General features: G+C 66.9%; 50 protein-coding genes (2 of these 50 cut by a window edge). 27 read left to right on the top strand and 23 right to left on the bottom strand.

The genetic code is table 11. The features are described from left to right. Window positions 1-200, top strand: partial view of a hypothetical protein gene (locus PQU96_RS03835; RefSeq protein WP_272770929.1) — the 3' portion only. 58 nt of this gene lie to the left of the window's left edge; 200 of the gene's 258 nt are visible here — the last part of the coding sequence; its start codon lies off the left edge, out of view; its stop codon occupies window positions 198-200. A 43-nt stretch (window positions 201-243) separates the two neighbouring features. Here the strand turns inward: PQU96_RS03835 and PQU96_RS03830 are convergent, their stop codons facing one another. The 6 genes from PQU96_RS03830 to zwf all read right to left on the bottom strand — a co-directional run bounded on the left by PQU96_RS03830 (window position 244) and on the right by zwf (window position 8,046). Beyond that, window positions 244-1,854: a methyl-accepting chemotaxis protein gene (locus tag PQU96_RS03830; protein ID WP_272770928.1), complete on the bottom strand. Its 1,611-nt coding sequence runs from the start codon at window positions 1,852-1,854 to the stop codon at window positions 244-246. A gap of 374 nt (window positions 1,855-2,228) precedes the next feature. Beyond that, window positions 2,229-3,875, bottom strand: coding sequence for a glucose-6-phosphate isomerase (gene pgi, locus PQU96_RS03825; RefSeq protein WP_272770927.1), 1,647 nt, complete (start codon window positions 3,873-3,875; stop codon window positions 2,229-2,231). A gap of 91 nt (window positions 3,876-3,966) precedes the next feature. Further along, entirely contained in the window at window positions 3,967-4,818 is an 852-nt protein-coding gene (hexR, locus tag PQU96_RS03820) for a transcriptional regulator HexR (RefSeq protein ID WP_272770926.1), read from the bottom strand. After that, on the bottom strand, window positions 4,811-5,797 hold the full coding sequence (locus PQU96_RS03815; RefSeq protein ID WP_272770925.1) for a glucokinase: 987 nt from the start codon (window positions 5,795-5,797) through the stop codon (window positions 4,811-4,813). The genes hexR and PQU96_RS03815 overlap by 8 nt, the downstream gene beginning before the upstream one ends. Next, entirely contained in the window at window positions 5,778-6,455 is a 678-nt protein-coding gene (gene pgl, locus PQU96_RS03810; RefSeq protein WP_272770924.1) for a 6-phosphogluconolactonase, read from the bottom strand. The genes PQU96_RS03815 and pgl overlap by 20 nt, the downstream gene beginning before the upstream one ends. A gap of 118 nt (window positions 6,456-6,573) precedes the next feature. Continuing rightward, window positions 6,574-8,046 (bottom strand): glucose-6-phosphate dehydrogenase, encoded by a 1,473-nt coding sequence (gene zwf / locus PQU96_RS03805; protein ID WP_272770923.1) that lies wholly within the window; start codon window positions 8,044-8,046, stop codon window positions 6,574-6,576. 258 nt (window positions 8,047-8,304) lie between these two features. Here zwf and edd point away from each other — a divergent pair, with 258 nt between their 5' ends. Then, the gene (gene edd / locus PQU96_RS03800; RefSeq protein WP_272770922.1) at window positions 8,305-10,146 is read left to right on the top strand and encodes a phosphogluconate dehydratase; all 1,842 of its coding nucleotides are present in this window, start codon (window positions 8,305-8,307) and stop codon (window positions 10,144-10,146) included. A gap of 50 nt (window positions 10,147-10,196) precedes the next feature. Further along, window positions 10,197-10,823: a bifunctional 4-hydroxy-2-oxoglutarate aldolase/2-dehydro-3-deoxy-phosphogluconate aldolase gene (locus PQU96_RS03795; RefSeq protein ID WP_272770921.1), complete on the top strand. Its 627-nt coding sequence runs from the start codon at window positions 10,197-10,199 to the stop codon at window positions 10,821-10,823. A gap of 136 nt (window positions 10,824-10,959) precedes the next feature. Here the strand turns inward: PQU96_RS03795 and PQU96_RS03790 are convergent, their stop codons facing one another. Continuing rightward, on the bottom strand, window positions 10,960-12,057 hold the full coding sequence (locus PQU96_RS03790; protein ID WP_272770920.1) for a 4-oxalomesaconate tautomerase: 1,098 nt from the start codon (window positions 12,055-12,057) through the stop codon (window positions 10,960-10,962). A 111-nt stretch (window positions 12,058-12,168) separates the two neighbouring features. Next, a complete protein-coding gene (locus PQU96_RS03785) occupies window positions 12,169-13,062 on the bottom strand; it encodes a LysR family transcriptional regulator (RefSeq protein ID WP_189373250.1) in 894 nt (297 codons plus the stop codon). A gap of 363 nt (window positions 13,063-13,425) precedes the next feature. Here PQU96_RS03785 and PQU96_RS03780 point away from each other — a divergent pair, with 363 nt between their 5' ends. The 10 genes from PQU96_RS03780 to PQU96_RS03735 all read left to right on the top strand — a co-directional run bounded on the left by PQU96_RS03780 (window position 13,426) and on the right by PQU96_RS03735 (window position 24,044). Beyond that, on the top strand, window positions 13,426-14,418 hold the full coding sequence (locus PQU96_RS03780) for a DctP family TRAP transporter solute-binding subunit (RefSeq protein WP_272770919.1): 993 nt from the start codon (window positions 13,426-13,428) through the stop codon (window positions 14,416-14,418). Between the two features lie 70 nt (window positions 14,419-14,488). Continuing rightward, window positions 14,489-15,100, top strand: a complete 612-nt coding sequence (locus PQU96_RS03775) for a TRAP transporter small permease (protein WP_272770918.1) — start codon at window positions 14,489-14,491, stop codon at window positions 15,098-15,100. Next, window positions 15,097-16,380: a TRAP transporter large permease gene (locus PQU96_RS03770; protein WP_272770917.1), complete on the top strand. Its 1,284-nt coding sequence runs from the start codon at window positions 15,097-15,099 to the stop codon at window positions 16,378-16,380. Before PQU96_RS03775 ends, PQU96_RS03770 begins: the two co-directional genes overlap by 4 nt. Before the next feature lie 134 nt (window positions 16,381-16,514). Then, window positions 16,515-17,195, top strand: coding sequence for a response regulator transcription factor (locus tag PQU96_RS03765; protein ID WP_272770916.1), 681 nt, complete (start codon window positions 16,515-16,517; stop codon window positions 17,193-17,195). Between the two features lie 11 nt (window positions 17,196-17,206). Continuing rightward, window positions 17,207-18,625: a sensor histidine kinase gene (locus PQU96_RS03760; protein WP_272770915.1), complete on the top strand. Its 1,419-nt coding sequence runs from the start codon at window positions 17,207-17,209 to the stop codon at window positions 18,623-18,625. Between the two features lie 302 nt (window positions 18,626-18,927). Continuing rightward, window positions 18,928-20,172: an ABC transporter substrate-binding protein gene (locus PQU96_RS03755; protein ID WP_272770914.1), complete on the top strand. Its 1,245-nt coding sequence runs from the start codon at window positions 18,928-18,930 to the stop codon at window positions 20,170-20,172. Window positions 20,173-20,282: 110 nt separating this feature from the next. Further along, on the top strand, window positions 20,283-21,185 hold the full coding sequence (locus tag PQU96_RS03750; RefSeq protein ID WP_272770913.1) for a carbohydrate ABC transporter permease: 903 nt from the start codon (window positions 20,283-20,285) through the stop codon (window positions 21,183-21,185). Next, window positions 21,178-22,035, top strand: coding sequence for a carbohydrate ABC transporter permease (locus PQU96_RS03745; protein ID WP_272770912.1), 858 nt, complete (start codon window positions 21,178-21,180; stop codon window positions 22,033-22,035). The genes PQU96_RS03750 and PQU96_RS03745 overlap by 8 nt, the downstream gene beginning before the upstream one ends. A 3-nt stretch (window positions 22,036-22,038) precedes the next feature. Then, window positions 22,039-23,148, top strand: coding sequence for an ABC transporter ATP-binding protein (locus tag PQU96_RS03740; protein ID WP_272770911.1), 1,110 nt, complete (start codon window positions 22,039-22,041; stop codon window positions 23,146-23,148). Beyond that, window positions 23,148-24,044, top strand: a complete 897-nt coding sequence (locus PQU96_RS03735) for an aldo/keto reductase (RefSeq protein ID WP_272770910.1) — start codon at window positions 23,148-23,150, stop codon at window positions 24,042-24,044. Before PQU96_RS03740 ends, PQU96_RS03735 begins: the two co-directional genes overlap by 1 nt. A 121-nt stretch (window positions 24,045-24,165) precedes the next feature. Here PQU96_RS03735 and PQU96_RS03730 read toward each other — a convergent pair whose 3' ends face one another. Both PQU96_RS03730 and PQU96_RS03725 read right to left on the bottom strand, forming a co-directional pair. Beyond that, window positions 24,166-24,648: a hypothetical protein gene (locus PQU96_RS03730; RefSeq protein WP_272770909.1), complete on the bottom strand. Its 483-nt coding sequence runs from the start codon at window positions 24,646-24,648 to the stop codon at window positions 24,166-24,168. Window positions 24,649-24,868: 220 nt separating this feature from the next. Continuing rightward, window positions 24,869-25,291 (bottom strand): Lrp/AsnC family transcriptional regulator, encoded by a 423-nt coding sequence (locus PQU96_RS03725; protein WP_272770908.1) that lies wholly within the window; start codon window positions 25,289-25,291, stop codon window positions 24,869-24,871. A 129-nt stretch (window positions 25,292-25,420) separates the two neighbouring features. Between PQU96_RS03725 and ctlX the strand changes: the two genes are divergently transcribed. Further along, window positions 25,421-26,341 carry a citrulline utilization hydrolase CtlX gene (gene ctlX / locus PQU96_RS03720; protein WP_272770907.1) on the top strand — a complete coding sequence of 307 codons (921 nt, stop codon included), beginning with the start codon at window positions 25,421-25,423 and terminating at the stop codon, window positions 26,339-26,341. Between the two features lie 160 nt (window positions 26,342-26,501). After that, entirely contained in the window at window positions 26,502-27,710 is a 1,209-nt protein-coding gene (gene alaC, locus PQU96_RS03715; protein ID WP_272770906.1) for an alanine transaminase, read from the top strand. 129 nt (window positions 27,711-27,839) lie between these two features. On the opposite strand, the gene PQU96_RS03710 is transcribed toward alaC, so the two are convergent. The 4 genes from PQU96_RS03710 to PQU96_RS03695 form a co-directional block, all read right to left on the bottom strand. Next, entirely contained in the window at window positions 27,840-28,382 is a 543-nt protein-coding gene (locus PQU96_RS03710; protein WP_272770905.1) for a methylated-DNA--[protein]-cysteine S-methyltransferase, read from the bottom strand. 79 nt (window positions 28,383-28,461) lie between these two features. Next, window positions 28,462-29,688 (bottom strand): alanine racemase, encoded by a 1,227-nt coding sequence (gene alr, locus PQU96_RS03705; protein ID WP_272770904.1) that lies wholly within the window; start codon window positions 29,686-29,688, stop codon window positions 28,462-28,464. Between the two features lie 232 nt (window positions 29,689-29,920). Next, window positions 29,921-31,810: a ribonuclease catalytic domain-containing protein gene (locus PQU96_RS03700; RefSeq protein WP_272770903.1), complete on the bottom strand. Its 1,890-nt coding sequence runs from the start codon at window positions 31,808-31,810 to the stop codon at window positions 29,921-29,923. A 105-nt stretch (window positions 31,811-31,915) separates the two neighbouring features. Beyond that, window positions 31,916-32,407, bottom strand: a complete 492-nt coding sequence (locus PQU96_RS03695) for an Lrp/AsnC family transcriptional regulator (protein WP_272770902.1) — start codon at window positions 32,405-32,407, stop codon at window positions 31,916-31,918. Window positions 32,408-32,565: 158 nt separating this feature from the next. On the opposite strand from PQU96_RS03695, the gene kynU reads away from it, so the two are divergent. Continuing rightward, entirely contained in the window at window positions 32,566-33,816 is a 1,251-nt protein-coding gene (gene kynU, locus PQU96_RS03690) for a kynureninase (protein ID WP_272770901.1), read from the top strand. Window positions 33,817-33,891: 75 nt separating this feature from the next. Here the strand turns inward: kynU and PQU96_RS03685 are convergent, their stop codons facing one another. The 3 genes from PQU96_RS03685 to PQU96_RS03675 all read right to left on the bottom strand — a co-directional run bounded on the left by PQU96_RS03685 (window position 33,892) and on the right by PQU96_RS03675 (window position 35,845). Then, on the bottom strand, window positions 33,892-34,662 hold the full coding sequence (locus tag PQU96_RS03685; RefSeq protein ID WP_272770900.1) for a DeoR/GlpR family DNA-binding transcription regulator: 771 nt from the start codon (window positions 34,660-34,662) through the stop codon (window positions 33,892-33,894). A 209-nt stretch (window positions 34,663-34,871) separates the two neighbouring features. Next, a complete protein-coding gene (locus PQU96_RS03680) occupies window positions 34,872-35,195 on the bottom strand; it encodes an MGMT family protein (protein ID WP_272770899.1) in 324 nt (107 codons plus the stop codon). After that, window positions 35,195-35,845 carry an MBL fold metallo-hydrolase gene (locus tag PQU96_RS03675; protein ID WP_272770898.1) on the bottom strand — a complete coding sequence of 217 codons (651 nt, stop codon included), beginning with the start codon at window positions 35,843-35,845 and terminating at the stop codon, window positions 35,195-35,197. Before PQU96_RS03675 ends, PQU96_RS03680 begins: the two co-directional genes overlap by 1 nt. Window positions 35,846-36,058: 213 nt before the next feature. Here PQU96_RS03675 and gap point away from each other — a divergent pair, with 213 nt between their 5' ends. The 4 genes from gap to PQU96_RS03655 all read left to right on the top strand — a co-directional run bounded on the left by gap (window position 36,059) and on the right by PQU96_RS03655 (window position 38,287). Beyond that, a complete protein-coding gene (gap, locus tag PQU96_RS03670) occupies window positions 36,059-37,069 on the top strand; it encodes a type I glyceraldehyde-3-phosphate dehydrogenase (protein ID WP_272770897.1) in 1,011 nt (336 codons plus the stop codon). Window positions 37,070-37,332: 263 nt separating this feature from the next. Next, the gene (locus PQU96_RS03665; RefSeq protein ID WP_272770896.1) at window positions 37,333-37,647 is read left to right on the top strand and encodes an ElaB/YgaM/YqjD family protein; all 315 of its coding nucleotides are present in this window, start codon (window positions 37,333-37,335) and stop codon (window positions 37,645-37,647) included. Further along, window positions 37,647-38,033, top strand: a complete 387-nt coding sequence (locus PQU96_RS03660; protein ID WP_272770895.1) for a phage holin family protein — start codon at window positions 37,647-37,649, stop codon at window positions 38,031-38,033. The genes PQU96_RS03665 and PQU96_RS03660 overlap by 1 nt, the downstream gene beginning before the upstream one ends. Continuing rightward, window positions 38,030-38,287, top strand: coding sequence for a hypothetical protein (locus PQU96_RS03655; RefSeq protein WP_272770894.1), 258 nt, complete (start codon window positions 38,030-38,032; stop codon window positions 38,285-38,287). Before PQU96_RS03660 ends, PQU96_RS03655 begins: the two co-directional genes overlap by 4 nt. A 195-nt stretch (window positions 38,288-38,482) precedes the next feature. On the opposite strand, the gene PQU96_RS03650 is transcribed toward PQU96_RS03655, so the two are convergent. Then, window positions 38,483-38,926: an Lrp/AsnC family transcriptional regulator gene (locus tag PQU96_RS03650; RefSeq protein WP_272770893.1), complete on the bottom strand. Its 444-nt coding sequence runs from the start codon at window positions 38,924-38,926 to the stop codon at window positions 38,483-38,485. 363 nt (window positions 38,927-39,289) lie between these two features. Beyond that, window positions 39,290-41,302, bottom strand: coding sequence for a BCCT family transporter (locus PQU96_RS03645; protein ID WP_272770892.1), 2,013 nt, complete (start codon window positions 41,300-41,302; stop codon window positions 39,290-39,292). 365 nt (window positions 41,303-41,667) lie between these two features. On the opposite strand from PQU96_RS03645, the gene phoB reads away from it, so the two are divergent. The 7 genes from phoB (at window position 41,668) to PQU96_RS03610 (ending at window position 50,094) form a co-directional block, all read left to right on the top strand. Then, window positions 41,668-42,357 carry a phosphate regulon transcriptional regulator PhoB gene (gene phoB / locus PQU96_RS03640; RefSeq protein WP_272770891.1) on the top strand — a complete coding sequence of 230 codons (690 nt, stop codon included), beginning with the start codon at window positions 41,668-41,670 and terminating at the stop codon, window positions 42,355-42,357. Between the two features lie 4 nt (window positions 42,358-42,361). Next, complete coding sequence (phoR, locus tag PQU96_RS03635) at window positions 42,362-43,666, top strand: phosphate regulon sensor histidine kinase PhoR (RefSeq protein WP_272770890.1); 1,305 nt, start codon at window positions 42,362-42,364, stop codon at window positions 43,664-43,666. 138 nt (window positions 43,667-43,804) lie between these two features. After that, complete coding sequence (gene tal, locus PQU96_RS03630) at window positions 43,805-44,866, top strand: transaldolase (protein ID WP_272770889.1); 1,062 nt, start codon at window positions 43,805-43,807, stop codon at window positions 44,864-44,866. A gap of 205 nt (window positions 44,867-45,071) precedes the next feature. After that, window positions 45,072-46,496 carry a sensor domain-containing diguanylate cyclase gene (locus PQU96_RS03625; RefSeq protein WP_272770888.1) on the top strand — a complete coding sequence of 475 codons (1,425 nt, stop codon included), beginning with the start codon at window positions 45,072-45,074 and terminating at the stop codon, window positions 46,494-46,496. 118 nt (window positions 46,497-46,614) lie between these two features. Then, on the top strand, window positions 46,615-47,556 hold the full coding sequence (gene trhO / locus PQU96_RS03620) for an oxygen-dependent tRNA uridine(34) hydroxylase TrhO (protein ID WP_272770887.1): 942 nt from the start codon (window positions 46,615-46,617) through the stop codon (window positions 47,554-47,556). A gap of 158 nt (window positions 47,557-47,714) precedes the next feature. After that, complete coding sequence (locus PQU96_RS03615; protein ID WP_272770886.1) at window positions 47,715-48,923, top strand: winged helix-turn-helix domain-containing protein; 1,209 nt, start codon at window positions 47,715-47,717, stop codon at window positions 48,921-48,923. A gap of 67 nt (window positions 48,924-48,990) precedes the next feature. Then, window positions 48,991-50,094 (top strand): methyl-accepting chemotaxis protein, encoded by a 1,104-nt coding sequence (locus PQU96_RS03610; RefSeq protein ID WP_272770885.1) that lies wholly within the window; start codon window positions 48,991-48,993, stop codon window positions 50,092-50,094. A gap of 98 nt (window positions 50,095-50,192) precedes the next feature. Here PQU96_RS03610 and PQU96_RS03605 read toward each other — a convergent pair whose 3' ends face one another. From PQU96_RS03605 to ppc, 4 genes are all read right to left on the bottom strand, one after another. After that, window positions 50,193-53,207 (bottom strand): DNA translocase FtsK, encoded by a 3,015-nt coding sequence (locus tag PQU96_RS03605; protein WP_272770884.1) that lies wholly within the window; start codon window positions 53,205-53,207, stop codon window positions 50,193-50,195. Between the two features lie 74 nt (window positions 53,208-53,281). Further along, the gene (rarD, locus tag PQU96_RS03600) at window positions 53,282-54,196 is read right to left on the bottom strand and encodes an EamA family transporter RarD (RefSeq protein ID WP_272770883.1); all 915 of its coding nucleotides are present in this window, start codon (window positions 54,194-54,196) and stop codon (window positions 53,282-53,284) included. Window positions 54,197-54,313: 117 nt separating this feature from the next. Next, entirely contained in the window at window positions 54,314-54,886 is a 573-nt protein-coding gene (locus PQU96_RS03595) for a DUF1003 domain-containing protein (RefSeq protein WP_272770882.1), read from the bottom strand. A gap of 155 nt (window positions 54,887-55,041) precedes the next feature. After that, on the bottom strand, window positions 55,042-56,796 hold the 3' portion of the coding sequence (gene ppc, locus PQU96_RS03590; RefSeq protein ID WP_272770881.1) for a phosphoenolpyruvate carboxylase. Its footprint extends 954 nt past the window's final position; only the last 1,755 of its 2,709 coding nucleotides appear in the window; the start codon falls outside the window, past its right edge; it ends in the stop codon at window positions 55,042-55,044.

Raw genomic sequence — 56,796 nt, 5'->3', positions numbered from 1 at the left:
CCAATCCGGCCTGCGAAAAAATGGCCACCGAGAAGAAGCTCGCCGGCGCCGCCAAGAACAGCTTCATGAAGAAGTGCGAACGCGAACAGCCGGGCAATGCGCAAGCCATGTGCGACGGCAAGGCCGCCGAGAAGAAACTGTCCGGCGCCGCCAAGAACAGCTTCGTGAAGAAGTGCCTGCGCGACAGCAGCGCCTCCTGAGTACGACGGCCCGCGACCGCTGGCGGTCACGGGCCGCTCACGCCTACACGCGGAAGCGCGACACCGCCTGCTGCAAATCTGCGGCCAACGTTTGCAGCCGCGCCGAGGCACCGGTGGTGAAGCGCACCGAAGACTGCGTTTCCTCCACCACCTGCACCACCTGCTCCACGCTGCCGGCGATGCTGACCCCGGCCTGACTCTGCTCGCTCATCGCCAGCGCCACGTTGCGGAAGCGCTCCAGCGTGTGGCCGACCTTGTCGTCGATCTGGCCCAGCGCACCGGCCAGCTGCGTCACCTGCTGCACACCGTCCTCCACCAGCGGCGCGATCTGCTCCATGGCGCCGGATACCCCGGCGGTCTCCTGCACCACGGTGTGGATGATGCTGGAAATCTCGCTGGTGGCCTGCGCGGTGCGCTCCGCCAGCTTGCGCACCTCGTCCGCCACCACCGCGAAACCGCGCCCCAGCTCGCCGGCCCGCGCCGCCTCGATCGCCGCGTTCAGCGCCAGCAGATTGGTCTGGTCGGCGATGTCGCGGATGGTGTCGGCGATGCCGCTGATGCTGCGCGTGCGCTCGCTCAGCGACAGCACGCGGCCGGAAGCGTCACTGACCTCGCCGGCAATGCCGCGGATGCTGGACACCACGCCTTGCGCCACCCCCAGCCCCTGCTGCGCCAGCTGCGCCACGCCGCGCGAATCGACCTCGGTCTGGCGCGCGCTGTCGGACACGTGATCGATGCTCACCGACAGCTCTTCGATCGCCGCCGCCGCCGCGGTGGTGGAGTCGTTGGCGGTGGCGGACACCGTGTCCAGCCGCTGCATCTGCCCGCCCAGCGCGGCGGCAGTGTCACCCAGCTGCGCGGCGGAGTCGCTGATCTGCACGATCATCTCGCGCAGCTTCTGCTGCATCGTCGCCATCACGAACAGCAGGCTGTGCGGCTTGCCGTTGTGGCGGATGTCCTGGTTGAGGTCGCCGGCGGCGATCGCCTCCACCACCGCCACCGCGTAGGCCGGCTCGCCGCCGAGCGAACCGATGATGCGGCGCGACATGGTCAGCGCCAGCGCCGCCAGCACCACCACGACCACGGCCGCCAGCGCCAGCAGCAGCGAGGCATTGCGCCAGAAGGTGGACGCGATGTCGTCGACGAAAATGCCGGTACCCACCATCCAGCCCCAGGGCTCGAAACGCACCACGCCGTTGAGCTTGGGCACCTGCACATCGGACCCCTTGCGCGTGGTGTAGATCTCGGTGATGCCGTACTTGGCCGTGCGCAGCGCCGCGTTGTAGGCGTCGACCGTGGTGCGCCCGTCCGGCAATTTGGAGCCGAGGTCGACCTTGCCGATGCGGTCGGCCTTCACGTGCACCTGCATCACGTTGTCCTTGTCGCGGGCGAAGAAGTACACGTCGTCCACCGTCAGCATCGCCAGCGCCTGGCGCGCCTGCTGCTGCGCGTCGGCCTGACTCAGCCGCCCCTGCTGCTGCTCGGCGGCGTAGTGGCCGAGCACGCCTTCCGCCATGCGCAGCTGGTTGACGATGAAGGCCTGTTTTTCCTCGTACAGCGACTGGCGGATGCTGTGCAGCGACAGCCCGGCCAGCAGCAGCAATCCGATGAAGCTGGCCAGGATGATGACGGCCAGCCGGGTAGAAACGCGCATGATGAATTCCTTGCAAACAGAAACGGGGAAGACAGGCCGGCAGACGGCCTGCGCAGACAACTCGCGGTCAACACTAGCAGTGCGCCCTTACAAACCGCTGACAGCGGCTTGGTAATATTGCAGCCTGCCCGCCGTTGCGCCCGCCCCGCCTGAACCAACGTCATGAAAATGCGTGGAAATTGCTCGCATTTGTCATCAAGTTGGCGCAACAGGGCGGCCACACCGGAAAAGACATGCTAGTGCCGCCGCCACTGTCCCCACCATTGGGGAGTACCGCATTGCGGCTTTCCCTGATTCGCCTGTGCCGCGACCATAAAAAAACCGGAGCGCGAGGCTCCGGTTGGTTTTGCTGCGGCCGGGTGACGGCGGGCGCGTTACTGCGCGTTGGCGCGGCGGTAGCGCTCGATCAGCGCCTTGGTCGAGCTGTCGTGCGGTGCCGATTCCAGCTTGCCGGCCAGCTCGGCGTGGATGGTCTTGGCCAGCTGCTTGCCCAGCTCCACCCCCCACTGGTCGAAGCTGTTGATGTGCCAGATCACGCCCTGCACGAAGATCTTGTGCTCGTAGGCGGCGATCAGGCTACCCAGGTTGCGCGGGTCGAGGCGGTCCATCAGCAGGGTGTTGGTCGGGCGGTTGCCGGCGAACACCTTGTGCGGCACCAGCGCCTCCAGCGCGTCGCCCGTCAGCCCCTGCGCCTCCAGTTCGCTGCGCGCCTCGTCCGCGGTCTTGCCGCGCATGAAGGCCTCGGCCTGCGCGAACACGTTGGCGAGCAGGATCTCGTGGTGACCGGGCAGGCTGGAACTGTTCTGCAGCGAGCAGATCAGGTCGATCGGCGAGATGTGGGTGCCCTGGTGCAAGAGCTGGAAGAACGCGTGCTGGCCGTTGATGCCGGTTTCGCCCCAGATGATCGGCGCGGTCTCGAAATCCACCGGCGCACCGTCGAGCATGGTCTGCTTGCCGTTGGACTCCATGTCCAGCTGCTGGATGAAGGCCGGCAGACGATGCAGGTACTGGTCGTACGGCGCGATCACGTGCGAGCCGCCGCCGTAGTAGTTGATGTACCAGATGCCGATCATCGCCAGCAGCACCGGCATGTTCTGCTCGAACGGCGCGTTGGCGAAGTGCTGGTCCATGATGTGGGCGCCGTTGAGCAGCTCGGTGAAGTTCTCCTCGCCCAGGTACAGCATGATCGGCAGGCCGATGGCCGACCACAGGCTGTAGCGCCCACCCACCCAGTCCCAGAACTCGAACATGTTTGCCGGATCGATGCCGAAATCGGCGACGGCTTTCTTGTTGGTGGACACCGCGACGAAGTGCTTGGCGACGGCCTTCTCGTCGCGCGCGCGCGACACGAACCAGTCGCGTGCAGTCAGTGCGTTGGTCAGCGTTTCCTGGGTGGTGAAGGTCTTCGATTCCACCACGAACAGCGTGGTCTCCGGGTGCACCTTCTTCAGCGTTTCCTTCAGCTGCGCGCCGTCGACGTTGGACACGAAGTGCATGTTCATGCGCGGGTGGCCGAAGGGCTTGAGCGCGCTACAGACCATCAGCGAGCCCAGATCCGAGCCGCCGATGCCGATGTTGACGATGTCGGTGATCGGCTGGTGGGTGTAGCCCAGCCACTCGCCGCTGCGCACCGCGTGCGCGAACTTGCCCATGCGCGACAGCACCGAGTTCACCTTGGGCATCACGTCCTCGCCGTCGACCATGATCGGCGAGTTGGTGCGGTTGCGCAGCGCCACGTGCAGTGCGGCACGGTGCTCGGTGCTGTTGATCTTCTCGCCCTTGAACATGGCCTTGATGCGGGCCGGCAGGCCGGCCTCGCGCGCCAGTTGCATCAGCCCCTGCAGCGTGGCGTCGGTGAGGCGGTTCTTGGAGTAGTCCAAGAACAGGCCGCCGACCTCCAGCGAGTAGCGTTCGGCACGTTGCGGATCGCTGTCGAACAGCTCGCGCATGTGCAGGTTCTTGGCGTCGTTGAAGTGGTCCCACAGGGCGTGCCAGGCGGGAAGCTGGGTCAGTTTGCTCATGATGGCTCCGGGTCTCTTTGTCGTCTTGTTGCGGCCAACCTCTGGCGGGCTGGCTGGTTTGCGCCGGCCGCGCGGGCGCTTGGCGGCAGAACTAGTCATGGTCTTCGTCGCCGCGCAGGCGCTTCTGTTTCAGGCTGCGCTTGGCTTTTTCCAACTGCGTCACGAGGCCGGGGCCGCGCTTGAGCGCCACGCCGACCGTCAAAATGTCAATGATCACCAGGTGCAGGATGCGCGACAGCATCGGGCTGTAGGTCTCGCTGTCTTCCGGCGCATCCACCGCCAGCGTCACCGTGGCGCGCTCCGCCAGCGGCGTGTCCGGCACGGTGATGGCGATCACCTTGGCTCCGCCCTCCAGCGCCACGTCCACCGCGTCCATCAGCTCGCGCGAACGGCCGGAGCTGGAGATGGCGACCAGCACGTCGTCCGGCGTCAGCACCGAGGCGGCCATGATCTGGATGTGGCTGTCGGCGTAGGCGACGGTGGGAATGCCGAAGCGGAAGAACTTGTGCTGTGCGTCGGCGGCGATGATGCCGGAGTTGCCGAGGCCGTAGAACTCGATACGTTTGGCATTGGCCAGCAGCTCCACCGCCGCATCCACCGCCTGCGGGTTCACCTCGTTGCGGCACTTCAAGAGCGCGGTGACGGTGTTATCGAACACCTTGGCGGTGATCTCCGATACCGGGTCTTCCGGGCGCACGCTGGAGTGGACAAAGGGCACACCGCCGACCAGGGTGCCGGCCAGCTTGAGCTTGAAGTCGGACAGGCCGGAGAAGCCCATGCTGCGGCAGAAGCGGATCACCGTCGGCTGACTGACGCCGGCGCTGGCGGCGATGTCGGACACCGCCGACTGCATCACTGTATACGGCTGCGCCAGCACCTGCTCGGCGACACGGCGTTCGGCACTGGACAGGGAGTCCAGCTCGGCACGGATTTTCTCAAGCATCGCGTTCTCCCAGATGGTCGCGCAGCGCGGCCTGCACCCCGGTCAGCGCCGGATAGGCGCTGTGGATCACGTACACCGGCAGCGCGCGGGTGTAGTCGCGGAAACGGCCCTTGGCCTCGAAGCGCTCGCGGAACGGCGAGCGTGCGAACAGCTCGCCGAAGCGCGGCACGATGCCGCCGCCGATGTAGACGCCGCCGACCGCACCCAGCGTCACCGCCAGGTTGGCCGCGGCGTTGCCGAGCATGGCACAGAACAGCTCCAGCACCTTCACGCAGCGCGCGTCGCGGCCGGACAGGCCGCGCTCGCTGATCTGCGCCGCCGACAGCTGGCCGGCGGCCTCGCCGTCGGCCTCGGCCAGCGCGTCATGGATCAGCTCCAGACCGGGGCCGGACAGGAAGCGCTCGGCGGACACGTGCTCGCCGAAACGGCGCTGCGCGTAGCGCCACAGCGCCACTTCTTCCTCGTTGCCGGGGGCGAAGGCGACGTGGCCGCCCTCGCCGGCGATCGCCACCCAGCCACCGGCGTGCGGCAGCAGGCCGGAGACGCCGAGGCCGGTGCCGGCGCCGATCAGCGCCTTGGCGCCGTGGCGCGCCTCGCCGCCGCCGACCTGCACCAGCTCGTCGGCCGGCAGGAAGGGCAGCGACATCGCCAGCGCGGTAAAGTCATTGAGTACCAGCAGCGTGGCGAAGCCCAGCGCCTGGCGGGTGGCCTCGATCGAGAACGCCCAGTGGTGATTGGTCATCTGCACCCAGTCGCCGGTCACCGGGTTGGCGATGCCGATGGCGGCGTGGTGCACGGCGCGGGTGTCGGCGCGCTGCAGATAGCTGCGGATGGCGTCGACCAGCGTCGGGTAGTCCCGGCACGGCAGCACGTCGATGTCTTCCAGCACCCCGGGCGCGGTTTCCAGCGCGAAGCGGGCGTTGGTGCCGCCGATGTCGGCCAGCAGGCGCGGGAAAGGATTAGGCTGCCCAGTAGACATGAAGCGGGTTCTCCGTTTGTTGCAGTAGGTGGCTGACCGGCTGTGCCGCGCTCAGCGTGCGGCTGGCATGTTCCAGCACCCGCCGCTTGTTGTCACCGGCAATCGCCAGGTACAGCTTGCCGCTGCGCAGGATCTCGGCCAGCGTCATGCTGATGCGGGTGTGTGGAGCCTCGGGCGGCACCACCGCCAGCAGCGCGGCCGGATTGGCCGGGTCCAGGCCCTCGGCGAGGTTGGCTGCGTCGGGAAACAGCGACGCGGTGTGACCGTCCTCGCCCATGCCCAGCACCACCACGTCCGGGGTCTGCCACTGTGCGGCGGCCTGCGCCAGTTCGGCGTCGACGTTGGCCGCAACGCTCACCAGCGGCCGGAACGTCGCGTCGGCGGCCGCGCCCTGCAGCAGGTAGTCGCGCACCAGCGCGGCATTGCTGTCGGCGTGGTCGGGCGCGACCATGCGCTCGTCGACCAGGGTGACGCAGACGCGCGACCAGTCCAGCACCTCGGCGGACAGCGCCTGCAGGAAGGGCACCGGCGAGCGACCGCCGGACACCGCCAGCACGGCGCGGCCACGGCGACCGATGGCGGCGGCGAGGTCGGCGGCGACATGGCGGGCGAGGGTCTCGGCCGCCGCCGCTTGCGATTCGAAAGCGTGGAACATCATCTCTGTGTCTCCGTTGCCTGCGCGCGGCTGTATTGCCGCGCGTCTTGTTGTCTCAACGCACCGGCAGCATGTCGCCGCCGGTCATGCGGCCAACCTTGCGGCCGGCCGCGAGCCGGCTTCAGCACTCCTCGTGCCAGCTGATACCGTCGCGGCTCAGCAGCGCGCTGGAAGCGGCCGGGCCCCAGGTGCCGGCGGTGTACTGCTTGGGCGGCGTGGTGCTGCGCGCCCAGTTGTCCATGATCGGCTCCACCCAGCGCCAGGCTTCCACCAGCTCGTCGCGGCGCATGAACAGCGCCAACTTGCCGCGGATCACGTCCAGCAGCAGGCGTTCGTAGGCGTCGGCGCGGCGCACCTTGAACGATTCGTGGAAGTCCAGGTTCAGGTGCACCGGCTGCAGGCGCTGGGTGTCGCCCGGCTCCTTGGACAGGAAGTACAGGCGGATGCTTTCTTCCGGCTGCAGGCGGATCACCAGGCGGTTGGCGGTGTTCAGGCCCATCGGGCTCGGGAACAGCTGGTGCGGCACGTCGCGGAAATTGATCACGATCTCGGCCACGCGCTCCTGCATGCGTTTGCCGGTGCGCAGGTAGAACGGCACGCCGGACCAGCGCCAGTTGTCGATCTCGGCCTTGATGGCGACGAAGGTCTCGGTCTGGCTGGCGGCGGGAATGCCCTGCTCCTGCAGGTAGCCGACCACCGGCTGGCCGCCCACGGCGCCGGCCTTGTACTGCCCGCGCACGGTCTTGTTGGCCACGTCCTGCTCGCCGAACGGGCGCAGCGCCTTCAGCACCTTCAGCTTCTCGTCGCGCACCGCGTCGGCGCCGAGGTTGGCCGGCGGCTCCATCGCCACGATGCACAACAGCTGCAGCAGGTGGTTCTGCACCATGTCGCGCAGCGCGCCGGTGTTGTCGTAGAAATCGCCGCGGGTGCCGACGCCCAGGTCTTCGGAAATGGTGATCTGCACGTTGTGGATCCACTCGCGGCGCCACAGCGGCTCGAACAGCGCGTTGGCGAAGCGGATGGCCAGCAGGTTCTGCACCGACTCCTTGCCCAGGTAGTGGTCGATACGGTACAGCTGCTCTTCCTTGAAGTGGCGGGCGACGGCTTCGTTGATCTCGTTGGACGAGTCCAGGTCGTGGCCCAGCGGCTTCTCCAGCACCACGCGCACCTTGTCGTGGTTCAGGCCGACGGCGGCGAGGTTGTCGCAGATGCCCTCGAACAGGTCCGGCGCGGTGGCCAGATAACAGACCGCCACGCGGCCGGGGTGCTGGTTCAGCGCCTCGGCCAGTAGCGGGTAATGTTCCGGCGTGGCGGCGTCGACCTTCAGGTATTCCACCCGGGCGAGAAAGCCCTGCCAGGCGGCATCGGAGAAATGCTCCTTGATGTGGATGCGCGCGCTCTTTTCCACCATCGCCAGGTAGTCGTCGCGGCTCATGTCGCGGCGGCCCAGCGCCAGCAGACGACCCTCGTCGTGCAACAGGCCGGCGGCGTGCGCCTGGTACAGCGACGGCAGCAGCTTGCGCATCACCAGATCGCCGGTGCCCCCGAACAGCACCATGTCGAAGGCCGGGGTGTGCAGGTTTGTGTTCTCCATCCTGTTGTTCTCTCTCTCTCTACGCCCAAGGTTCAGATGTAGTTATATTACCAAACGACGGCGACTTGTCTACGTGAAAACGCAAGGAAAAGATCCGGACAACACCACTGTTGCCGATCACCAACACCCCGTCAAACGGCTGATTTACATGGATTTGCAGGCATGGCGACCTGTCGGCTGTGCATTTTTATCGCGTAACACCTTGCCAACATACTGTAGTAAAACTACCATTCAGACACACCAATCGGGGCCTACACAATGAGTCTGCATCCTGTTCTTGCTGCCGTTACCCAGCGCATCATCGAGCGTAGCCGTGCCACCCGTGCCACTTATCTGGCCCAAGCCCGCGCCGCCGTGCGCCAGGGCAAGGTCGAGCGCGCCCATCTGTCCTGTACCAACCAGGCGCACGCCTTCGCCGCGATGCCGGACGGGATCAAGATTCACCTGAAAGAGTCGGTGCGCCCCAACCTGGCCATCGTCACCTCCTATAACGACATGCTGTCCGCGCACCAGCCGCTGGAAACCTTCCCGGCGCTGCTGAAGAACGAGGCGCTGAAGGCCGGCGCCACCGCGCAGGTGGCCGGCGGCGTGCCGGCGATGTGCGACGGCGTGACACAGGGCTTCGAGGGCATGGAGCTGTCGCTGTTCTCGCGCGACGTGATCGCGATGAGCACCGCCATCGCCCTCTCCCACCAGATGTTCGACGCCGCGCTGTACCTCGGCGTCTGCGACAAGATCGTGCCCGGGCTGCTGATCGGCGCGCTGTCCTTCGGCCACCTGCCGGCGCTGTTCGTACCGGCCGGCCCGATGACCACCGGCATCTCCAACGACGACAAGGCCAAGGTGCGCCAGCTGTTCGCCGAGGGCAAGGTTGGCCGCGACGCGCTGCTGGAATCGGAATCCGCGTCCTACCACGGTCCGGGTACCTGCACCTTCTACGGCACCGCCAACAGCAACCAGATGCTGATGGAAGTGATGGGCCTGCACCTGCCAGGCGCCGCCTTCGTCAACCCGAATACCCCGCTGCGCGAGGCGCTGACCCGCCACGCCGCCCGTGTCGCCACCGAGATCAGCGCGCAGGGCCCGCGTTTCACCCCGATCTGCGAGGTAATCGACGAGAAAGCCATCGTCAACGGCATCGTCGGCCTGCTCGCCACCGGCGGCTCCACCAACCACACCCTGCACATCAATGCCATCGCCCGCGCGGCCGGCATCGACGTCAACTGGGACGATTTCGACGAACTGTCCGCCGTGGTACCGCTGATCGTGCGCGCCTACCCTAACGGCAAGGCCGACGTGAACCATTTCCACGCCGCCGGCGGCATGGGCTTCGTCATCCGCGAACTGCTGGATGCCGGCCTGCTGCACGACGACGTCACCACCGTGATGGGCAAGGGTCTGCGCGCGCACACCAGCGAAGCGTGGCTCGACGACGGCAAGCTGGCCTGGCGCGCGGCGCCGGCGAGCAGCGGCGACGACGGCGTGCTGCGCACGGCCACCGCCCCGTTCTCCGCCGATGGCGGCCTGAAGGTGCTGACCGGCAATATCGGCCGCGCCGTGATCAAGGTGTCGGCGGTGAAAGCGGAACACCGCGTGGTGGAAGCGCCGGCCGTGGTGTTCCACGACCAGAATGAACTGCTGGTCGCGTTCAAGCGCGGCGAGCTGGAAAAGGACTTCGTGGCGGTGATCCGCTTCCAGGGTCCGCGCGCCAACGGCATGCCGGAGCTGCACAAGCTGACCCCGCCACTGGGCGTGCTGCAGGAGCGCGGCTTCAAGGTGGCACTGGTCACCGACGGCCGCATGTCCGGCGCCTCCGGCAAGGTACCGGCCGCCATCCACGTGTCGCCGGAAGCGCTGCTGGGCGGCGACATCGGCAAGGTACAGAACGGCGACCTGGTACGACTCGACGCCAACACTGGCGAGCTGAGCATCCTGGTGGATGCCGCCGAATGGGCGGCGCGCGAACGCGTGCAGGCCGACCTGTCGGCCAACCAGCACGGCGTCGGCCGCGACCTGTTCGCAGGCTTCCGCCAGCAGGCCACCACCGCCGAGGAAGGCGCGATGACCTTCGCCCACCCGCTGTGGACACGCGGCCAGTAACAACACCCCAAGGTTGGCCGCAGCCAGCCGCTGACAACACAAGGACAGACATGGACGCACTGACTCTGCTTCGCCAAAGCCCGGTAATGCCGGTAATCGTGGTCAACGACGCCGCAGTGGCGGTCGACCTCGCCCGCGCGCTGGTCGCCGGCGGCATCCGCACCCTGGAAATCACGCTGCGCACCAAGGCGGCACTGGCCGCGATGCGCCGCATCCGCGACGAAGTGCCGGATGCGCTGGTCGGCGCCGGCACCGTGCGCACCCGCGCCCATCTGGAAGCCGCACTCGACGCCGGCGCCCAGTTCGGCCTCAGCCCGGGCCTGACCCCGGAACTGGCCGCCGCCGCGCGCGCCTCCGGCGTGCCGTTCATCCCCGGCGTGGCCACTGCGTCCGAGGCGATGCACGCGCAGGACGAAGGCTTCAACATCCTCAAGCTGTTCCCGGCCGAAGCGGTCGGCGGCATCAAGCTGCTGAAAGCGCTGGCCGGTCCGCTGCCGGAACTGCGCTTCTGCCCGACCGGCGGCATCGACGCCAGCAACGCGCCGGCCTACCTGGCCCAGCCCAACGTGCTGGCGGTGGGCGGATCGTGGCTGACCCCGGCCGACGCCCTCGCCGCGCAGGATTGGGCACGCATCACCCAGCTGGCCCGAGAGGCCAGTGCGCTGGCGGTGCGCTAAACCGCAGATTTGCTCCCGTTTTTGACAAGGGCTTGCCGCCTCTCCCCGGCAAGCCCTTTTTTTATGCGCGGCCGCCACGAAAAAAGCCCCGCGGATTGGCGGGGCAAGAGGAGAGTGGACGGTACGACTGCTGGCGCTAGACGGTGGCCTCCCAGGCGCTGCCCGGCACGTACACCACACCGGACACGATGGGCTTGGCGGTACGCACCACGCCCGCGCTGCGGATCAGCGGCAGGCCGTCGTCGTCGCGGCCGTCGATCTGCACCCGGGTATCCAGCCGGCCGGACGGGTGTTCGATACCGATCAGCCCCGGCTGCGCGGCATCGGGCTGCACCAGTTCCGCGGCAATGGTGCCAGGAATGCTGCAGGCGGCGGCAACGCACAGCGCGCCGGTCACCGCGTGCGCGGCGTGGCAGTTCCACGGCACGAAGTAGCGCGAGCTGATCTGGCCGCCCTGCGCCGGCCTGGCCAGCAACACCAGCTTGGGCAGCACCTTGCCGCGCACATCGCCCATGCCCATCCGCTGCGCCGCCTCCAGCCGGATCGCCTCCAGCCGCGCCAGCAGCGCGCTGTCGCCGTCCAGCTGTGCCTTGCTCTCGTAGCCGCTCTTACCGAGCGAGGCGGCGGCGATGAACACGATGGGCGAGGAAAAATCGACGCAGGACACCGGCACGCCATCGATCACGTCCTGCACCCGGCCGGTGGGCAGCAGGCGCCCGGTCTTGGCGCCGGCGGCGTCGAGGAAGTTGAGCAGGATGGGCGCACCGCTGCCGGGTACGCCGTCGATGTGGACGTCGCCCTCGTAGTTGACCTTGCCGCCGGGGGTCTGCACCACCGCCTCCACCACCTTGCCGGTGTTGCGGTTGAAGACGCGCACCCGCGTCGTCGGCATCCCGGCAGCGACCAGGCCGTGCTCGATGGCGAACGGCGCCACTCCGGCCAGCATATTGCCGCAGTTGGGCGAGGTATCCACCGTTTCGCTGTCGATCGACACCTGGGCGAACAGGTACTCGACGTCGATACCGGGACGGGCGGACTTGCTGACCATCACCACCTTGCTGGTCAGGCTGTCGCCGCCGCCGAGGCCGTCAATCTGGCGCCGGTCGGGCGAGCCCATCGCGGCCAGCAACACCCGGTTGCGCGTGGCTTCGTCGTGCGGCAGGTCGTCGAGCAGGAAGAACGGCCCCTTGGAGGTACCGCCGCGCATCACGACGCAGGGAATGGGAATCAGCATGGAACGCCTCGGACAGAAAATTGATCTCGCTTTCCATTCTGTGCATCCGCTGCCCTCAAGAGAAATGAATTTATATCCTGAATTATTGCGCTTTGATCATCAATGACCGACTCAGTCGCGGTGCTGATGGCTGCGCACCATCTGGTACAGCGCCTCCGCCGCCGGCGAGAATTCCGCCGTCTTGCGCGAGATCAGCACCAGCCCGCGCGCGATCACCGGCCCAGTCAGGCGCAGCACGCGGATGCGCGGGTAGGCGTCGCCTTGCAGCGCCAGCCGCGGCAGCACCGCCGCGCCGACGCCTTCCGCCACCAGGCCCAGCGCGGTGGATACCCGCTGCACCTCGTACAGCGACTGGATCACAACGTCCTGCTCTTCCAGCGCGCGGTCCAGCAACGGGCGGTTGCCGCTGAGCTGGCCGATGGAGATCAGCGGGTAGGGCTCCAGGTCTTTCCAGCGCAGGGCCTCGTGCCGGCTCAGCGGGTGATCGTCGCGGCACACCAGCGCGAATTCGTCCTGCAGCAGCGGCACGCTGTTCAGCTCGGCGTGGTGCGAATCGGCGATGGTGATGCCGAACTCGGCCTCGCGCTGCAGCACCGCGCTGGAGACGCCCGCCGAGGTGTGGTCGAGGATCTTGATGTGGTTGTCCGGGTACAGCGCGGAGTAGGCCTGGATGATGCGCGGCAGGAAGCGCACCCCGACCGTCGGCACGCAGGCGATGGTGACGCTGCCGCGCTTGAGGCGGCCGGTGTCGCGGATTTCGCTCAGCGAGCCGGCCAGCTCGCCAAGCAGGCGCTTGGCGTGCGGCAGGAATTCCTCGCCGACCTTGGTCAGCGCCACCGAACGGGTGGTGCGCTCGATCAGCTTCACCCCCAGGTAGTCCTCCAGGTTCTGCAGCCGGCGGGTGATGCCGGCCTGCGACAGGAACAGGCTTTCCGCCGCGGTCTGGAAGCTGCCGCTTTCGGCGATGGCGATGAAGGCCTGCACGCCGATGGTGTCGATTTTCATGACAAATTCTCATAGATCAGCAAGATAAATTTACTTTACTGCAAAACGGCCAGCAAACAAACTGCGCCGTCGCTGCCGCCGCCTGCACCAGCCAGCCGGCGGCGGCAGCCGATTCCCAGTTTTGGACGCCACCCGGTCGGTGGCGTATTTTTTTGCCATCCCCGCCTTCGACGGCGGGCGCCGCGAGCCCCGGCCGTCACGATCCCCCACTGCACTAATGCAACAAAGTAATCAATTGCAGACAATAATGCATTTAACAAAATAGCGATTCGTCACCACAATAAAGTCAGATCGTCAGCCAGGCTGCCATGCCACAAACGGCGCCCGCCACCTGACCATCCCGACACAACAGGAGACAACACCATGAAGCATCTGCTTACCCCCATCGCCGCTGCCGTAATGCTGGGCACCGCCACTGCCGCCATCGCCGCCGATCCGATCCAGATCAAGTTCAGCCACGTCGTCGCCACCGACACCCCGAAAGGCCAGGCGGCGGAGTACTTCAAGAAACTGGCGGAAGAGCGCACCAAGGGCCGCGTCAAGGTGGTGATCTTCCCGAACAGCCAGCTGTACAAGGACAAGGAAGAGCTGGAAGCGCTGCAGATGGGTTCGGTACAGATGCTGGCACCGACCACCAGCAAGTTCGGCCCGATGGGGCTGAAGGAATTCGAGGTCTTCGACGTGCCCTACCTGTTCATGAACGAGGACCAGGTACACAAGGTCACGCGCGGCCAGGTCGGCCAGAGCCTGCTGCAAAAGCTGGAGGCGCGCAACATGAAAGGCCTGGCCTTCTGGGACAACGGCTTCCGCGTGTTCAGCGCCAACAAGCCGCTGCGCACCCCGGCCGACATGAAGGGCCTGAAGATCCGCATCAACTCGTCCAAGGTCAACCAGGCCATCGTGCAGTCGGTCGGCGCCATGCCGCAGACCATGTCGCTGGGCGAGGTCTACCAGGCGATGCAGACCGGCGTGGTGGACGGCGGCGACAGCAACGTCTCCAACCTCTACACCCAGAAGCAGTACGAAGTGCAGAAATACGCCGTCAACACCAAGCACTCGTACAGCGGCTACGCCGTCGTGGTGAACAAGCCGTTCTGGGACAAGCTGCCGCCCGACATCCGCACCATTCTGGAGGGCGCGATGAAAGACGCCACCCTGTACAACGACCAGGTCGCCGAGAAAGATACGGCGCTGGCTTATTCCAGGATGAAGGCCTCCGGCAAGATCCAGTTCTACGACCCGACACCGGCGGAAAAAGCCCAGTGGGTCAGCGCCATGCAGTCGGTACAGAACGAGATTGCCCCCCGCATCGGCATGGCCATGATCAATTCGGTCAAGGCGGCCGTCGCCAAGTAAGCGGCACCACCGCCTGCGTGCAAGAGGGGCGCAGCCCCTCTTTTCATTCCCGACCTTTGCGGAGACTCAAGTGAAATTTCTGGATCATCTTGAAGAGTGGCTGATCGCCACCCTGATGGCCGCCGCCACGCTGATCACCTTTGTGGCCGTCGTCCATCGCTACGGCAGCGGGGTCAGCCTGCTGCAACCGCTGCTGGGCGGCATCCACATGTCGTGGGCGCAGGAGCTGACCATCTACCTGTTCGTGTGGATGGCCAAATTCGGCGCCGCCTACGGCGTGCGCACCGGCATCCACGTCGGCGTCGACGTGCTGGTCAACAAACTGTCCGACCAGAACCGCGCCAAGTTCATCGTGATCGGCCTCCTGGCCGGTGCGCTGTTCACCGGCATCGTCGGCACCCTGGGCGCGGCCTTTGTCTGGGAAATCGCCCATACCGACCAGACCTCGGTGGATCTGGAAATCCCGATGTGGCTGGTCTACCTCGCGGTGCCTTGCGGCTCCTACCTGATGTGCTTCCGTTTCCTGCAGGTCACCTGGAACTTCATCAGGAGCGGCGAGCTGCCCAAGCACGACCACACCCACGTTGAAGGCATGGACGACGTGGCCGAGGACAGCAACTGGTACGCCCTGGACGACAACCTGCATCCGCACGACATCAGCCACAAAGGAGGCAAGCAATGAGCGCCCTCATCATTTTCACCCTGCTGCTGGTGCTGATGCTGACCGGCATGCCGATCTCCATCTCGCTCGGCCTGACCGTGCTGACTTTTTTGTTCACCATGACCGAGGTGCCGATCGAGGCGGTGGCGCTGAAGCTGTTCACCGGCATCGAGAAGTTCGAGATCATGGCCATTCCGTTCTTCATCCTCGCCGGCAACTTCCTCACCCACGGCGGGGTGGCGCGGCGCATGATCAACTTCGCCTCGTCCATGGTCGGCCACTGGCACGGCGGCCTCGGCCTTGCCGGCGTGATCGCCTGCGCGCTGTTTGCCGCCGTGTCCGGTTCCAGCCCGGCCTGCGTGGTGGCCATCGGCTCCATCCTGCTGCCGGCGATGGTGAAGCAGGGCTTCCCGCGTGACTTCGGCGCCGGCGTGATCACCACCTCCGGCGCGCTGGGCATCCTGATCCCGCCGTCGATTGCGATGGTGATGTACTCGGTGGCGACCAACACCTCGGTGGGCCAGCTGTTCATGGCCGGTGTCATCCCGGGCCTGATGCTGGCAAGCCTGCTGGGCCTCACCACCTGGTATCGCGCGCGCAAGTTCGGCTATCCGCGCCTGCCCAAGGCCTCGCTCCGTCAGCGCCTGCACGCGTTCCGCGAATCGATGTGGGGCCTGTTCCTGATCGTGGTGGTGATCGGCGGCATCTATACCGGCATCTTCACCCCGACCGAGGCCGCCGCCATGTCCGCGGTATACGCCTTCATCGTCGCCGTGTTCGTGTACAAGGACCTGACGCTGAAGCAGGTGCCCAAGGTGCTGCTCGATTCGGCCAGCATGTCGGCGATGCTGCTGTACATCATCACCAACGCGGTGCTGTTCTCCTTCCTGATGACCAGCGAAGGCATCCCGCAGGCGATGGCCGGCTGGCTGATCGACGCCGGCCTCGGCCCGATCGCCTTCCTGCTGGTGGTGAACATCATCCTGCTGCTGGCCGGTAACGTGATGGAACCGGCGTCCATCGTGCTGATCTTCGCGCCCATCCTGTTCCCGGTGGCGGTGGCGCTGGGCATCGACCCGGTGCACTTCGGCATCCTGATCGTGGTCAACATGGAAGTCGGCATGTGCCATCCGCCGGTGGGCCTGAACCTGTACGTCGCCTCCGGCATCACCAAGATGGGCATCACCGAGCTGACGGTGGCGGTGTGGCCGTGGCTACTGACCATGCTCGCCTTCCTGGTGCTGGTCACCTACGTGCCGATGGTCTCGCTGTGGCTGCCCAAGACCCTAGGCATGATGTAAGTCCCCCGCCTTCCGCCCTCCCTTCCGGGCGGACATGACAAAGGTTGGCCGCAGTGCGGCCAACCTTTCCCCTCGCCAAAGCCGGCGCGAGCTTCTAACATCACGGCTTGTCCCTGTCCGCCGCCGGATGCCCCATGAAACTGTTCCTAGCCGAAGACGACGCCGTCCTTGCCGATGCCCTGCTCACCCGCCTCGGCCAGCTCGGCTTCAGCGTCAGCCACGCCGCCGACGGCCTCGCCGCACAGCGGCACTTGCTGGCCGAACCGTTCGACGCGGTGATCCTCGATATCGGCCTGCCCGGCCAGAGCGGCCTGCAGGTGCTGCGCAACGTGCGCGTGCACAAGCCGGCACTGCCCATCCTGCTGCTGACCGCGCTGGACAGCATGGAAGACCGCGTCGCCGGGCTGGACGCCGGCGCCGACGACTACCTGGTCAAGCCCTTCGAATTCCCGGAACTGGAGGCGCGCATCCGCGCACTGCTGCGCCGCCACCGCGTCGCCGACAACGTGCGCGACGAGCTGCACTTCGGCCGCCTGCGCCTGGATCGCGGCGGCCAACGCGCATGGTGCGGGCAGCAGGCGCTGGAATTGTCGGCACGCGAACTGCAGCTGCTCGACATCCTGATGGCCCATGCCGACCGCGTGGTGACCAAGGAGCAGATCGCCGGAGAGCTGTCCGGTGATGGCGAGGAGGTCGGCGCCAACGCGGTGGAGGTGTACGTGCACCGCCTGCGCAAGAAGCTGGATGGCAGCGGCGTCGGCATCCGCGCGGTGCGCGGGCTGGGCTACCTGCTGGCCATCAGCGACGCCGCCTGAAGGTTGGCCGCATGAGTACGCCACCCGCCGCCCGCCAGCTGTCGCTGCGCCGCCAGCTGCTGCTGTGGCTGCTGCTGCCGCAGCTGGTGCTGTGGCTGGGCGCCGCCTTCCTCGCGCACAGCATGGCGATGAGCTACGCCAGCGAGGTCATCGACCGTTCGCTGGCCAAGTCCTCGCGCGCGCTGGCGCGGCAGGTGAAACCGTTCGGCAACGGCTTCTACATCGACTTCCCGCAGGCGGCGCGCGAGATCCTGGAGCAGGATCCGGACGACCGCATCTACTACATGGTCAGCTCGCCACCGGAGGCGTTCCTGCTCGGCGAGCCGGCGATGCCGCGACCGCCGGCCAGCCTGCAGCGCAAGCCGGGGGAAACCTTCTTCTACGATGGCCGCATCAAGCGGCTGGAGGTGCGTGTCGCCGCGCTGTACCTGCCGGCCGGCACCCCGGAGCGGCCGGAGCTGATGCTGGTGCAGGTGGCGAAAAGCCGGGCGCTGAACGCCGAGCTGGCGCGCAAGATCCTGCGCGACATGGGCCTGCCGCTGCTGGCGGTGATGCTGCTGACCAGCGTGCTGGTCTGGGCCGGCATCAGTCGCGGCCTGTCGCCGCTGCGCCACCTGCGCCGCAGCGTGGAAAACCGCTCGCCGCGCGACCTGGCGCCGATCGAGATCGACAACGCGCCGTCCGAGGTGCGCGCACTGGCGCGCGCCATCAACGAGCTGCTGCACGAGGTCGACGGCCAGGTGGCGCAGCAGCGCCGCTTCATCGCCGACGCAGCCCACCAGCTGCGCACGCCGCTGGCGGGGCTGAAATCGCAGAGCGAGCTGGTGCGCGCCGAGCTGGCCGCCACGCCGCCGGATGTCGCCAGCGCCAGCCGCCAGCTGCTGCAGGTGGAAACCAGCGTCGCGCGCTCCATCCGCCTGATCAACCAGCTGCTGGCGCTGGCGCGTGCCGAGCCGGAGGCCGGGCTGCAGCTGGCGGCGCTGGACCTGCGCCAGCTGGCGCGCGAGGTCACCAGCGAGGCGGTGCCGCTGGCGCTGGCGCGCGATATCGACCTCGGCCTGGAGGCCGCCGACGATGCGCTGCCGGTCGCCGGCCACGGCGGCCTGCTGCGCGAGCTGCTGGCCAACCTGATCGACAACGCCATCCAGTACACGCCGCCCGGCGGCGAGGTCACCGTCAAGCTGCTGCGCGGTGCCGGCACGGTGACGCTGCAGGTGTGCGACAACGGCCCCGGCATTGCCGAGAGCGAGCGCGAGCAGGTGTTCGCCCGCTTCTACCGCGGCCGCGCCGAAGGCCAGGGCAAGGGCTGCGGCCTTGGCCTCGCCATCGTGCAGGAGATCGCGCGCCGCCATCACACCCGCATCGAGCTGTCCGACAACCCGCCGCACGGCCTGGTCGCCAGCGTCGATTTCACGTTGTTGCCGCACTAAAACGGCGCCGCCAATTGGCCGCGTGTGTAGTTGACACACTACAGCGCCGTTTTTTGGTGCATCGCAACAAACCATTCTGCCTGCAAACACGAGCCTTTCGCCGATGTCATGACGCGGTGCACGATCCGCGTTCACTTCCTTACGCCATTCCCACCAAATCCTTACACAAAACTTACTAAGTCCCCGCTATAGTGCAGTCAATCCTGTGCGCCGCCCCGTTTTGGGAGTGCTGCCGCCGGGACACGATCATCCGCATCACAAAAAAATCCCTGCGGACATCACAACTACAGAAGGAGAGAGTTATGAAACTGAAACGTCTGAGCGCGGCCGTGCTGGCAGCCAGCCTGTTCCCTGTTGCCGCCCAGGCCGCCGACGTGGAAGTCCTGCACTGGTGGACCTCCGGTGGCGAAGCCAAATCCGTCGCCGAACTGAAGAAGATGATGAGCGCCCAGGGCGTGACGTGGAAGGATTTTGCCGTCGCCGGTGGCGGCGGTGACAACGCGATGACCGCGCTGAAGACGCGCGTGGTATCCGGCAACCCGCCGACCGCCGCCCAGATCAAGGGCCCGGCAATCCAGGAGTGGGGCGCCGAAGGCGTGTTGGCCGACATCGACGCAGTGGCCCGCGCTGGCAACTGGGACAAGCAGCTGCCGCCGGTGGTCAGCCGCGTGATGAAGTACAAGGGCAAGTACGTGGCCGCGCCGGTCAACGTGCACCGCGTGAACTGGCTGTGGGCCAACCCGGAAGCGTTCAAGAAGGCCGGCGCCACCGTACCGAAGACCTGGCCGGAATTCTTTGTCGCCGCCGACAAGCTGAAGAAGGCCGGCATCCAGCCTATCGCCCACGGCGGCCAGCCGTGGCAGGACGCCACCCTGTTCGAATCGGTGGCGCTGGGCGTGGGCGGTGCCGACTACTACAACAAGGCGTTCGTGAAGCTGGACAAGGCCACCCTCGCCGGCCCGACCACCGTCAAGGTGTTCGAGACCCTGGGCAAGGTGAAGACCTACATCGACAAGGGCGCCGCCGGCCGCGACTGGAACCTGGCCACCGCCATGGTGATCAACGGCAAGGCCGGCATGCAGTTCATGGGCGACTGGGCGAAGGGTGAATTCACCGCCGCCGGCAAGGTACCGGGCAAGGACTTCATCTGCACAGATGCACCGGGCACCCAGAACGCGTTCACCTTCAACATCGACAGCCTGGCGATGTTCCAGCAGAAAAACCCGGCCGCGGTGCAGGCCCAGGCCAAGCTGGCCGCCACCGTGATGAGCCCGGCATTCCAGGAAGTGTTCAACCTCAACAAGGGCTCGATCCCTGCCCGTCTCGACACGCCGATGGCCAAGTTCGACGACTGCGCGAAGAAGTCCAGCTTCGACATGAGCGCCGCCTCCAAGGGTGGCAAGCTGGTGCCGAGCTTCGCCCACAAGATGGCGATGCCGTCCGCCACCGAAGGCGCGATGGTGGACGTGATCTCGCAGTTCATGAACTCGAACATGACCGCGCAACAGGCCACCGAACGTCTGGCCCGTGCCGGCGCCGTGCGCTAAGCAGCGTGTGATCCGCGGTACCGGCGGCAAGCTGCCGCCGGTCTGACCGGTCCGCCCCGGGCGGGCGGAGCGGCCACCGTGTTTTTGTACCGAGACAGCAAGGAATCATCATGTCCGGATCTTCATCCCAAGGCCGCCTCGGCGCGCTGGCCGACCGCTGGCTACCCAAGCTGGTGCTGTCGCCAACGCTGGCGGCCAGCCTGATCTTCGTCTACGGCTTCATCGCCTGGACTGGCTGGCTCTCGTTTACCGAGTCCCGCCTGATGCCGCGCTACGAGTGGGCCGGTGTCGTGCAATACCAGGCGCTGTTCGAAAACGAGCGCTGGTGGACCGCTGCGGCCAACCTTGGCATCTTCGGCGGCCTGTTCATCCTGTTCTGCCTGCTGGTCGGCCTGCTGATGGCGGTGCTGCTGGACCAGAAAATCCGCGCCGAAGGCGCGCTGCGTACCGTCTACCTGTACCCGATGGCGCTGTCCTTCGTGGTCACCGGCACCGCCTGGAAGTGGATGCTCAACCCCGACATGGGCCTGCAAAAGGTGGTGGTCGACCTCGGCTTCACCGACTTCACCTTCGACTGGCTGGTCAATCCCGACATGGCGATCTACACCGTGGTCATCGCCGGCGTGTGGCAGAGCTCCGGCTTCGTGATGGCGCTGTTCCTCGCCGGCCTGCGTGGCATCGACGACTCCATCATCAAGGCGGCGCAGGTGGATGGCGCCTCGCTGCCGACCATCTACCGCCGCATCCTGATCCCCAGTCTGCGTCCGGTGTTCTTCAGCGTGCTGCTGATCCTGTCGCACATCGCCATCAAGAGCTTCGACCTGGTGATGGCGCTGACCGGCGGCGGCCCGGGCAATTCGTCCGACGTGCCGGCGATCTTCATGTACCAGTTCGCCTTTACCCGTGGCCAGCTGGGGGTGGGTGCCGCCTCCGCGATGATGATGCTGTTCACCATCGTCGCCGTGCTGGTACCGCTGATGTATATGGAAACAAGGAGTGCCAAACGTGTTTAAGAATCTTACCGTTGGCCGCGCGCTGGTCTACGCCGCGCTGCTCCTGATGGCCATCTACTACCTGTTGCCGCTGTACGTGATGCTGACCACCTCGTTCAAGTCGCTGGACGACATCCGCGAGGGCAACATGCTGGCGCTGCCGCAAGCGTGGCAGGGCGGCGCCTGGGGCAAGGCCTGGGCCACGGCCTGCACCGGCGTGGAATGCAACGGCATGCAGGGCTTCTTCTGGAACTCGATCAAGATGACGCTGCCGGCAGTGGCGATCTCGACCCTGCTCGGCGCCGTCAACGGCTACGTGGTGTCGATGTGGCGCTTCCGCGGTTCCGACGCACTGTTCACCATGCTGCTGGTCGGCTGCTTCATCCCGTTCCAGGTGGTGCTGCTGCCGATGGCGCAGCTGCTGGGCTACCTCGGCCTCGCCAACACCACCGCCGGGCTGGTGCTGGTGCACGTGGTGTACGGCACCGCGTTCACCACCCTGTTCTTCCGCAACTTCTACATCACGGTGCCAGACGAGCTGGTGAAGGCGGCGCGCATCGACGGCGCCGGCTTCTGGACCATCTTCTTCCGCATCCTGCTGCCGATCTCCGGCCCGATCTTCGTGGTCTGCATCATCTGGCAGTTCACCCAGATCTGGAACGACTTCCTGTTCGGCGTGGTGTTCGCCTCCGGCGAATCGCAACCGATCACGGTGGCGCTGAACAATCTGGTCAACACCTCCACCGGGGTGAAGGAATACAACGTGGACATGGCCGCGGCGATCATCGCCGCGCTGCCTACCCTGTTCGTTTACATGGTTGCCGGCCGCTACTTCGTGCGCGGCCTGACAGCCGGTGCCGTGAAAGGTTAAGAAATGGCAGCGCTTTCCATCAATAACGTGTGCAAGACCTACGCCAACGGCACCGACGTGCTCAAGGGCATCAATATCGCCATCGAGGACGGCGAGTTCCTGATCCTGGTCGGCCCCTCCGGCTGCGGCAAATCGACGCTCTTGAACATGATCGCCGGGCTGGACGACATCTCCAGCGGCGACATCGCCATCGGCAACAAGCGCGTGAACGAGCTGTCGCCCAAGGACCGCGACATCGCGATGGTGTTCCAGAGCTACGCGCTGTACCCGTCGATGACGGTGCGCGAGAACATCAGCTTCGGCCTGGAAATCCGCAAGACGCCCAAGGCCGACATCGACGCCACCGTCAAGCGCGTGGCCGAGATGCTGCAGATCACCCACCTGCTGGAACGCAAGCCGGGGCAGATGTCCGGCGGACAGCGCCAGCGGGTGGCGATGGGGCGCGCGCTGGCGCGCAACCCGGCCATTTTCCTGTTCGACGAGCCGCTGTCCAACCTCGACGCCAAGCTGCGCGTGGAGATGCGCACCGAGATCAAGCTGATGCACCAGCGCCTGAAATCGACCATCGTCTACGTGACGCATGACCAGATCGAGGCGATGACGCTGGGCGACAAGATCGCGGTGATGAAGGACGGCATCGTGCAGCAGTTCGGCAGCCCGCAGGACATCTACGACAACCCGGCCAACCTGTTCGTCGCCGGCTTCATCGGCTCGCCGTCGATGAACTTCATCCCGGCCACCGTGGTGCAGTCCGGCAGCGACATCGGCGTCAAGATCTGCGACGACAACGGCTGCGTGGTGCTGCCGCTGCCGCACGACAAGGCCAGGCTCGCGCAGTGGGTGGGCAAGGAAGTGATCTTCGGCATCCGCCCGGAACAGATCACCGACGCGCGCACCGCCTACCGCGACGGCCTGCCGGTGATGGCCTGCCACATCGACGTGATCGAGCCGACCGGCCCGGACACGCTGGTCTTCGTGTCGCTGAACAACACCAAGGTGTGCTGCCGCACCCACCCGACCGAGGCCAAGTATCCGGGCGAGAGCATGGAACTGGTGTTCGACGTGTCCAAGGCGGTGCTGTTCGACCCGAAAACCGAGGCGAGGATCGTGTAATGAGCCGGCTGACCTTGCAAGGGTTGGCCGCGGACGGGCCGCTGCTGTCACCGGTGGCGGCCGGCGTGTGGCGCCTGCACGAATGGGGCTTCGACGATGCGGCGCTGGCGGCGTGGGTGGAGCACGCCATCGCGCTGGGCATCACCACCTTCGACCATGCCGACCTGTACGGCGGCTTTCGCTGCGAGGCGCTGTTCGGGCGCTGGCTGAAGGCCAACCCGTCGCGGCGCGACGCCATCCAGCTGGTCAGCAAGTGCGGCATCAAGCCGCCGGATGCGGCGCGCGGCTGGCGGGTGAAACATTACGACACCAGCGCCGCGCACATCACCGCCAGCGTGCACGCCTCGCTGCAGCATCTGGGCAGCGACCACCTGGACCTGCTGCTGATCCACCGCCCGGACCCGCTGCTGGATGCCGACGAGGTGGCGGAGACCTTCGCGCGCCTGCGCCAGGCCGGCAAGGTACTGCACTTCGGCGTGTCCAACTTCACGCCGGCGCAGTACGCGCTGCTGGCGTCGCGCACCAGGCTGGTCACCAACCAGGTCGAGGCCTCGCTGCTGCATACGGCGCCGCTCATCGACGGCACCTTCGACCAGTGCCAGCAAGCCGGCGTGCGGCCGATGCTGTGGTCGCCGCTGGCCGGTGGCCGCCTGTTCGACGCTGCGGCCAAGCCGGCGCTGGCGGCCGAACTGGCACGGCTGGCCACGCGCTACGCGGTCACACCCGCCACCCTCGCGCTGGCCTGGCTCATGCGCCACCCGTGCCGGCCGCTGCCGATTATTGGCTCGCGCAAGCTGGCCGCACTGGACGAGGCGGCCGCCGCCTGCCGGCTGACGCTGGCGCGCGAGGACTGGTTCGCGCTGCTGCAGGCGGCGCACGGCCACGAAGTCGCCTGAGCCGGCACCGCTACACCCCGCAAAAAACGGCCGTCACGGCCGTTTTTTCATGCGCCCGCAGCCATCAAAAGTACCGCCCGGCGCCGTGCGGCCAACCTTGGCCGCAACGCGTGACGGCGTCTCAGGCGGCCGGCGCCTCGCGCGCCTGCAGCACCTTTTTGGCGACTTCGTAGCAGTCGTCCACGTGCGCGTTGCCGATCAGCTTCATCGCGCCAAAGCTGACCGACGCCGCCAGCGCCTGCCCCAACAGCGGCACGAACTTCGCCGCCGACTTGGTCGCCAGCCGCAGCCCGACCCGCTGCAGCAGCTTCAGCAGCAGCGGCCGCGTCACCAGCTTGCCGATCAGCTCGCTGCCGATGCTGGTGATGGCCACCAGCATGATCTTCTTCAGCTGCGGATCGAGCGCCTCGATCTGCTCCGGGCTGAGGCCGAACTTGCGGTTGATGGCCGGGATCATTTCCAGCAGCAGGCTGACATCGGCACCGATGTCCAGCCCCGGCACCGGCAGCACCGCGGCACCGGCGGAAAGGCCGGCGCGGCGGGTCACCATCGCCTTGCATTCGGCGCGCAGGGCGTCCAGTTCGGCCAGCGTGCGTGGCGGCATGATTGTTCCTTTCTGTTTCTTCTGTTCTGGTCTGGCGGCCTGCGGCCAACGTTGGCCGCAGGCCGCGTTAGAACCTGTTCAAGATCTCGTGAGCTAGAGCGAGACAAGGCAAAAACGACTGAGGAAGCGGAATTTACAAGCAGTAAATGAGCATTCCGAAGGCGTTTTTAACGCCGTATCGCCCCATTGAGATCAGTCGCAGCAGACATTGAACAGGTTCTTACACCTTGTGTGTCGACAACAAGATGCTGGTCTCGGTGGCGGCGATACCGGGGATCAGCCGGATGCGACCCAGCACGCGGTCGAACTGCTCCAGCGTGTCGGCGCGCAGCTCGGTGACGATGTCCCAGCGCCCGTTGGTGGAGTGCAGCGCGTACACGTGCGGCTCGCCGCGCAGCGCCTGCAACACCGCCTGCGCCTTGTTGCCTTCCACCGCGATGCCCATCCACGCGCGGATACGGTGCGCCTCTGCCTCCGGCTTCAGCCGCACGGTGTAGCCGATGATCACCCCGCTTTGCTCCAGCTTGTCGATGCGGTTCTGCACCGTGGCGCGCGACACCCGCAGCCGCTGCGCCAGCTCGGTCACCGACATGCGCGCATTGTCGCGCAAGAGCGCGATCAGCTGGCGATCTGTATCACTCATTGACATAACGCTACCCCAAAACATCAATCTGCCAGTTTTTCGCCGGAAAAGTGACAGATTGTCAACTTCAGTCTGGCGGCACGCGACCGGAGAATAAGCGACACCCGAACCAGACCGCTTCCCGCCGCCATGACCCATACCACCCGCAACATCGTGATGATCCGCCCCGCCCATTTCTTTTCCAATCCGGAAACCCGCGCCTCGAACCGCTTCCAGCAGCCGGACGCGGATAACGCGACGGCGCAGGCACGCGCCGTTGCCGAGTTTGACGGCTACGTGGCGGCATTGCGCGCCGCCGGCGTCGGCGTGCTGGCGATCGACGACGAGCCAGAGCGCAACACCCCGGATTCGATCTTCCCCAACAACTGGATCAGCATGCACCCCGACGGCCGCGTGTTCCTGTACCCGATGGAGGCGCCCAACCGCCGCCGCGAACGCCGCGACAGCGTGATCGCCCGCATCCGCGCAGAGTTTGCCGTCGGCGAAGTGTGCGACCTCAGCGCCTTCGAGGCGGAGGGCAAGTTCCTGGAGGGCACCGGTTCGATGGTGTTCGACCACGACGATCGTCTCGCCTACGTCTGCCGGTCCTCGCGCAGCCACCCCGAGGTGCTGGCCGCGCTGCTGCCGCGGCTGGGGTATCAGGCGCTGCTGTTCGACGCCGTCGATCGCGGCGGCGCCGCCATCTACCACACCAACGTGATGATGGCGGTCGGTAGCAGGCTGGCGGTGGTGTGCCTGGAGGCCATCCGGCCGGCGGCCGCCCGCGAGCGGGTGCGCGCGCAGCTGCAGCGCGACGGCAAACAGCTCATCGACATCGACTACACGCAGATGGAAAACTTCTGCGGCAACGTGATCGAGCTGGCCGACGCCGCCGGCAACGCGGTGTTCGCGATGTCGTCGCGCGCCTGGCACGCGTTCAGCCCGGCGCAGCAGGCGATATTCACCGCCCACGGCACGGTGGCGCAGGCGCCGCTGGACACCATCGAGCAGCTAGGCGGTGGCGGCGCGCGCTGCATGGTGGCCGAGAACTTCCTGCCCCGGCGCCCTTGAGCCGTCACGGAGCCGCCGCGCCCGCCCTGCGGCCAACGTTGGCCGCAAGGCCGGGCGCGACACTGGACAAGCGCCATGCCGGCCGCTTACGATGGCCCTTCCCCTGTGTCGGGGGAGCGTCGCTCGGACGGTTCCGGGCGCTTACGTTGAAGGATTCCCCATGTCGTCTACCGGCAAGCGCCGCTTTGCGCGCATCGATCGTCTTCCCCCCTACGTTTTCAACATCACCGCCGAACGCAAGATGGCCGCCCGCCGTCGTGGCGACGATATCGTCGACATGAGCATGGGCAACCCGGACGGCGCCACGCCGCCGCACATCGTGGCCAAGCTCACCGAAGCCGCACAGCGCCCGGACACCCACGGCTACTCGGCGTCGAAGGGCATCCCGCGCCTGCGCCGCGCGATCAGCCGCTGGTACCAGGAGCGCTACCAGGTGGACATCGACCCGGACAGCGAGGCCATCGTCACCATCGGCTCCAAGGAAGGCTTGGCGCACCTGATGCTGGCCACGCTGGACCGCGGCGACACCGTGCTGGTGCCGGACCCGAGCTACCCGATCCACATCTACGGCGCGGTGATCGCCGGCGCGCAGATCCGCAGCGTGCCGCTGGCGCCGGGCATCGACTTCTTTGCCGAGCTGGAAAACGCGATCCGCGGCAGCTACCCGAAGCCGAAGATGATCGTGATCGGCTTCCCGTCCAACCCCACCGCGCAGTGTGTGGAGCTGGATTTCTTCGAGCGCGTGATCGCGCTGGCGAAGAAGCACGACATCTTCGTGGTGCACGACCTCGCCTACGCCGACATCGTGTTCGACGGCTGGAAGGCGCCGTCCATCATGCAGGTGCCGGGCGCCAAGGACATCGCGGTGGAGTTCTTCACGCTGTCCAAGAGCTACAACATGGCCGGCTGGCGCATCGGCTTCATGGTCGGCAACCCGGACCTGGTCGCCGCGCTGGCGCGCATCAAGAGTTACCACGACTACGGCACCTTCACCCCGCTGCAGATCGCGGCCATCGCCGCGCTGGAAGGCGACCAGCAGTGCGTGAAGGACATCGCCGCCACCTACCAGAAGCGCCGCGACGTGCTGTACAAGGGGCTGATGGAAGCAGGCTGGCAGGTGGACCTACCCAAGGCGTCGATGTACATCTGGGCGCGCATTCCCGAGCACTACCGCAGCCTGGGCTCGCTGGCGTTTGCCAACCTGCTGTTGGACAAGGCCAAGGTGTCGGTGTCGCCGGGGGTCGGCTTTGGCGACTACGGCGACGAGTACGTGCGCTTTGCGCTGATCGAGAACGAGAGCCGCATCCGCCAGGCGATCCGCGGCATCAAGACCATGTTCCGCGCCGACGGCATCCTGCCGCCGGGCTGAGCCTGATTTCTGACGCTCACCGGATGCGGCTTCGCCTTATCCGGGTAACCAGACCGGCCAAACCATGCAAAACGCCGCCCACACAGGGCGGCGTTTTTTGTTGCGGCCAACGTTGGCCGCAGACCGGGATCAGAACAGCTGCGGCTGCGCGTCGCCGAAGCGCACGCGCTGCTCGTGCTGCAGCAGCCAGGCCTTGCGCTGCAGGCCGCCGCCGTAGCCGGTGAGGCTGCCGTCCTTACCAATCACGCGGTGGCAGGGCATGATGATGGACACCCGGTTGGCGCCGTTGGCGCCGGCCACCGCGCGGATGGCGGCGGGGTTGCCCAGGCGGTCGGCCTGCTGCTGGTAGCTGACGGTATCGCCGTAGGGGATGGTCTGCAGCGCCTGCCACACCTGCTGCTGGAAAGCCGTGCCTGGCAGGTGCAGCGCCACGTCGAAGCGCTGGCGGCTGCCGGCAAAATACTCGCCGATTTCGCGCTCGGCCTGACGCGTGTGGTCGTTTTCGCCGGCCACGATGCGGCAGCCCAGCAGCCGTTGCAGGTCGGCAAATTCGCGCTCGTTACGCTGGCTGACGGCAAACTCCAGCAGGCATACGCCCTGTTCGCTGGTGCAGACAAACATCGGCCCCAGCGGGCTGTGAAAACGGTGCAGGAGCAGGGCAGGTGGGGTCATGGCGATGGGCAGGCAGTCGGGGCAGGCCGCCAGTGTAACGTAGTGGCCGCCTGCCGTAGCCTGCCGTTTGGGCCGGCGTTTACTTCAGCCGGCGCGGGTTGCTGTTGCCCCATACCGTGTACAGGTCGGCCAGCAGCGCGCCGTTGATGTCTTCCATCTCGGTCTGGGTGATTTCAGCATTGCCCTGTTTGCCGAACAGCACCACTTCGTCACCCGGTTTCACGCCGGGGATGTCGGTGACGTCCACCATGGTGGTGTTCATCGACACCTTGCCCACGACCGGCGCGCGCTGGCCGTTGACCAGTACATAGCCCTTGTTGGTGAACACGCGGCGGTAGCCGTCGGAATAGCCCAGCGGCAGGTTGGCCAGCAGGCTGTCGCGTTTGAGGGTGTAGGTGCGGTCGTAACCGACGGTATTGCCGGCCGGGTAGGCGTTGACGGCGGCGACCCGGGTCTTGAACGCCATCACGCGGCGGTATTCGGTGTAGCTGGGAATGGTGTCGCCGTACAGCAGGCCGCCGGGGCGAACCATGTCGAGGTGGCTTTCCGGTACTTCCAGCGTGGCGAACGAGTTGGCCGCGTGCAGCGTCAGCTTGCTGCGGTCGAGGCCGGCGTTGTCGATCAGCCACTGGCTTTGCTGTTTGAATGCGGCCAACCCTTTGCGTACGTCGTCGGCGTCCTCTACGGCAAAGTGGGTCATGATGCCCACCAGTTGCAGGCCGGGTTGTTTCACCAGCGCCAGCGCGTCCTGGCGGCCTTGCTCGGTGGCCATTTCCAGCCCGTTGCGGCTCATGCCCGAAGAGTTCAGGCCCAGGTGGATGCGCAGGGTCTTGCCCTGTTTCTGCGCCAGCGCGCCGGCGGCACGGGCGTGCGCCAGGTTGCCGACCAGCTCTTCCATGTTGTAGCGCAGCGCGCCGCGGATCTCGTCCAGCGTGGCGGTACGCACGCGCATCAGGCGGCCCTTGAAACCTTTTTCGCGCACGATGCGCGCTTCTTCGTTGCTGGCCACGCCGATGCACGGCACGCCGGTGGCGATGACGGACGGCACCAGCAGCGCGATGCCGTGGCCGTAGGCGTCGGCCTTCATCACGGCGCAGATCTGCGACTTGCCGGCGAGGCGGGTTTGCAGCTGGCGGATATTGTTTTCGAAGGCGGCCTTGTCGATTTCTACCCAGGCATTGTCGGCGGGAGCGGCGGCGGCGGTACGCGCCGGGGCGACGGCGTCCAGCACGGGGGCGGACAGGGCGGGCTGTGTGCCCAACAGGGTGGCCAGGCTCAGGGCCAGCAGGGTACGACGGAACGGCATGAATTCTCCTTTGCGTGCATCGCCAGGCTTGTGTTGGACCGGCAGCCAGACGGCAGGCCGGAGCGATGCCGACATGCTATGCCATTGAATATTTTATATGGTTATAAAAATGCGACATGAAATTGTCACAAACCGTGGGCCCCGTCCGGAACGGCGACACCGGCAGACATGACAAGGCCCCGCCGTGGCGGGGCCTTGTCATGTCGCGTGCGGCCAACCCTGGCCGCAACACTCAGGCCGGTTGCTCGATTGCCGCTGCGGCTGGCTGCTGCTTGCGCTCGACGACCTCGATGAAGCGGAACTCGATCTCCTGCATCAGCTCGTCGATGCGGATGATCTGCAGCTTGATGCGGTCGCCGGCGGCCAGCTCCGGCAGGCCGGGGATGCGCTGGCGCATCGGCACGCCGTCGATGCGCACCAGGTCTTCCTTGATGTAGCTGGCGGTCGGCTCGCTGATGCCTTCCTGGCTGAACCAGCGCAGGCACCAGAAGTGCTCCATCTTGTCCTGGAAGCCGAGGTAGGCGCTGTAGGCGGCGTCGAAGTCGCGCAGCAGCGCGAACAGCATCGCGTCGCCCTGCGGGTATTGCGGCGTCTCGCCGCGGATCATCGCCACCAGCTGGCGCTGGTTGACGAAGTCCGACGCGCGGCGCAGCGGCGAGGTGCTCCACGCGTACTGCGCGACGCCCAGGCCGATGTGCGGCTCGGGACGGGTGGTCATGCGCACCTTGCCCATGCTCTGCGCGCGGTACATCGCCGGGATGTCGGCCTCGGCCAGCATGCGCCCCCACTCGCTGTTGGCGAGGATCATCAGCTCGGACACCAGCTTGTCCATCGGCGAGCCGCGCTTGCGCACACTGATGATCACCTTGCCGTCGACCACGTTGAAGTTGTAGTCGACCTGCGGCGGGCGGTTCGGGTCCGGCGTCTTGCCGCGGAAGGCCTCGCGCGCATTGGCGAACTGCCACAGCCACACCAGTTCCTTCTTGAACGCGTAGTCCGGGCCGAAGCCGTCTGCGGCCAACGTTTCCTCGTTGAACACCTGTTCCAGCTGGTCGTGGCGCAGGTTGGCCGCGATGTTGACGCGCTCGATGCGGTTGTCGAACGCCACCAGCGAGAAGTCCGGCGCCACCTCCACGTACAGGCTTAGTGCCGGGCAGGCCTGGCCTTCCTGCAGCGTGAACTGCTGCACCACGTCGTCCGGCAGCATGGTGATCTTGTCGCCGGGGAAGTAGACGGTGGACAGGCGGTTGTGCACCAGTTTCTCGATGTCGGAGCCGACCGCCACGCCCAGCGTCGGCGCCGCGATGTGGATGCCGACGCGGATGTTGCCGTTGTCCAGCCACACCACCGACAGCGCGTCGTCGATCTCGGTGGTGGCGGCGTCGTCGATGGAGAAGGCGGCCACGTCGGACAGCGGCAGGTCGGCCGGCACGGTGGCCGGCGCGTAGTTGCCGAAGCCCAGCCCTTTCGGGAAGTGCTCCAGCTGGAAGCCGGCCATCAGGTAGTCCGGCACCGACGGGATGCCGCCGACGTGGTGCGCCAGGCGCAGCGGCGGCAGGCCGCTGGCACGGCTGGCCTGGTCGAAGGCCTTGAACTCGAGGGTGTTCTTGTCCGGGCGGTACAGCAGCGGCATCAGGTGGCTGCGGATCGCGTCCGGCAGCGTGCCGGCCACCAGTTCGGCGGCCCAGGCATCGACCTGTTCCTGCTCGCGCTTCTTGCGCTCGATGCCAGCCAGCGCCGCCTTCAGCGTCTCTTCCGGTGCCGACTTGAAGCGGCCCTTGGCCTTCTTGTAGAAGTACATCGGCGCCGCGTACAGCTTGATCAGGATGGCGGCCGATTCGAACGCGTTCGGCGCGTGGCCGAAGTAGTCGGCGGCCAGGGTGTCGAAGCCGAATTCCTCGTCGCCGCAGCATTCCCACAGAAAGTCGACGTCGATGTCGGCCGCAATCGCCTCGGCCGCGGGCAGGAAGTCCTGCAGCGCGCTGGAAAACTCCAGGAACACGTTGGCGGCCTTGATCTTGGCGCGCTTGCCGTGCTGGGTGTCGACTTGCAGGCTGGCGTCATTGCGGGAGACGATGCTGCCCACCTTGAAGCTGCCGCTTTCTTCGTAAAAGACGTTCATGCTGGCTCTGCGGGACAGGTGCGCCCCGGATCGTAGGTGAAACCGGAAAGTATACCAGCAGCGCCCCGCATCCCGCCGCGCCATCGCACCGCGGTGTGGGTTTTGTCACGACACGCCGCCGCGCGTGGCCTTGTCCGCCAGCGGCAGCACGCCGCGCTGGTCCTTGATGGTCTGCATCACGATGTAGGAACAGATGTCGCGCATGCCCGGCAGCTTGTTCAGCTTGTCGACGACAAAGGCGGAAAACGCCGCCAGATTGGCGCAGCGCACGTGCAGCATGTAGTTGCACGGTCCGGCGACGATGTAGGCGGCGGCGACCTCGTCGAAGGCCTGCACCTGCTGCAGGAAGGTGTCGTGCCAGTCGTCGCGGCTGCGGTCCAGGCTCACCTGCACCATCGCCTCCAGCTCGAAACCCAGCCGCGCCGCGTCCAGCTCGGCGCGGTAGCCGCGGATCAGGCCCGTTTCTTCCAGCGCGCGCACCCGGCGCAGGCAGGCCGACGGCGACAGCGCCACCCGATCGGCGAGGTCCTGGTTGCTGAGCCGGCCGTTGTGCTGCAGCGCCGCCAGAATGCGCCAGTCGATCGCGTCCAGTTGCATTTGCAAGACTCCACGAATTAATCACCGTAAAAGTAAATATTCTGCGAAACAAGGCACTTTCACAATGCGAACTTGCAATTTTTCCGGCGGGCGACGCTGCTAAGCTATGTTCATGGCTGCACCGTTGCGGCCAACCCTAGTCCACAAGGAGCCCAACCATGCTTAGCCGTAACGACTGCCTGCAGGCCGACCAGCAGGACCCGCTTGCCCGCTTCCGCCAGCAGTTCGCGCTGCCCGCCGACACCATTTATCTGGACGGCAATTCGCTGGGCGTGCTGCCACAGGGCGCGCTGGCGCGCAGCCAGCAGGTGATCGCCGAGCAGTGGGGGCAAGGCCTGATCCGCAGCTGGAACGACGCCGGCTGGTTCGAGCTGCCAGCGCGGCTGGGCAACAAGCTGGCGGCGCTGCTGGGCGCCGGCGCCGACGAGGTGGTGGTCACCGACACCACCTCGCTCAACCTGTTCAAGGCGCTGGCCGCCGCGCTGCGCATCCAGCAGCAGGCGCATCCGGCGCGGCGGGTGATCGTGTCCGAACGCGACAACTTCCCCACCGACCTGTACATGATCCAGGGCATGATCGACCTGCTGCAGCAGGGCTACGAGCTGCGCCTGACCGACGAGGCGCTGCCGCTGGAAGCGGCGCTGGACGACAACGTCGCCGTGCTGCTGCTGTCGCACGTGAACTACCGCACCGGTGCCATGTACGACATGGCGGCGACCAACGCCCTCGCCCACCGCCACGGCGCGCTGACGATCTGGGATCTGGCACACGCCGCCGGCGCGGTGCCGCTGGCGCTGAATGCCGCCGACGCCGACTTTGCCGTCGGCTGCACCTACAAGTACCTGAACGGCGGCCCCGGCTCGCCGGCCTTCATCTGGGTGGCGCCGCGCCACCAGGACCGCTTCTGGCAGCCGCTGTCCGGCTGGTGGGGCCACGCGCGGCCGTTCGAGATGGGCAGCGACTACCAGCCGGCCGGCGGCATCCGCCGCTTCCTGTGCGGCACGCAGCCCATCGTGTCGCTGGCGCTGCTGGAGTGCGGGCTGGACATCGCGCTGCAGGCGGACATGGACGCGGTACGGCGCAAGTCGCTGGCGCTGACCGACCTGTTCATCGAACTGGTGGAGCAGCGCTGCGGCGAGCACCCGCTGACGCTGATCACCCCGCGCGATCATGCGCGGCGCGGCAGCCACGTCAGCTACCGCCACCCGCACGGCTTTGCCGTGATGCAGGCGCTGATCGCCGCCGGCGTGATCGGCGACTACCGCGAGCCGGAAGTGCTGCGCTTCGGCGTCACCCCGCTCTATCTCGGCTACACCGATATCTGGGACGCGGTCGACACCCTGAAACGGATCCTCGACAGCGGTAGCTGGGACGCGCCGCAATTCCACCGTCGCGGCGCGGTGACCTGAGCCTGCGGCCAACCTTGCACAAACAAACAGGGCACCCGCGGGTGCCCTGTTTGCTATGCGTTGCCGGCTGGCGCCTTACAGCGGATCGGCCAGATACATGCGCACGCTGTGGTCTTCCAGCAGCTTCTTCAGGCTCTCCGGCGGCATCGCGTCGGTGAAGATGGCGTTGAATTCGCTGATGTGGCCCATGCGCACCAGCGCGTTGCGGCCGAACTTGCTGTGATCGGCGGCGAGGAAGCGGTGACGCGCGTTGTTCATCATCGCCTGCGCCACGCGCACTTCGCGGTAGTCGAAGTCGAGCAGCGAGCCGTCGGCCTCTATTCCCGACACCCCGATCACCGCGTAGTCGACCTTGAACTGGTTGATGAAGTCCAGCGTCGCCACCCCGGTAATGCCGCCGTCGGAGGAGCGCACCACGCCGGAGGTGATCATCACCGTGAAGTCGGGATTGGTGGACATGATCGAGGCGACGTGGATGTTGTTGGTGATCACGCGCAGCCCCTTGTGGGTGGTGGTCAGCGCCTGCGCCACCGCCTCGATGGTGGTGCCGATACTCATGAACAGCGAGGCATGGTCGGGGATGTTCTCCGCGATCATGTCGGCGATGTGCTCTTTTTCGCTCTGCAGCTTGCCCTTGCGCGCGAAGTAGTCCTCGTTCTCCACGCTGCTGCCCAGCGCGGCACCACCGTGGTAGCGGCGCAGCAGGTTGGCCTCGCACAGCTGGTTGATGTCGCGGCGGATGGTCTGCGGGGTAACGTCCAGCAAGCGGGCGAGCTCTTCAATCGGCATAAAGCCGTTTTCGCGCACCAGCTGCAAAATCTTGTCGTGTCTGGGTGATCGGCTCATGGCAGCAAGTTCGTAAACGAAAATTACAGCTTAGTCTTTAACATAGTTGCTACACAAACCGCAACTTTTCGGCGCCAAAAACGAACCATTTGCCATAAAAAAGCGCCGCTGCTGTCGCGGCGGGCGTGATGTTCCGCACTAGCGCGCAAGGCCGGCACAGGGGGCGTTACCCGCAGGGCGACGCGCCAGTGCCGGACGCGCACACCGCTTCAGCGCAGGAAGTGCTGCGGCGGCCAGCCGTAGCGGAACAGGTCGACGCGGCCCTTGCCGTCCAGTTCGATGCCGTCCTGCTCCAGCAGCAGGCGCTGGTAGTCGGCACTCTCGCTGCCCGGCCGCGCGATGCGCCCGCCGCTGCCGACCACGCGGAACCACGGCAGCGCCAGCTCCGCCGGCAGCCGCCCCAACAGCGCGCCGACATGACGCGCGTGGCGCGGGTAGCCGGCCAGCGCCGCCAGCGTGCCGTAGGTGCTGACCCTGCCCGGCGGGATGTCGCGCAGCGCACGCAGCACCGCGTGCTCGAACTCCGGCGCCATCAGCCGTAGCGGCGGTCGGCAACGAAGGGGTTGCTGCGCCGCTCCTCTCCTATAGTGGTAAAGGGACCATGGCCCGGCACCACCACCATGTCGTCCGGCAGCGCGAACAGCTTGCCGCGGATGGCCTCGATCAGCTGCTGGTGGTTGCCCATCGGGAAGTCAGTGCGCCCGATGCTGCCCTGGAACAGCACGTCGCCGACGATGCAAAGGTTGGCCGCATGACTGACAAACACCACATGACCCGGGGTGTGGCCGGGACAGTGCAGCACGTCCAGCACTTCCTCGCCCACCGTCACCGTGTCGCCCTCTTCCAGCCAGCGCTCCGGCGTCAGTGGCTCGCTGCGCGGGAAGCCGAACATGGTGCCCTGGCTTGGCAGCTGGTCGAGCCAGAAGCTTTCCGCGCGCTGCGGGCCTTCGATCCGCACCCCCAGCGCGTCGGCCAGCGCGCGGGCGCCGCCGGCGTGGTCGATATGGCCGTGGGTGAGCAGCAGTTTTTCCACCGTCAGCCCGTGCTCGCGCACGAAGGCCAGAATGCGGTCGATATCGCCGCCGGCGTCGACCACGGCGGCGCGGCGGGTGACGTCGCACCAGATCACGGAACAGTTTTGCTGGAACGGCGTCACCGGGACGACTTGCAGTTGCAGGGACATGGCAGGCATCACTTGAAGAAAATCGGTCCCGCGATTGTGGCACGGGCGGGCGGTGCGGCCAACCTTGCCGCCGCCGGCAAGCCCCTGCGGCAAGTGTTGGTAATCCACCCCTTACAGCGATGTAGTCGGTTGAGTACATCGCCCGTTGCGGCAACGATACCATTCATCGTGACGCGACAGTGCGTCCGGCCAAACACATAACGAGGAGTCATCATGGCACTGAAACTGGCAATCAACGGTTATGGCCGTATCGGCCGCATGGTTCTGCGCGCTTGGCAGGAACGCTTCGCCGAGCAGGATATTGAGATCGTTGCCATCAACGACCTGGGCAACCCGGAACTGCACGCCCACCTGACCAAGTACGACTCCATCCACGGCCCGTTCCCGGGCAGCGTGGAACTGGCCGGCGACAAGCTGGTGGTGAACGGCAAGGCGATCCAGCTCTTGTCGGTCCGCAACCCGGCCGAACTGCCGTGGGGCGAGCTGGGCGTGGACATCGTGCTGGAATGCACCGGCATCTTCACCAAGCGCGACAAGGCCGGCCTGCACCTGCAAGCCGGTGCCAAGAAGGTACTGATTTCCGCGCCGGCCGACGACGCCGACGCCACCATCGTCTACGGCGTCAACCATGGCACCCTGCGCAACGAGATGAGCATCGTGTCCAACGCCAGCTGCACCACCAACTGCCTGGCACCGCTGGTGCAGCCGCTGAACGACACCATCGGCGTCGCCCACGGCCTGATGACCACCGTGCACTCCTACACCAACGACCAGGTGCTGCTGGACACCGAGCACAGCGACCTGCGCCGCGCCCGTTCCGCCGCGCTGTCGATGATCCCGACCAAGACCGGCGCCGCCGCCGCCGTGGGCCTCGTGCTGCCGGAACTGAAAGGCAAGCTGGACGGCTTCGCCGTGCGCGTGCCGACCGCCAACGTGTCGCTGGTGGACCTGACCTTCACCGCCAGCCGCGACACCACCGTCGCCGAGGTAAACGAGATCGTCACCGCCGCCGCCAATGGCGCGCTGAAGGGCGTGCTGGCGGTGAACACCCTGCCGCTGGTTTCCATCGACTTCATGCACAACCCGGCGTCCAGCGTGTTCGACGCCTCGCTGACCCGCGTGATCGAAGGCCGCCAGGTGAAGGTGCTGTCCTGGTACGACAACGAGTGGGGCTTCTCCAACCGCATGCTGGACACCGCACGCGCCTGGGCTGCCGCCAAGTAATTCCCCGGCGCCCGTGTGGAGACGGGCGCCTCGTTCTTTGGTTCTGTTGCTTCTTCGTGCATAAATCGTTTGCCTGCCCGTCATCGGGCAGGCTTTTTTACGTCTATGCTCAAACCTGCCGGTGCGGAACCTTCTGCCGCCGGCACGGCCCATACCGTACCAGCCATGACAATGCACTGGCTGCCCGGCCAGACCGGCCGCCCCCGCGTACGGTGCCGGAACTTGCGTTTTCCACGTCGAGATCTTCTTCCAAGGAGGTAGTCATGCCCGATCAGATCCTTAACGCCGAGAAAGAACAACTGCTGGCCGATGTGCGCAGCGTGCTCAACCACACCGAGGAGCTGCTGGCCGGTGCCGGCGAGGAAGGCGGCGCCAAGGCGCAGGAGCTGCGCAACAAGCTCGGCGCCAACCTGAAGCTGGCCAAGGAGCGGCTGCTGGAGGCGGAAAAACTGACGGTGGCCAAGGCTAAGGCAGCGGCCAAGGTGACCGACCAGTACGTGCATGAACACCCGTGGAAAGCGATCGGCATCGCCGCCGCCATCGCCTTCCTGCTCGGCCTGCTGGTCTCGCGCCGCTGATGGCGGACACGCCGCGCCCGCGTCCGGGCAGTCTCGCCTCGCTGCTGCACGGGCTGGGCGCGCTGCTGTCCAGCCGTGCGGAGCTCGCGCGGCTGGAGTGGCAGGAACAACAGGAGCGCCTGCTGCTGCAGACCATGCTGGCGGGGCTGGCGGTGGTGCTGTTGCTGGCGGCGCTGGTCGCGCTGCTGCTGTTCGTCGCGCTGGTGACGCCAGCGGCGTGGCGCGCCACGGTGATGGGGGTGCTCGCGCTGCTGCTGGCCGGCAGCGGCATCGGCCTGCTGCTGGCGTTGCGGCGTCGGGCGGAACGCGCGCCGGCGGCGTTCTCCTGCACACTGCAGGAACTGCGCAAGGACTGGCAGGCACTGTCCGGCAAGGAGCAGCCATGACCCGGGCGCAACGCGAACAGCACAAGCAGTTGCTGCTGCTGAAAGGCGAATTGCTGCGCATGCAGCTGACGCTGGAAGCCGAACGCTGGCGCCAGCCGGCACAGCTGCTGCGCGAGGGCGCGAGCCTGTTCGGCACGCCCGCCGTCGGCGGCCTGCTCGGCAGCGCGCTGTTGCTGCTGCGTCACGGCAGGCTCAGGCGCTGGCTGAAGTGGCTGCTGCCCATCCTCGGCCTGTGGCGGCTACTGCGGCGCTGAGAACCTGTTCACGATCTGCTGCGCTTCGTGAAACGTTACACGGTGAGTATGGCTTCGGCATGCTTGTTTATCTCCAGCCCAACGCCGCTTCCCCAGCCGTTTTCGCCTTGTCTCGCGTGAGCGCGCTAGACCGTAAATACGTTCTGACGGTAACGCCAGTCGGCGGCGGCCGGTGTCCCGAGTCGCCGCCGCCGGTTATTCGTCGTCGCGCCAGCCCGGCATCCGCGAGCCGACCGGCACGTCGATCACGATCGAGGTCTTGGTGTCGCCGTACTGCATCAGCCGCGCGATCACCTGCTGCAGGGTGCTCATATTGTCGACCGCCACCTTGATCATCAGCCCGCTGCTGCCGGTGATCGAGTAGCACTCGGTAATCTCCGGCATCGTCTTCAGCGTCTCCAGCACGCCGTAGTACTCCAGGTTTTTCACCGTCAGCTCGATCAGACACTGTATCGGGTAACCCAGCTTTTCCGGGTTGATTATTGCCCGATAGCCGGATATGACACCGGAACGTTCCAGCTTTTCCACTCTTTCGGCAACGGCCGGTGCAGACAGGCTGACGCGGCGCGCCAGTTCGGCGTAGCTGAGACGGGCGTTATCATGCAGTGCAGCAACGATTTTGCGGTCAAACTTGTCCATGCTTTGGATTCGAAAGTAAATTTGCCAAAAATAAATTGTATACAAAGAGCATCGCGAATAAAACCTTTGATTACCTGTTATCGGGCGGCAACAAGCCACGTACAATTCGCCCCGTGTTGGCAGTAGCGGGTCCGCGCCCGAGACTGTCGACTTCTGGATACGTATGAGGGTGTCGGTGTTGCTGGCATCTTTGAACTGTTCTGGTGATCTCTTTGTCCCTGGTCTTTGTGTTTGTGGCCCAACTGGCCGCAAACCGACCCTTAGTCGCCTGTCCCTCACCGGACAGGCGTTTTTTTTTTGCGCCGCGCCAGCCCTGCGGCAACAAGGTTGGCCGCAAGCGGACTTGCGGCCAACCTTGTCCGCTCAGGCGTGCGCCGGCGCGGCGCTGAGCAGGCGGGAATGCTCATCCTGCAGCAGCGCCAGATAACGCTCGTACTGCTTCAGCACATCGGCGATCACTTCCTGCTGCTGCAGGTAGGCGATGTTGTAGCCGGCGCGGCCATCCGCAAAAAAGGTCACCGGCTGATAGTTGTGCGGCCGCTGCCCGGATGGCAGGGCGGCATCGCGCAGCACAAAGGCGGGGATCGCCTGCTGCACGCAGCGTACACCGTAGACAAAGTCGCGCAGTGACGGCTGCGGAATGGCCAGCTGCAGCGTACCGTTGGCCGCATCGCGTGTCACGCTCGCCGCCACGCCTCGGGCGCGCATTTCCGTCGCCACGCTCTGCAGGGCCGGCTCGACCTGCTCGTCGATGAAGCGTTGCACCTCTTCCGCCTGCGGCTGGTTCAGTATCACCGCCAGGCGCTGGCGCCAGTGATGGCCGCTCCAGAACGAGGTGGCCGGTGCCAGCGCGCGGGTGGCATGGCGGCGGTCGGCCTGCAGCCCCAGCAGCAGCCCGTAGCACAACACCAGCATGATGGCCGCGAATGGCAGCGCGCTGAGCAGCGTCATCGCCTGCAAGGCCTTCAGGCCACCCGTCGTCAGCAGGATGCCGGCCGTCAGCGCCAGCAACAGCACCCAGAACACGCGCTGCCACAGCGGCGACCGGGTCGCCCCGCGCGTGGCGATGGCATCCAGCACCATGGCACCGGAGTCGGCCGAGGTCACGAAGAACACCGCCACCAGGACGACCGCGATGCCGGAGGTCAGCTGCGGGTAGGGCAGATAGTCGAAGAAGCGGAACAGCAACGCATCGACATTGCCTGCCGCCGCCCCCAGTGCCCCGGCGGCGACATGGCTGTCCAGCCAGATGGCACTGTTGCCAAACACCGTCATCCACAGCAGGTTGAACAGCGACGGCACCAGCAACACGCCGATGATGAATTCGCGGATGGTGCGCCCGCGCGAAATGCGCGCGATGAACATGCCGACGAACGGCGACCACGAGATCCACCATGCCCAGTACAGCAGCGTCCAGCCGCCGAACCAGCCCTGCATGTCATTCTCGCTGTAGCTGAAGGTACGGAAGGTCAGCATCACCACGCCGGACAGATAATGGCCGATGTTCTCGCTGAAGGCATTCAGCAGGTACAGCGTCGGCCCGGCCAGCAGCACGAACAGCAGCAGGCTGCCGGCCAGCGCCAGATTCATCTCGCTCAGATGGCGCACACCCTTATCCAGCCCGGAAGCCACCGACAGCCCGGCCAGCGCCATCACCGCCCCGATCAGCCCCAGCTGGAAGCCCAGCCCGGACGTTTCCCAGCCGGTCAGAGTGGCGAGGCCGGCACTGATCTGCAGCACGCCGTAACCCAGCGTGGTGGCAATGCCGAATACGGTGCCCACCAGCGCGAACACATCCACCGCGTGGCCGAACGGACCGTTGATGCGTTCACCCAGCAGCGGATACAGGCCGGAGCGCACCGTCAGCGGCAACTGGTAACGGAAGCCGAAATAGGCCAGCACCAGCCCGACCACACCGTAGATCGCCCACGCGTGCAGCCCCCAGTGCTGGAAGGTGGTCAGCATCGCCACCTGCGCCGCCGCCGCCGGCGTGGCCGTCGTGGTGGGCGGGGCAAGGTAGTGCAGCATCGGCTCGCCGACACCGAAATACATCAGGCCGATGCCCATGCCGGCCGCGAACAGCATCGCCAGCCACGAAGTAAACGAGAAATCCGGCCGCGACTCGTCCGGCCCCAGCCGGATATCACCGTAGCGGCTGACCGCCATGGCCAGCAACAGCAGCAGGAAGATCGCCACCGCCAGGATGTAGAACCAGCCGAAGTGATGGATCACCCACTGCTGCGCCAGTAAAAAGGTGTGTTCGGCACTGCCGGGCAGCAGTACCGACCACGCCAGCAGACTGCCGATCAGCAGCAGGCCGGGAATAAACACCGGCCATGCCAGTGTGGTGTTACGGGAGGAGACAACGTTGTCCATGCTTTCCCTTCAAGACTTGGGTGGCAGGATGTCGCGGGAGCGTCCAGATCGCGGCAGAAGCCGCAGGATGGCAGGTAAAGCGTGATGATCGGCCGGTAGCCGAAGCGGGCTGGACGCGTCACGGCGCGACGCGAGAGGCGGCATTTTACGCCACAATTAATTTTTGCACAAAACTTAATTACGTTTAAATTAAATCCGCCACGGGAACGGCGCCCATCCGTGACATAATCGGGCGCCCTGTCCGGCAAGCAGCGGCATAACGTGCCATTTCTTTGGCATAAATCGTGCAAACGCATGAAGCGTCATATTTCTGTAACGACCGCTTTCTATCCTTGCCATAATTTCCAATGGGAGGATGCCCACACATGGCTGCCAATATCTTGCTTGTCGAAGACGAGCCCGCGATCCAGGAACTGATTGCCTTCAACCTGACCCAGGCCGGCCATCACGTGCTGCGCGCCAGCACCGCCGAAGCGGCCATGGTACTGGTGAAGAACGCCCTGCCCGACCTGATCCTGCTGGACTGGATGCTGCCGGGCGCCTCCGGCGTCGAGATCGCGCGCAAGCTGCGCGGCGACGAGCGCACGCGCCAGATCCCGATCATCATGCTCACCGCCCGCTCCGAAGAGCAGGACAAGGTGCAGGGGCTGGAGGCCGGCGCCGACGACTACATCACCAAGCCGTTCTCGCCGCGCGAGATGCTGGCCCGCATCAAGGCGGTGCTGCGCCGCCGCGCACCGCAGATGACCGACGACGCGGTCGAGGTGAAGGGCCTGCGCCTGGATCCGGCCACCCACCGCGTGCAGGGCAACGGCGACACCATCGACCTCGGCCCCACCGAATTCCGCCTGCTTCACTTCTTCATGACCCACGCCGAACGCGTGCACTCGCGCACCCAGCTCTTGGACCAGGTGTGGGGCGACCATATTTTTGTCGAGGAACGCACCGTCGACGTGCACATCCGCCGCCTGCGCAGCGCACTGGAGGCCACCGGCCACGACGCGCTGATCCAGACCGTGCGCGGCACCGGCTACCGTTTCTCGGCACAGGGGTAATCCATTGACTGACTTCGCGCGGCGTTCGCTGGGCTGGCTGTTCGCCATCAGCAGCATCGCTTTCGGCTTTTCGCTGGTCTACGGCCCGGACATCGGGCTGCTGGTGCTGTCCGCCCAGCTGCTGCTGTGGCTGGGCTTCCATCTCCATCACATCGGCCTGCTGCTGCGCTGGCTGCAGCGGCCGGCTCCCGGCCGCATCCCGGAAGGCTACGGCATCTGGCACAACGCCTTCATGGCGCTGTACCGCCAGGCGCGCAAGCAGAAGCAGAGCAAGCGCAAGTTGGCCAGCATCCTCGACCGCTTCATCAACGCCGGCGAGGCGATGCCGGACGGCGTGGTGGTGCTGGACGAGTACGACCGCATCGAGTGGGTGAACCCGGTCGGCGTCGAGCACTTCGGCCTCAATCCGCAGACCGACGTCGGCAACCAGATCCTCAACCTGGTGCGCCAGCCCTCCTTCCACACCTATATGGCGGCGCAGAGCTACAGCCAGCCGCTGATCATGCACAGCATGACCCCGGACGAGCGCGTGCTGTCCATCCAGCTGGTGCCGTTCGACATCACCCGCAAGCTGCTGCTGTCGCGCGACATCACCCAGCTGGAGCGGGTGCAGACCGTGCACCGCGACTTCGTCGCCAACGTGTCGCACGAGCTGCGCACGCCGCTGACCGTGGTCGGCGGCTTCCTGGAGACGCTGTCGGAAATGCCCGAGGTCGACGACGCCACCCTGCGCCAGTTCCTGCCGCTGATGCTGGAGCAGTCGCGGCGGATGCAGAGCCTGGTCGAGGACCTGCTGACGCTGTCGCGCATCGAGAACAGTCCGCGCAGCATGGCGCAGGAGACGGTGGACATGGACCAGATGCTGGACACGCTGATGGTGGAAGCCGAGGGCCTGTCCCAGGGCCGCCACCGGATCACGCTGGACAAGCGCTGCCCGCGCTGGCTGCGCGGCAATGCGCAGGAGCTGCACTCGGCGTTCGGCAACCTGGTGTCCAACGCGGTGCGCTACACGCCGGAGGGCGGCAGCATCACCCTCAGCTGGCAGGAGGCGGACGAGGGCCGCGCCGTGTTCAGCGTCAGCGACACTGGCATCGGCATCCCGCGCGAACACCTGCCGCGCCTGACCGAGCGCTTCTACCGCGTCGACCGCGGCCGCTCGCGCGGCAACGGCGGAACCGGCCTAGGCCTTGCCATCGTCAAGCACGTGCTGGCGCGCCACCACGCGCGGCTGGAAATCCACAGCGAGCCGGACAAGGGCAGCTGCTTCAGCGTGATCTTCAACGCCGAACAGCTGACCGCCCGCGAATAATGCGGCCGCCGCACGGCGCGTAGTCGCCGATGTACCGGCGACAGGCCCGGGCCGCCGCGCTGTAGTCCCTTTGCTTCAGCGCGGCCGCACGCTACGATGGGGTGCCAAAAAATGAAACCGACAACCGGGACCCGCACCATGAATCGTCTACAAGCCATCCGCCCCTTCGGCCAGCGCATCTGGCTGGACAACCTGTCGCGCGAACTGATCGCCAGCGGCGAACTGGCCCGCCTGCTGGCCGACGACGGCATCGCCGGCGTCACCTCCAATCCGGCCATCTTCCACAAGGCGATCAGCACCGACCCGCGCTACCGCGACGAGCTGGCCCAGCTCAAGACCGACGCCACACTGAGCGCCGAACAGCGCTACGAGACGCTGGTCATCGCCGACATCCGGGCAGCCTGCGACCTCACCCTGCCGCAGTACCGCGCCACCAGTGGCGACGACGGCTACGTGTCGCTGGAAGTGTCGCCAGCGCTGGCGCACGACGAAGCCGGCACCCTCGCCGCCGCGCGCCGCCTGTGGGCGGCGATCGACCGCCCGAACGCGATGATCAAGATCCCGGCCACACCGGAGGGCATCGCCGCCTTCCGCACGCTGACCGCCGAGGGCGTCAACGTCAACATCACGCTGCTGTTCTCGCTGAAGCAGGTCGAGGCGGTGTGGGATGCCTACCTCGCCGGCCTCACCGCGCGCCACGCCGCCGGCCAGCCGCTGCGTCACGTCAAGGCGGTGGCCAGCTTCTTCCTGTCGCGCGTCGACAGCCTGCTCGATCCACAACTGCCGGCCGAACTGCAGGGCAAGGCGGCGATCGCGCTGGCCAAGGCCGCCTACCGGCGCTACCTGCAGCGCTTCCACGGCGCCGAGTTCGCCGCGCTGCACGCCGCCGGCGCGCGGCCGCAGTTCCTGCTGTGGGCGTCCACCGGCACCAAGAACGCGGCCTACTCCGACGTGCTGTACGTGGAGAGCCTGATCGGCGCCGACACCGTCAACACCGTGCCGGATGCCACGCTGGCGCTTTTCCGCGACCACGGTCACGCCGCCGCCACGCTGGCCGCCGACGGCGACGCGGCGCTGGCCACGCTGGCCGCGGCAGAGGCTGCCGGCATCGACTTTGACGCCGTCGGCGAGCAGCTGCAGCGCGATGGCCTCGCGCTGTTCGAGAAGGCGTTTGCCGAGCTGCTGCAGCTCACCGCCTGAGCCTGGACATCGCGCATGAAAAAACGGCGACCGCACGGTCGCCGTTTTTTTTGCGGCCAACGTTGGCCGCAAGCGCCATCGCGATAACGGCTGACATGGATCACATTTAGCCCTTGGTCGGCGCAGGGTTATCGGCCGATAATGGCCACAACAGCAGGCGGCAGCGACCGCCTGCCGCAACCGACAGCCCCTGCCCGTGCCCGCCATGACGACTTCTCCCCGCTACCACCACGCGCTGTTACTGGTCCTGCTCTACGTGAGCCTGGCCTGGCTGGGCATGTGGCTGGCGGCGAAACCGCCGTCCTCGCTGACCGTGGTGTGGCTGCCCTCCGGCATCGGCCTGATCATGCTGCTGCTGGCCGGCCGGCGCGGCCTGCCGCTGGTGCTGCTGTCCAGCGCCATCGCCAATGCCGGCGGCTGGCTGTTCTTCGGCGGCAGCTGGGGCACCGCGCTGCTGGCCGGGCTGCTGCTGGCGCCGTTCGACAGCCTGCAAAGCTGGCTGGCGTGGCGCGGCTGCGGCGCGTCGCGGCGCCTGCTGAACGACGTCGCCGGCCTACAGCGCTTCTTCTGGCGCGTGTGCCTGCTGCCGCCACTGCTGACCACCTGGGCGATGTACCTGATCAACCACGAACTCGGCGCGCCGGCCACCGCACAGGGCCATCTGGCCGGGCTGGCGATGATGACCGCCGGCGATTGCCTGGGCCTGTTCGTGGTCACTCCGCTGTACCTGGTGCTGCGCGAGGTGCCGTGGCCGCGGCTGGCGGGGCTCACGCTGAAAATCGCGGCGCTGGTGGCGCTGCCGCTGCTGCTGGCGCAGGGCGTGCACCCGTGGCTGATCTGGCTGCTGGGGCTGACGCTGATCTATGTCGCCATCCGCTACCGCATCGTCGGCTCCAGCATCGCGGTGGCGCTGCTCACCCTCGCCAGCCTGTTGCTGTTGCTGAGCGAACTGGGGCCGCAGCTGGCCTACGAACACAGCCTGAGCTACGTCGCGCTGTCGCTGATGATCCTGTCGGTGGGGCTGGCGCCGCACTGCATCGGACTGGTGATCCAGCAGCTGGACGACGTCAACCACACGCTGGAACAGCGCGTCGCCGAGCGCACCCGCGCGCTGCGCGAGGTGCAGAAGCAGCTGGAGACCATGGCCTACAGCGACAGCCTGACCGGCCTTGGCAACCGCCACGCCTTCTACATCCGGCTGCAGGAAGAACAGGAGCGCGCCATCCGCCGCGGCCGCCGCTTCGCGTTGGCGCTGCTGGACATCGACCACTTCAAGCGCATCAACGACAGCTACGGCCACCAGACCGGCGACGAGGTACTGCGCGCGGTGGCGGTGCTGATGCAGGACAGCGTGCGCACCATCGACCGCGTCTACCGCTGGGGCGGCGAGGAATTCATGATCCTCTTTCCGGATGCCGGCGCCGACGATGCGATGGTGCCGCTGCAGCGCATCTGCCAGCTGATCGGCATGCAGCCGCTGAACACCGGCAAGGGCGAGCTGTACACCTCGGTCAGCATCGGCGTCACCGAATTCGCCGGGCGCCACGATGCCATCGACGCGCTGATCGGCCGCGTCGACGCGCTGCTGTACCAGGCCAAGCGCGACGGCCGCAACCGCATCGCGCGCTGACCGCCAGCGAGCGGCACCGCGTTGGCCGCCGTGCCGGCCTGGGGTAAACTTGCCGGCTGCGCCAATTCCGGCGCGCCCCGGTCCGCCCTTTACGCGGGCGACCACCTGGAGACCACCGATGCACACCCACCACCCCATCGTCGTCGCCGCGCTGTACCGGTTTGTCACCCTGACCGACTACGTCGCGCTGCGCGAACCGCTGCACCAGGCCATGCTGGCCAATGACGTCAAGGGCACGCTGCTGCTGGCCGAAGAAGGCATCAACGGCACCGTCGCCGGCAGCCGCGAGGGCATCGACGCGCTGCTGGCCTGGCTGAAAAGCGACCCACGCATGGCGGCGCTGGAGCACAAGGAATCGTACTGCGACGAGCAGCCGTTCTACCGCACCAAGGTCAAGCTGAAGAAGGAAATTGTCACCCTGGGCGTGCCCGGCGTCGACCCCAACAAGACCGTCGGCACCTACGTCAAGCCGCAGGACTGGAACGCCCTCATCAGCGACCCGGAAGTGCTGGTCATCGACACCCGCAACGACTACGAGGTCGCCATCGGCAGCTTTAAGCGCGCGATCGACCCGAAAACCGCCAGCTTCCGCGAATTCCCCGAGTACGTGAAACAGCACTTCGACCCGGCGGTGCACAAGAAGGTGGCGATGTTCTGCACCGGCGGCATCCGCTGCGAGAAGGCCTCCAGCTACATGCTGAACGAGGGCTTTGCCGAGGTGTACCACCTGCAGGGCGGCATCCTGAAATACCTGGAAGAAGTGCCGGCGGAACAAAGCCTGTGGCAGGGCGACTGCTTCGTGTTCGACAACCGCGTCACCGTGCGCCACGACCTGAGCGAAGGCGAGTACGAGCTGTGTCACGCCTGCCGCCAGCCGGTGTCGGCCGCCGAGCGTGCCTCCGAACACTACAGCCCCGGCATCAGCTGCCCGCACTGCTGGGATACGCTCAGCGAGAAAACCCGCGCCAAGGCTCGCGAGCGGCAGAAGCAGATCGAGCTCGCGCGCCGGCGCAACCAGCCCAATCCGCTGGGCCGCAGCATGGTGCACGGCGAGGACTGAGCGCCTGCTCAGGTCCCGACGCCACACAAGCTTGGCCGCAACATTGCGGCCAACCTTCTCATGCCGGCCACCCGCGATCATGGCGCGGCGACGCCCCTTCCCCGCCGCGTGGCGGACGCGCTATGCTGTCGGCTTATCCCGATGCCACGGCACGCCGCATGAGCCACCTGCACCTGTCCCTCCCGCACGCCCGGGCGCTGCACCTGCACGCACAGGGCCTCGCCACCCCGCCGCGCCGCAAGGCCGCCAAGGCCGACGTGCTCGCCGCCATCCGCCGCATGGCGCTGCTGCAGATCGACACCATCAGCGTGGTCGCGCGCAGCCCTTACCTCGTGCTGTTCAGCCGCCTCGGCCACTACGACCCGGCGTGGCTGGACGCGCTGCTGGCCGAGGGCGCGCTGTTCGAATACTGGGCGCACGAGGCCTGCTTCGTGCCCGTCGAGGACTACCGCCTGCTGCGCCACCGCATGCTGGACCCGGCGGCGATGGGCTGGAAATTCTCGGTGGAATGGATGAACAAGCATCACGCCGAGATCGACGCCTTGGTCGAACACATCCGCGCCCACGGCCCGGTGCGTTCGCGCGACTTCGAGCGCCAGGGCGGCAAGGGCAACGGCTGGTGGGACTGGAAGCCGGAGAAACGCCATCTGGAGGTACTGTTCTGCAGCGGCCGGCTGATGGTGCGCGAGCGGCAGAATTTCCAGCGCGTGTACGACCTGGCCGAGCGGGTGCTGCCCGGCTGGGACGATGCGCGCGACCTGCCGACGCCGGAGGCGGCGCAGCGCGACATGGTGCGCGCCAGCTGCCGCGCGCTGGGCCTCGTCAAGACCGGCTGGGTCGCCGACTACTACCGCCTGAAGCGCGGCAAGTACGACGCGCTGCTGCACCAGCTGGCCGACGAGGGCGAACTGTTGCCGGCGCGCGTCGAAGGTTGGCCGCACCAGGTGTTCGTGCACCACAGCCTGCGCGAGGCGGCGCTGGACGACAGCCTGCGCGCCACCGCCACCACGCTGCTGTCGCCGTTCGACCCGGTGGTGTGGGACCGCAAGCGCGCGAGCGAACTGTTCGGCTTCGACTACCGCATCGAGTGCTACACCCCGGCCTCGCGGCGCCAGTTCGGCTACTTCGTGTTGCCCGTGCTCAGCCGCGGCCGCCTGGTCGGGCGGCTGGACGCCAAGGCGCACCGCGCGCAGGGCGTGTTCGAGGTCAAGGCGCTGTATCTGGAGGCCGGCGTGCGCCAGACACAGCGCCTGCGCGACGACCTGCTGCGCGCGCTGCAACGCGCCGCCGACTGGCACGGCACGCCGACGCTGGCCTTTGCCCGCCCCACCGAGCGCTGGCTGCAGCCATCATCGCCGGAAACTTGATCTGCCCGATTTGCCTACCGCCCGCCGCCGCGTAAGATGCGGCAACCACCACCCGAGGGGAATCCGCATGTTCTTCCGCCACACCCGCGCTGCCCTGCAGCAAGCCCAGAACGACAACACCACGCTGCAACAGGAAAACCGGCAGCTGCAGGCCCGCCTCGCCGCACTGGAGAGCGAGCACGCCAGCCAGCGCGCGCAGCTGGACACGCTGACGCGCGAACGCGCGATGCTGCAGGGGGTGTTCGCCAACATCGGCAGCTTCGGCAACTCGCTGGGCGGGGTGCAGCACTCGTTCCAGGGGCTGGCCGGCAGCCTCGGCCAGGAGAAGGACGCCGCGCACGCGATGGCGGCGCAGGCCGACGGCAACCGCAGCGATTTCCAGCTGATCGCCGGCAACCTGAAGACCATGTTCCAGCGCATCGAACAGGCGTCCACCAACGTCGCCACCCTGCACCAGCAGGCGGAGCAGATCGGCGGCATCGTGCGCCTGATCAAGGACATCGCGGACCAGACCAACCTTCTGGCGCTGAATGCGGCGATTGAGGCCGCGCGCGCCGGCGAATCCGGCCGCGGCTTCGCCGTGGTCGCCGACGAGGTGCGCAAGCTGGCCGAACGCACCGCCAAGGCCACCACCGAGATCGCCGGCCTGGTCGGCCAGATCCAGGCCGAGACCGAGAGCGCCAGGCACACCATGCAGCAGGGCGCCGACGACGCCAGCCGCTTCTCCGGCGACAGCGAACAGGCGATGCACAGCATGCAACGACTGTACGACCAGGCGCAGCACATGGAAATCACCATCGCCGCCGCCGCGCAGCTGTCCGGCGTCGAGCTGGCCAACCTGGAAGAGCTGGCGATGAAGCTGGAGGTGTACAAGGTGTTCATGGGCATCTCCAGCCTGCGCCCGGAACAGCTGCCGGACGAGACGCAATGCCGCCTCGGCCAGTGGTACTACGCCGGCGACGGCAAGGAAAGCTTCTCGCGCCTGCCCGGCTACGGCGCGCTGGAAGGCCCGCACCGCGAAGTACACCAGCACGCGCGCCGCGCGCTGGAGCTGTTCTATACCGGCAAACCCGACGCCGCGCTGCACGAGCTGGCGGCGATGGAGCAGGCCAACGCCAGCGTGATGGGCGGGCTGGAACGCATGCTGGGCGAGCTGAAAACGGTGGCCTGAGCCGGCGACATCAAGGTTGGCAGCAGAGAACGCGCGGCCGGTTCCCGCCATGAAAAACGGCAGCCCGCGGGCTGCCGTTTTGCTGCCGGAGAAGCGGCTCAGTAGTCGCCGCGCTGCGGCACCAGCACCGTGCGGTTGCCGTTGCTTTCCATCGCCGACACGATGCCGGCGGCTTCCATGTCCTCGATCAGCCGCGCAGCCCGGTTGTAGCCGATGCGCAGCTGGCGCTGCACCGAGGAGATCGACGCCTTGCGCGTGCGCAGCACGATCTCGACCGCCTCGTCGTACAGCGGGTCGCTCTCGCTCGCGGCCGCCGCACGGCCCTTGGCGTCCGCCTGTTCGTCGTCGGCCACCGATTCGCCGGTGAGCAGGCCTTCCACGTAGTCCGGCTCGCCCCACTGCTTCAGGTCCTCGACGATGGCATGCACCTCCTCGTCGGTAACAAACGCCCCGTGCACGCGCTGCGGGTAACCGGTGCCCGGCGGCAGGAACAGCATGTCGCCCTGCCCCAGCAGGCTCTCGGCGCCCATCTGGTCCAGAATGGTCCGGCTGTCGATCTTGCTGGACACCTGGAACGCGATGCGGGTCGGGATGTTGGCCTTGATCAGGCCGGTAATCACGTCCACCGACGGCCGCTGCGTGGCCAGAATCAAATGGATGCCGGCGGCACGCGCCTTCTGCGCCAGCCGCGCGATCAGCTCCTCGATCTTCTTGCCGGCCACCATCATCAGGTCGGCGAACTCGTCCACCACCACCACGATGAAGGGCAACGTGGCCAGCGGCTCCGGGGTTTCCGGGGTCAGGCTGAACGGGTTGCGCAAACGGCTGCCGGCGGCCTCGGCGGCACGCACCTTGTCGTTGTAGCCGGCCAGGTTGCGCACGCCGAGGTGGCTCATCAGCCGGTAGCGTTTTTCCATCTCGCCCACGCACCAGTTCAGCGCGTTGGCCGCCAGCTTCATGTCGGTCACCACCGGCGCCAGCAGGTGCGGGATGTCGTTGTACACCGACAGCTCCAGCATCTTGGGGTCGATCATGATGAAGCGCACTTCGTCCGGCGTCGCCTTGTACAGCATCGACAAGATCATCGCGTTGACGCCCACCGACTTGCCGGAGCCGGTGGTGCCGGCCACTAAGAGGTGCGGCGCCTTGGCCAGGTCCATCACCACCGGCGCGCCGCTGATGTCCTGCCCCAGCGCCAGCGTCAGCTTGGATGCGGAGTGCTGGAACACACCGGCGCCGAAGATCTCCGACAGGCGGATCATCTGCCGTTTCGGGTTCGGCAACTCCAGCCCCATGCAGGTCTTGCCGGGAATGGTTTCCACCACGCGGATGGAGGCCACGCCCAGCGCGCGCGACAGGTCCTTGGCCAGGTTCACCACCTGGCTGCCGCGCACGCCGACCGCCGGCTCCACCTCGTAGCGGGTGATCACCGGGCCGGCGTAGGCGTCCACCACCGCCACTTTCACCTTGAACTCGGCGCATTTTTCCTCGATCAGGATGCCGCGCTCGATCAGGTAGTCCTCGCTCTGCACCGCCTTGTCGCTTTCCGGCGGCCGCAGCAGGTCCAGCGACGGCAGGCAGGCGTCGCCGTACACCACCGGCACGCTGTGCGGTTTGGGCGCCGGGGTTACGGTGGCGGGCGCTGCGGCCAACGTTTCGGCGCTGTCGGGCTGCGCCGGCACGTCAAAAGGTGCAGCAACAAGGTTGGCCGCAGGCGCCGGCTCGTCGATCAGCTGCCACACCAGGCCGGCGGGGGCGGTGTCCTCGACAATCTCCTCGGCGGCCTCCTCGGACTCCGGCTCGTCGTCGGCCAGCAGGTGCCAGACGATGTCGGCGCCGGCGGCATCCGTCAGCGCGCTACCCTCTTCCGACTCTTCAAGCTCTGCCGCTGCCCCCGCTTCTACGGCCGGTACCTGGGCCATCTCCGCAACGGGAGGCGACACGGTGACGGCGCCATCCGACAGCGGCTCCGCCAGCGCGGCGCTGGCCGCAGCGGTCTCCGTGTCGGACATGGCGGCAAGCCAGGCGCTGGCCATCGGCGTAGCGACGGTCGGCGACGGGGTGAACTCTTCCGGCTCGGCGGTGACCGTGGTCGGTGCCGCGGCGGCCGCCACTTGCTGCACGGCGAAGGTTGGCCGCACCGGCTCGGCGGTGGCGACGAGCAGCGCGGCGTCATCGGCAACGGGGGCGTCAACGGTCGGCAGCGGCGTGGCGACCGCCGCTTGCATGATGGCGCTGGCCACCGGCGGCACAGGCAAAACGGGTGACACGGGCGGCTTCGGCGCGACCGGCTGGCTGGTGGCGGCAGGCGGCACACTGGCGACACGCACCGGCGGCGGGCTGGCCGGCTTCATGGCGGGCGCGGGCGTGGCCGGTGCGGCGGCACCGCCAAAGCGTGAAGCGGCGCCGAACAGCGCCTCGGCATTGCGCTGCCGCGTCTGCTCGTCCGGGCGGCTGGCAAGCGAGGGCTTGCGCATCACCGGCGTCGGCTGCAGCACCACGGTGGGCTTCGGCGGCGGCGGTGCACTGTCGCGCTTGCCGTGCAGCTGCTGCAGGCTGGCGCGCACCTCGTCCGGGTCGATCAGCGGCAGCGCGCTGTCCTCGTCCTGCCGCTGCAGGCGGCGCTGGCGGCGTTCGCTGGCGGCCAGCTTCTGCCGCCGCTGCACGTCGCTTTGCAGGTTGTGCTGCACTTCGGCCAGACCGATCACCGGCAGCCTGTCGGCTTGCGCGGCGGCCGCGGGTGCCGGCTTGCGGGTGTAGCGCGACGGCACCGCCTGCGGCAGCTCGACCCGTGGCAGCTCGACCCGTGACGATTCGACCGGGGCCGGCGCGACCGTTGCGGCGACGGGGCCGCTGGCCACGTCGTCCCCGGCCTGCAGTCCGCTGCGCCGCGGCGGGCGCGGGGTGGCGCGCGGCGTCCACGGCTGTCCGTCCGGCGGCAGTTCGGCGGCGGGCGGCTCGCCCGGTGCTGGCGTCATGGCGTCATCGTCCGCCGCGTCGGCGAACAGCTCATCCCAGCGCGCCTGCAAGGGCGTGTTTTTCAGCCGGCCGCTGTTCAGCGCCCACAGCAGCAGCACCACAAACAACAGGGGTAAGGTCAGCAACCACAACATGGAGAGATCCGCTTCTGTAACTGGTTTAGGCGCGCCGGCGGCGCGCAGGGGCAGAATTGTACACCTGCGCCGGCTCAGTGCGCCGGGCCGGGCGACTGCTTGCGCTGCTGGCGCAGGGTGTGTACACCGGTGAGCAGCACCGCCAGCCAGATCGGACCGTAGGTCAGCAGCCGGTCGGCGGACAGCGGCTCGCCGAGGAAGGTGATCGCCAGCAGGAACAGCAGCGCCGGCTCGACATAACCCAGCAGCCCCCACAGCCCCATCGGCAGCAGGTGGCTGGCGGTGATGTTGAGCAGCAGCGCCACCGAGCTGATCAGGCCGAGGCCGGCCAGCAGCGGCCAGAACAGCGGCTGCGCCAGCACGCCCCAGGCCGTCTCGCCCTGCTGGTAGAGCAGCAGCAGCGCCACCGGGAAGATCAGCAGCATTTCCAGCGCGAAGCCAGACACCGGCTCCATCTTGCTGAGGCGGCGCAGCACGAAGTACGGCGGGTAGCCGAGCACCACCAGCAGCGTCGGCCAGGCGATGGCGCGCGTCAGCCACAGCTCGTGCAGCACGCCCAGCAGCGCCAGCGCCACCGCGATGCACTGCAGCCGGTACATGCGCTCGCCGTACAGCACACGGCCGACCAGCACCATCACCAGCGGCGTCAGGAAGTAGCCCATCGACACCGCCACCGTCTGCCCGTTCAGTGGCGCCCACAGGAACACCCACAGCTGTACCGCGTTCAGCGCCGCCATCAGTGGCACCAGCGCCCACAGCGCCGGCTCGCGCACGAAGCGGCGCAGCAGCGCGGCCAGCGCCTCGCGCTTGCGGGTCAGGTGCACGATCAGCAGCACGCCGGGCAGCGTGCAGATCATGCGCCAGGCGAAGATGGCCAGCCCGTCCAGCGGCCGCAGCAGGGTGGTATAGCCGGACAGCACCGCGAACAGCAGCGAGGCGGCGAGCGAGAACGCGATTCCGCGTCCGGACGGGGCAACAGGGTGCGACATGACAAAACCGATCGAGGGATGGGGGTAGCCCGCTATCCTGCCCGTGCCGCAGCGCAGCAGCAAGCGCCGGCTGCAAACCATCCGCGCCGGATGGCGCTTACCTGCGGCGTGGCCGCGTCAGCCGGCCGGTGGCGCGTCCTTGTCCGCCGCACCGTGATACGGCTGCCGCTGCCATGCCTTCTGGCCCTGCTTGAGCAACTCCAGATCGGACAGCAGCTCCCACGTCAGGTGATCCATGCGCTTGTGCAGGCCGTCGATCGCGGCCTCGGCCTTGAGGTTGACCTCGAAGTCGCGAATCATCGTCATGCGGTCGCGCGTGGTCTGCCGGTTCTGCGACATCATGATGATCGGCGCCTGGATCGCCGCCAGCATCGACAGCATCAGGTTGAGGAAGATATAGGGATACGGGTCGAAGGCGCGGGCGCCCAGTACTTCGCTGTTCAGCAAGGCCCAGCCGAACAGGAAAGCGCCGAAAATCATGATAAAGGTCCACGAGCCGCCGAACTCCGCCACGCGGTCGGCCAGGCGCTCGCCGAAAGTGGGACCGCGATCGGGCAGCGCACTTTCCGGGCGCACCGATTGCAGTTTGCGCGAGATGCGCATCAGCGCCTGCAGTTCGCGCTCGGACAAGCCGCCCACGCCGGTATGCAGCAGGTGTTCCGCCAGATACTGAATGTCTTTGCTGCTCATGCTGCTCACCCTTGTGCTGCGAAATGGACCGGCGCTCATTGTCCTCCCGCACCCGGCGGCGCCATAGCGGCAAACGGTGTCGAGATGTAACCGTTTGTAGCCATAAAAAACGGCCACCCGCAGGTGGCCGTTGCCGTTACCGGGCAGGTGCAGCATCAGCCGCTGTTGCGCAGGCCGGCGGAGATGCCGTTGATGGTGAGGTGAATCGCGTACAGCGCCTCCTCGTCATCCGGCTCGTCGCGCAGGCGCTTGAGCAGCTGGACCTGCAGCAGGTTGAGCGCGTCGAGGTACGGCAACCGGGTGTCCAGCGAGCGCGCCAGCGTCGGGTTGGTTTCCAGCAGTTTCTGCTGCCCGGTGATGGCGAAGAACGCCGCCAGCGTCTTGTCGTGCTCGGCCTGCAGGCGGCCGAACAGGCGGTCGGTCAGCGCGGCATCGCCGACCAGCGCCGCGTAACGGCGCGCGATCTCCAGATCGGCCTTGGCCAGCACCTGCTCCATATTCGACAGCATCACCTGGAAGAACGGCGACGCCTGGTGCAGCGCGCGCAGCTGGGCGAGACCTTTTTCCTCGCCGTGGGCGTCGAGGAAGGCATGCACTGCGGAGCCGAAGCCGTACCAGCCCGGCAGCATCACCCGCGACTGCGACCACGAGAACACCCACGGGATGGCGCGCAGGTCCTTGATGCTGGCCAGCGTCTTGCGCGAGGCCGGGCGGCTGCCGATGTTGAGCTTGGCGATGGCGCCGATCGGCGTCGCCTCCATGAAGTACTGCATGAAGCCGTCGGACTCCACCAGCGCGCGGTAGGTCTTGAACGCGTGGCCGGACAATTCCGCCAGCACGCTCTCGTCGGTGGCGCCGCTGTCGCTGTGCGCCAGCGTCGATTCCAGCGCCGCCGCCACCAGCGCCTCCAGGTTGCGGGTGGCGTTGTCCGGATCGGCGAACTTGGAGGTGATGATCTCACCCTGCTCGGTGATGCGAATGCGGCCAACCACGGTGCCGGCCGGCTGCGCCATGATCGCCTCGTAGGACGGGCCGCCGCCGCGGCCGACCGAGCCGCCGCGGCCGTGGAACAGGCGCATCTTGACGCCGGCGGCGTCGAACACGCGCACCAGGCGCTGCTCGGCCTGGTACAGCTCCCACTGGCTGGTGACGTAACCGCCGTCCTTGTTGCTGTCGGAGTAGCCCAGCATCACTTCCTGCACCCCGCCGCGGCTCTTCAAGAGCTGCTGGTACCACGGCAGCGCGAACAGCTGCTGCATGATGCCGGCGGCCGCGTCCAGATCGGCGATGGTTTCGAACAGCGGCACCAGGTTCAGGCTGACGCTCGGCGCGCCGTCCTGCAGCCGCAGCAGGCCGCTTTCCTTGGCCAGCAGCGCCAGCGCCAGGATGTCGGACACCGTGGCGCAGTTGGAGATGATGCACTGGCTGATGGCGTCGACGCCGAACTGCTGCTGGATCAGCGCGGCCTCGCGGAAGATGGCCAGCTCTTTTTCACTGTCGGCGCTGTAGCTGAGGAACGGCGAGTACAACAGGCGCGGCGTGGCCAGCTCGCGCAGCAACACGCGCACGCGGGCGGCTTCGTCCAGCGCCTCGTAGTGTTCCAGGTTGGCGTGGGCGAACAGCTCGCTGACCACGCCGGCGTGCTTCTCCGCGTGCTGGCGCAGGTCCAGCGGCATCAAGAAGAAGCCGAACACGTCCACCGCGCGCTGCAGCTTGCCCAGGCGACCGTCGAGCAGTAGTGCGCTGCCGTGGGCGACCAGCGAATCGGACAGCGCCTGCAGGTCGGCCTGCAGTCCGGCGGTGTCGGCGTAAGGCTCGCCGGCGGTCCAGCGCCCGCGCAGCGGCAGGTTCAGCCGCGCGGCGGTGGCCGACAGCCGGCCTTCGATGGTGGCCAGCGCCAGGCGGTACGG

It is taken from the genome of Vogesella margarita (genome assembly GCF_028548475.1).
GTDB classification, from domain to species: Bacteria; Pseudomonadota; Gammaproteobacteria; order Burkholderiales; family Chromobacteriaceae; genus Vogesella; species Vogesella margarita.
Note: the sequence above shows the minus strand (reverse complement) of the source record. Positions and strands in the feature narration are given on the sequence as shown.

Bases quoted from the DNA above. Each gene is read 5' to 3' on its own strand.
- PQU96_RS03830 (WP_272770928.1), bottom strand. From the start codon at position 1,854: ATGCGCGTTTCTACCCGGCTGGCCGTCATCATCCTGGCCAGCTTCATC.
- pgi (WP_272770927.1), bottom strand. From the start codon at position 3,875: ATGAGCAAACTGACCCAGCTTCCCGCCTGGCACGCCCTGTGGGACCAC.
- hexR (WP_272770926.1), bottom strand. From the start codon at position 4,818: ATGCTTGAGAAAATCCGTGCCGAGCTGGACTCCCTGTCCAGTGCCGAA.
- PQU96_RS03815 (WP_272770925.1), bottom strand. From the start codon at position 5,797: ATGTCTACTGGGCAGCCTAATCCTTTCCCGCGCCTGCTGGCCGACATC.
- pgl (WP_272770924.1), bottom strand. From the start codon at position 6,455: ATGATGTTCCACGCTTTCGAATCGCAAGCGGCGGCGGCCGAGACCCTC.
- zwf (WP_272770923.1), bottom strand. From the start codon at position 8,046: ATGGAGAACACAAACCTGCACACCCCGGCCTTCGACATGGTGCTGTTC.
- edd (WP_272770922.1), top strand. From the start codon at position 8,305: ATGAGTCTGCATCCTGTTCTTGCTGCCGTTACCCAGCGCATCATCGAG.
- PQU96_RS03795 (WP_272770921.1), top strand. From the start codon at position 10,197: ATGGACGCACTGACTCTGCTTCGCCAAAGCCCGGTAATGCCGGTAATC.
- PQU96_RS03790 (WP_272770920.1), bottom strand. From the start codon at position 12,057: ATGCTGATTCCCATTCCCTGCGTCGTGATGCGCGGCGGTACCTCCAAG.
- PQU96_RS03785 (WP_189373250.1), bottom strand. From the start codon at position 13,062: ATGAAAATCGACACCATCGGCGTGCAGGCCTTCATCGCCATCGCCGAA.
- PQU96_RS03780 (WP_272770919.1), top strand. From the start codon at position 13,426: ATGAAGCATCTGCTTACCCCCATCGCCGCTGCCGTAATGCTGGGCACC.
- PQU96_RS03770 (WP_272770917.1), top strand. From the start codon at position 15,097: ATGAGCGCCCTCATCATTTTCACCCTGCTGCTGGTGCTGATGCTGACC.
- PQU96_RS03765 (WP_272770916.1), top strand. From the start codon at position 16,515: ATGAAACTGTTCCTAGCCGAAGACGACGCCGTCCTTGCCGATGCCCTG.
- PQU96_RS03760 (WP_272770915.1), top strand. From the start codon at position 17,207: ATGAGTACGCCACCCGCCGCCCGCCAGCTGTCGCTGCGCCGCCAGCTG.
- PQU96_RS03755 (WP_272770914.1), top strand. From the start codon at position 18,928: ATGAAACTGAAACGTCTGAGCGCGGCCGTGCTGGCAGCCAGCCTGTTC.
- PQU96_RS03750 (WP_272770913.1), top strand. From the start codon at position 20,283: ATGTCCGGATCTTCATCCCAAGGCCGCCTCGGCGCGCTGGCCGACCGC.
- PQU96_RS03740 (WP_272770911.1), top strand. From the start codon at position 22,039: ATGGCAGCGCTTTCCATCAATAACGTGTGCAAGACCTACGCCAACGGC.
- PQU96_RS03735 (WP_272770910.1), top strand. From the start codon at position 23,148: ATGAGCCGGCTGACCTTGCAAGGGTTGGCCGCGGACGGGCCGCTGCTG.
- PQU96_RS03730 (WP_272770909.1), bottom strand. From the start codon at position 24,648: ATGCCGCCACGCACGCTGGCCGAACTGGACGCCCTGCGCGCCGAATGC.
- PQU96_RS03725 (WP_272770908.1), bottom strand. From the start codon at position 25,291: ATGAGTGATACAGATCGCCAGCTGATCGCGCTCTTGCGCGACAATGCG.
- ctlX (WP_272770907.1), top strand. From the start codon at position 25,421: ATGACCCATACCACCCGCAACATCGTGATGATCCGCCCCGCCCATTTC.
- alaC (WP_272770906.1), top strand. From the start codon at position 26,502: ATGTCGTCTACCGGCAAGCGCCGCTTTGCGCGCATCGATCGTCTTCCC.
- PQU96_RS03710 (WP_272770905.1), bottom strand. From the start codon at position 28,382: ATGACCCCACCTGCCCTGCTCCTGCACCGTTTTCACAGCCCGCTGGGG.
- alr (WP_272770904.1), bottom strand. From the start codon at position 29,688: ATGCCGTTCCGTCGTACCCTGCTGGCCCTGAGCCTGGCCACCCTGTTG.
- PQU96_RS03700 (WP_272770903.1), bottom strand. From the start codon at position 31,810: ATGAACGTCTTTTACGAAGAAAGCGGCAGCTTCAAGGTGGGCAGCATC.
- PQU96_RS03695 (WP_272770902.1), bottom strand. From the start codon at position 32,407: ATGCAACTGGACGCGATCGACTGGCGCATTCTGGCGGCGCTGCAGCAC.
- kynU (WP_272770901.1), top strand. From the start codon at position 32,566: ATGCTTAGCCGTAACGACTGCCTGCAGGCCGACCAGCAGGACCCGCTT.
- PQU96_RS03685 (WP_272770900.1), bottom strand. From the start codon at position 34,662: ATGAGCCGATCACCCAGACACGACAAGATTTTGCAGCTGGTGCGCGAA.
- PQU96_RS03680 (WP_272770899.1), bottom strand. From the start codon at position 35,195: ATGGCGCCGGAGTTCGAGCACGCGGTGCTGCGTGCGCTGCGCGACATC.
- PQU96_RS03675 (WP_272770898.1), bottom strand. From the start codon at position 35,845: ATGTCCCTGCAACTGCAAGTCGTCCCGGTGACGCCGTTCCAGCAAAAC.
- gap (WP_272770897.1), top strand. From the start codon at position 36,059: ATGGCACTGAAACTGGCAATCAACGGTTATGGCCGTATCGGCCGCATG.
- PQU96_RS03665 (WP_272770896.1), top strand. From the start codon at position 37,333: ATGCCCGATCAGATCCTTAACGCCGAGAAAGAACAACTGCTGGCCGAT.
- PQU96_RS03660 (WP_272770895.1), top strand. From the start codon at position 37,647: ATGGCGGACACGCCGCGCCCGCGTCCGGGCAGTCTCGCCTCGCTGCTG.
- PQU96_RS03655 (WP_272770894.1), top strand. From the start codon at position 38,030: ATGACCCGGGCGCAACGCGAACAGCACAAGCAGTTGCTGCTGCTGAAA.
- PQU96_RS03650 (WP_272770893.1), bottom strand. From the start codon at position 38,926: ATGGACAAGTTTGACCGCAAAATCGTTGCTGCACTGCATGATAACGCC.
- PQU96_RS03645 (WP_272770892.1), bottom strand. From the start codon at position 41,302: ATGGACAACGTTGTCTCCTCCCGTAACACCACACTGGCATGGCCGGTG.
- phoB (WP_272770891.1), top strand. From the start codon at position 41,668: ATGGCTGCCAATATCTTGCTTGTCGAAGACGAGCCCGCGATCCAGGAA.
- tal (WP_272770889.1), top strand. From the start codon at position 43,805: ATGAATCGTCTACAAGCCATCCGCCCCTTCGGCCAGCGCATCTGGCTG.
- PQU96_RS03625 (WP_272770888.1), top strand. From the start codon at position 45,072: ATGACGACTTCTCCCCGCTACCACCACGCGCTGTTACTGGTCCTGCTC.
- trhO (WP_272770887.1), top strand. From the start codon at position 46,615: ATGCACACCCACCACCCCATCGTCGTCGCCGCGCTGTACCGGTTTGTC.
- PQU96_RS03615 (WP_272770886.1), top strand. From the start codon at position 47,715: ATGAGCCACCTGCACCTGTCCCTCCCGCACGCCCGGGCGCTGCACCTG.
- PQU96_RS03610 (WP_272770885.1), top strand. From the start codon at position 48,991: ATGTTCTTCCGCCACACCCGCGCTGCCCTGCAGCAAGCCCAGAACGAC.
- PQU96_RS03605 (WP_272770884.1), bottom strand. From the start codon at position 53,207: ATGTTGTGGTTGCTGACCTTACCCCTGTTGTTTGTGGTGCTGCTGCTG.
- rarD (WP_272770883.1), bottom strand. From the start codon at position 54,196: ATGTCGCACCCTGTTGCCCCGTCCGGACGCGGAATCGCGTTCTCGCTC.
- PQU96_RS03595 (WP_272770882.1), bottom strand. From the start codon at position 54,886: ATGAGCAGCAAAGACATTCAGTATCTGGCGGAACACCTGCTGCATACC.